51 protein-coding genes and 2 pseudogenes (1 of these 53 only partly in view) are annotated in these 56,454 nt (G+C 71.6%); 24 read left to right on the top strand and 29 right to left on the bottom strand.

All coding sequences use genetic code 11. From position 1 onward, the window contains the following. Together ABTY62_RS26625 and ABTY62_RS26620 are read left to right on the top strand one after the other, a co-directional pair. Positions 1-927: the 3' portion of an SAM-dependent methyltransferase gene (locus ABTY62_RS26625; RefSeq protein WP_352131939.1), read on the top strand. The gene continues 192 nt to the left of window position 1, outside the view; only the last 927 of its 1,119 coding nucleotides appear in the window; its start codon lies beyond the left edge, outside the window; its stop codon occupies positions 925-927. A gap of 28 nt (positions 928-955) precedes the next feature. Continuing rightward, the gene (locus tag ABTY62_RS26620; RefSeq protein ID WP_352131938.1) at positions 956-2,098 is read left to right on the top strand and encodes an NADH-quinone oxidoreductase subunit D; all 1,143 of its coding nucleotides are present in this window, start codon (positions 956-958) and stop codon (positions 2,096-2,098) included. Positions 2,099-2,120: 22 nt separating this feature from the next. Here the strand turns inward: ABTY62_RS26620 and ABTY62_RS26615 are convergent, their stop codons facing one another. From ABTY62_RS26615 to ABTY62_RS26600, 4 genes are all read right to left on the bottom strand, one after another. Further along, positions 2,121-3,338, bottom strand: a complete 1,218-nt coding sequence (locus ABTY62_RS26615; RefSeq protein ID WP_352131937.1) for a hypothetical protein — start codon at positions 3,336-3,338, stop codon at positions 2,121-2,123. Positions 3,339-3,646: 308 nt separating this feature from the next. Then, positions 3,647-4,582 carry an ABC transporter substrate-binding protein gene (locus tag ABTY62_RS26610; protein ID WP_352131936.1) on the bottom strand — a complete coding sequence of 312 codons (936 nt, stop codon included), beginning with the start codon at positions 4,580-4,582 and terminating at the stop codon, positions 3,647-3,649. Positions 4,583-4,712: 130 nt separating this feature from the next. Further along, a complete protein-coding gene (locus ABTY62_RS26605; protein WP_352131935.1) occupies positions 4,713-5,468 on the bottom strand; it encodes an ABC transporter permease in 756 nt (251 codons plus the stop codon). Further along, positions 5,468-6,214: an ABC transporter permease gene (locus ABTY62_RS26600; RefSeq protein ID WP_352131934.1), complete on the bottom strand. Its 747-nt coding sequence runs from the start codon at positions 6,212-6,214 to the stop codon at positions 5,468-5,470. The genes ABTY62_RS26605 and ABTY62_RS26600 overlap by 1 nt, the downstream gene beginning before the upstream one ends. A 121-nt stretch (positions 6,215-6,335) precedes the next feature. Here ABTY62_RS26600 and ABTY62_RS26595 point away from each other — a divergent pair, with 121 nt between their 5' ends. Further along, positions 6,336-7,508 carry an ABC transporter ATP-binding protein gene (locus ABTY62_RS26595; protein ID WP_352131933.1) on the top strand — a complete coding sequence of 391 codons (1,173 nt, stop codon included), beginning with the start codon at positions 6,336-6,338 and terminating at the stop codon, positions 7,506-7,508. A gap of 12 nt (positions 7,509-7,520) precedes the next feature. On the opposite strand, the gene ABTY62_RS26590 is transcribed toward ABTY62_RS26595, so the two are convergent. Continuing rightward, positions 7,521-8,654, bottom strand: a complete 1,134-nt coding sequence (locus ABTY62_RS26590) for an alpha/beta hydrolase (RefSeq protein ID WP_352131932.1) — start codon at positions 8,652-8,654, stop codon at positions 7,521-7,523. Positions 8,655-8,792: 138 nt separating this feature from the next. On the opposite strand from ABTY62_RS26590, the gene ABTY62_RS26585 reads away from it, so the two are divergent. From ABTY62_RS26585 to ABTY62_RS26560, 6 genes are all read left to right on the top strand, one after another. Further along, positions 8,793-10,628 carry a phosphatidylglycerol lysyltransferase domain-containing protein gene (locus ABTY62_RS26585; RefSeq protein ID WP_352131931.1) on the top strand — a complete coding sequence of 612 codons (1,836 nt, stop codon included), beginning with the start codon at positions 8,793-8,795 and terminating at the stop codon, positions 10,626-10,628. Positions 10,629-10,680: 52 nt separating this feature from the next. Beyond that, entirely contained in the window at positions 10,681-11,556 is an 876-nt protein-coding gene (gene folP / locus ABTY62_RS26580) for a dihydropteroate synthase (RefSeq protein WP_352131930.1), read from the top strand. Then, positions 11,553-12,056 carry a nuclear transport factor 2 family protein gene (locus ABTY62_RS26575; protein WP_352131929.1) on the top strand — a complete coding sequence of 168 codons (504 nt, stop codon included), beginning with the start codon at positions 11,553-11,555 and terminating at the stop codon, positions 12,054-12,056. The genes folP and ABTY62_RS26575 overlap by 4 nt, the downstream gene beginning before the upstream one ends. 253 nt (positions 12,057-12,309) lie before the next feature. After that, positions 12,310-12,669, top strand: a complete 360-nt coding sequence (gene folB / locus ABTY62_RS26570) for a dihydroneopterin aldolase (protein WP_352131928.1) — start codon at positions 12,310-12,312, stop codon at positions 12,667-12,669. Then, positions 12,669-13,262, top strand: a complete 594-nt coding sequence (gene folK / locus ABTY62_RS26565) for a 2-amino-4-hydroxy-6-hydroxymethyldihydropteridine diphosphokinase (RefSeq protein ID WP_352131973.1) — start codon at positions 12,669-12,671, stop codon at positions 13,260-13,262. The genes folB and folK overlap by 1 nt, the downstream gene beginning before the upstream one ends. 74 nt (positions 13,263-13,336) lie before the next feature. Then, positions 13,337-13,831: a DUF3180 domain-containing protein gene (locus tag ABTY62_RS26560; RefSeq protein ID WP_352131972.1), complete on the top strand. Its 495-nt coding sequence runs from the start codon at positions 13,337-13,339 to the stop codon at positions 13,829-13,831. A gap of 27 nt (positions 13,832-13,858) precedes the next feature. Here the strand turns inward: ABTY62_RS26560 and folE are convergent, their stop codons facing one another. The 6 genes from folE to dacB form a co-directional block, all read right to left on the bottom strand. Beyond that, positions 13,859-14,464, bottom strand: a complete 606-nt coding sequence (folE, locus tag ABTY62_RS26555; RefSeq protein WP_352131927.1) for a GTP cyclohydrolase I FolE — start codon at positions 14,462-14,464, stop codon at positions 13,859-13,861. A 183-nt stretch (positions 14,465-14,647) separates the two neighbouring features. Continuing rightward, positions 14,648-16,684, bottom strand: a complete 2,037-nt coding sequence (gene ftsH / locus ABTY62_RS26550) for an ATP-dependent zinc metalloprotease FtsH (protein ID WP_352131926.1) — start codon at positions 16,682-16,684, stop codon at positions 14,648-14,650. Between the two features lie 255 nt (positions 16,685-16,939). Next, the gene (hpt, locus tag ABTY62_RS26545; protein WP_311727226.1) at positions 16,940-17,479 is read right to left on the bottom strand and encodes a hypoxanthine phosphoribosyltransferase; all 540 of its coding nucleotides are present in this window, start codon (positions 17,477-17,479) and stop codon (positions 16,940-16,942) included. A gap of 60 nt (positions 17,480-17,539) precedes the next feature. Then, positions 17,540-18,718 carry a tRNA lysidine(34) synthetase TilS gene (tilS, locus tag ABTY62_RS26540; RefSeq protein WP_352131925.1) on the bottom strand — a complete coding sequence of 393 codons (1,179 nt, stop codon included), beginning with the start codon at positions 18,716-18,718 and terminating at the stop codon, positions 17,540-17,542. A 276-nt stretch (positions 18,719-18,994) separates the two neighbouring features. After that, positions 18,995-20,128: an Rv3626c family coenzyme F420 biosynthesis-associated protein gene (locus tag ABTY62_RS26535; RefSeq protein WP_352131924.1), complete on the bottom strand. Its 1,134-nt coding sequence runs from the start codon at positions 20,126-20,128 to the stop codon at positions 18,995-18,997. Positions 20,129-20,176: 48 nt separating this feature from the next. Further along, complete coding sequence (dacB, locus tag ABTY62_RS26530; RefSeq protein WP_352131923.1) at positions 20,177-21,745, bottom strand: D-alanyl-D-alanine carboxypeptidase/D-alanyl-D-alanine endopeptidase; 1,569 nt, start codon at positions 21,743-21,745, stop codon at positions 20,177-20,179. Between the two features lie 86 nt (positions 21,746-21,831). On the opposite strand from dacB, the gene ABTY62_RS26525 reads away from it, so the two are divergent. Further along, positions 21,832-22,326: an inorganic diphosphatase gene (locus ABTY62_RS26525; RefSeq protein ID WP_014178498.1), complete on the top strand. Its 495-nt coding sequence runs from the start codon at positions 21,832-21,834 to the stop codon at positions 22,324-22,326. 157 nt (positions 22,327-22,483) lie between these two features. Here the strand turns inward: ABTY62_RS26525 and ABTY62_RS26520 are convergent, their stop codons facing one another. The 3 genes from ABTY62_RS26520 to ABTY62_RS26510 form a co-directional block, all read right to left on the bottom strand. Further along, positions 22,484-24,199, bottom strand: coding sequence for a threonine/serine exporter family protein (locus ABTY62_RS26520; RefSeq protein WP_352131922.1), 1,716 nt, complete (start codon positions 24,197-24,199; stop codon positions 22,484-22,486). A gap of 171 nt (positions 24,200-24,370) precedes the next feature. Further along, positions 24,371-25,138, bottom strand: coding sequence for a DedA family protein (locus ABTY62_RS26515; protein ID WP_352131921.1), 768 nt, complete (start codon positions 25,136-25,138; stop codon positions 24,371-24,373). A gap of 172 nt (positions 25,139-25,310) precedes the next feature. Next, positions 25,311-26,069, bottom strand: a complete 759-nt coding sequence (locus tag ABTY62_RS26510) for a MerR family transcriptional regulator (RefSeq protein ID WP_352131920.1) — start codon at positions 26,067-26,069, stop codon at positions 25,311-25,313. Positions 26,070-26,187: 118 nt separating this feature from the next. Between ABTY62_RS26510 and leuE the strand changes: the two genes are divergently transcribed. Then, positions 26,188-26,889, top strand: coding sequence for a leucine efflux protein LeuE (leuE, locus tag ABTY62_RS26505; RefSeq protein WP_352131919.1), 702 nt, complete (start codon positions 26,188-26,190; stop codon positions 26,887-26,889). Positions 26,890-27,024: 135 nt separating this feature from the next. Further along, entirely contained in the window at positions 27,025-28,452 is a 1,428-nt protein-coding gene (gene gad, locus ABTY62_RS26500; protein WP_352131918.1) for a glutamate decarboxylase, read from the top strand. Between the two features lie 69 nt (positions 28,453-28,521). On the opposite strand, the gene ABTY62_RS26495 is transcribed toward gad, so the two are convergent. The 4 genes from ABTY62_RS26495 to ABTY62_RS26480 form a co-directional block, all read right to left on the bottom strand. Then, complete coding sequence (locus ABTY62_RS26495) at positions 28,522-29,871, bottom strand: hypothetical protein (protein WP_352131917.1); 1,350 nt, start codon at positions 29,869-29,871, stop codon at positions 28,522-28,524. A gap of 168 nt (positions 29,872-30,039) precedes the next feature. Then, entirely contained in the window at positions 30,040-30,708 is a 669-nt protein-coding gene (locus tag ABTY62_RS26490) for a PadR family transcriptional regulator (RefSeq protein ID WP_352131916.1), read from the bottom strand. A gap of 115 nt (positions 30,709-30,823) precedes the next feature. Continuing rightward, a complete protein-coding gene (locus ABTY62_RS26485; protein WP_352131915.1) occupies positions 30,824-31,483 on the bottom strand; it encodes a LuxR C-terminal-related transcriptional regulator in 660 nt (219 codons plus the stop codon). Beyond that, positions 31,456-32,778: a sensor histidine kinase gene (locus tag ABTY62_RS26480; protein WP_352131914.1), complete on the bottom strand. Its 1,323-nt coding sequence runs from the start codon at positions 32,776-32,778 to the stop codon at positions 31,456-31,458. The genes ABTY62_RS26485 and ABTY62_RS26480 overlap by 28 nt, the downstream gene beginning before the upstream one ends. Before the next feature lie 132 nt (positions 32,779-32,910). Here ABTY62_RS26480 and ABTY62_RS26475 point away from each other — a divergent pair, with 132 nt between their 5' ends. Further along, positions 32,911-33,669, top strand: coding sequence for an ABC transporter ATP-binding protein (locus tag ABTY62_RS26475; RefSeq protein ID WP_352131913.1), 759 nt, complete (start codon positions 32,911-32,913; stop codon positions 33,667-33,669). Beyond that, positions 33,663-36,140 carry an ABC transporter permease gene (locus ABTY62_RS26470; RefSeq protein ID WP_352131912.1) on the top strand — a complete coding sequence of 826 codons (2,478 nt, stop codon included), beginning with the start codon at positions 33,663-33,665 and terminating at the stop codon, positions 36,138-36,140. Before ABTY62_RS26475 ends, ABTY62_RS26470 begins: the two co-directional genes overlap by 7 nt. Positions 36,141-36,214: 74 nt before the next feature. Here ABTY62_RS26470 and ABTY62_RS26465 read toward each other — a convergent pair whose 3' ends face one another. The 3 genes from ABTY62_RS26465 to ABTY62_RS26455 all read right to left on the bottom strand — a co-directional run bounded on the left by ABTY62_RS26465 (position 36,215) and on the right by ABTY62_RS26455 (position 39,274). After that, positions 36,215-36,760, bottom strand: coding sequence for a DinB family protein (locus ABTY62_RS26465; protein WP_352131911.1), 546 nt, complete (start codon positions 36,758-36,760; stop codon positions 36,215-36,217). A 98-nt stretch (positions 36,761-36,858) separates the two neighbouring features. Beyond that, on the bottom strand, positions 36,859-38,316 hold the full coding sequence (locus tag ABTY62_RS26460; RefSeq protein ID WP_352131910.1) for an aldehyde dehydrogenase family protein: 1,458 nt from the start codon (positions 38,314-38,316) through the stop codon (positions 36,859-36,861). Between the two features lie 94 nt (positions 38,317-38,410). Further along, a complete protein-coding gene (locus ABTY62_RS26455; RefSeq protein WP_352131909.1) occupies positions 38,411-39,274 on the bottom strand; it encodes a Sco1979 family transcriptional regulator in 864 nt (287 codons plus the stop codon). A gap of 305 nt (positions 39,275-39,579) precedes the next feature. Between ABTY62_RS26455 and ABTY62_RS26450 the strand changes: the two genes are divergently transcribed. Next, positions 39,580-40,083, top strand: a complete 504-nt coding sequence (locus ABTY62_RS26450; protein WP_352131908.1) for an ATP-binding protein — start codon at positions 39,580-39,582, stop codon at positions 40,081-40,083. Positions 40,084-40,134: 51 nt separating this feature from the next. Here ABTY62_RS26450 and ABTY62_RS26445 read toward each other — a convergent pair whose 3' ends face one another. From ABTY62_RS26445 to ABTY62_RS26435, 3 genes are all read right to left on the bottom strand, one after another. Further along, positions 40,135-41,286, bottom strand: a complete 1,152-nt coding sequence (locus ABTY62_RS26445) for a site-2 protease family protein (protein ID WP_352131907.1) — start codon at positions 41,284-41,286, stop codon at positions 40,135-40,137. 98 nt (positions 41,287-41,384) lie between these two features. Then, entirely contained in the window at positions 41,385-41,609 is a 225-nt protein-coding gene (locus ABTY62_RS26440; protein WP_352131971.1) for a DUF397 domain-containing protein, read from the bottom strand. A 432-nt stretch (positions 41,610-42,041) separates the two neighbouring features. Further along, positions 42,042-43,181, bottom strand: a complete 1,140-nt coding sequence (locus tag ABTY62_RS26435) for a glycoside hydrolase family 43 protein (protein ID WP_352131906.1) — start codon at positions 43,179-43,181, stop codon at positions 42,042-42,044. Positions 43,182-43,325: 144 nt separating this feature from the next. On the opposite strand from ABTY62_RS26435, the gene ABTY62_RS26430 reads away from it, so the two are divergent. The 6 genes from ABTY62_RS26430 (at position 43,326) to ABTY62_RS26405 (ending at position 48,919) form a co-directional block, all read left to right on the top strand. After that, positions 43,326-45,083 (top strand): bifunctional 3'-5' exonuclease/DNA polymerase, encoded by a 1,758-nt coding sequence (locus ABTY62_RS26430; protein WP_352131905.1) that lies wholly within the window; start codon positions 43,326-43,328, stop codon positions 45,081-45,083. Between the two features lie 134 nt (positions 45,084-45,217). After that, positions 45,218-46,246 carry a rod shape-determining protein gene (locus ABTY62_RS26425; protein WP_352131904.1) on the top strand — a complete coding sequence of 343 codons (1,029 nt, stop codon included), beginning with the start codon at positions 45,218-45,220 and terminating at the stop codon, positions 46,244-46,246. Positions 46,247-46,389: 143 nt separating this feature from the next. After that, positions 46,390-46,986 (top strand): sigma-70 family RNA polymerase sigma factor, encoded by a 597-nt coding sequence (locus ABTY62_RS26420; RefSeq protein WP_311727116.1) that lies wholly within the window; start codon positions 46,390-46,392, stop codon positions 46,984-46,986. Next, positions 46,983-47,792: a zf-HC2 domain-containing protein gene (locus ABTY62_RS26415; protein WP_352131903.1), complete on the top strand. Its 810-nt coding sequence runs from the start codon at positions 46,983-46,985 to the stop codon at positions 47,790-47,792. Before ABTY62_RS26420 ends, ABTY62_RS26415 begins: the two co-directional genes overlap by 4 nt. Before the next feature lie 126 nt (positions 47,793-47,918). Next, complete coding sequence (locus tag ABTY62_RS26410) at positions 47,919-48,464, top strand: RNA polymerase sigma factor (protein WP_352131902.1); 546 nt, start codon at positions 47,919-47,921, stop codon at positions 48,462-48,464. After that, on the top strand, positions 48,461-48,919 hold the full coding sequence (locus ABTY62_RS26405) for an anti-sigma factor family protein (RefSeq protein WP_352131901.1): 459 nt from the start codon (positions 48,461-48,463) through the stop codon (positions 48,917-48,919). Before ABTY62_RS26410 ends, ABTY62_RS26405 begins: the two co-directional genes overlap by 4 nt. 22 nt (positions 48,920-48,941) lie before the next feature. On the opposite strand, the pseudogene ABTY62_RS26400 reads toward ABTY62_RS26405, so the two are convergent. From ABTY62_RS26400 to ABTY62_RS26380, 5 genes and pseudogenes are all read right to left on the bottom strand, one after another. Further along, positions 48,942-49,397 (bottom strand): annotated as a pseudogene (locus tag ABTY62_RS26400) (signal peptidase II); the annotation flags it as partial. 257 nt (positions 49,398-49,654) lie between these two features. After that, positions 49,655-50,842, bottom strand: a complete 1,188-nt coding sequence (locus ABTY62_RS26395; RefSeq protein ID WP_352131900.1) for a glycoside hydrolase family 5 protein — start codon at positions 50,840-50,842, stop codon at positions 49,655-49,657. 104 nt (positions 50,843-50,946) lie between these two features. Next, positions 50,947-51,294, bottom strand: a complete 348-nt coding sequence (locus ABTY62_RS26390) for a response regulator transcription factor (protein ID WP_352131899.1) — start codon at positions 51,292-51,294, stop codon at positions 50,947-50,949. A 351-nt stretch (positions 51,295-51,645) separates the two neighbouring features. Further along, positions 51,646-52,806, bottom strand: coding sequence for a glycoside hydrolase family 6 protein (locus ABTY62_RS26385; RefSeq protein ID WP_352131898.1), 1,161 nt, complete (start codon positions 52,804-52,806; stop codon positions 51,646-51,648). An 84-nt stretch (positions 52,807-52,890) separates the two neighbouring features. Then, complete coding sequence (locus ABTY62_RS26380; RefSeq protein WP_352131897.1) at positions 52,891-53,946, bottom strand: S8 family serine peptidase; 1,056 nt, start codon at positions 53,944-53,946, stop codon at positions 52,891-52,893. A 437-nt stretch (positions 53,947-54,383) separates the two neighbouring features. On the opposite strand from ABTY62_RS26380, the gene ABTY62_RS26375 reads away from it, so the two are divergent. The 3 genes and pseudogenes from ABTY62_RS26375 to ABTY62_RS26365 form a co-directional block, all read left to right on the top strand. Next, a complete protein-coding gene (locus ABTY62_RS26375; protein ID WP_311727106.1) occupies positions 54,384-54,881 on the top strand; it encodes a GtrA family protein in 498 nt (165 codons plus the stop codon). After that, a complete protein-coding gene (locus tag ABTY62_RS26370; protein WP_352131896.1) occupies positions 54,878-56,170 on the top strand; it encodes a glycosyltransferase in 1,293 nt (430 codons plus the stop codon). Before ABTY62_RS26375 ends, ABTY62_RS26370 begins: the two co-directional genes overlap by 4 nt. After that, a pseudogene (locus ABTY62_RS26365) lies at positions 56,167-56,454 on the top strand (hypothetical protein); the annotation flags it as partial. The gene ABTY62_RS26370 and the pseudogene ABTY62_RS26365, both read left to right, overlap by 4 nt.

Here is a 56,454-nt window from a genome sequence, read left to right as displayed (position 1 = left end):
GACGAGCTGGCCCTGGTGGACATGGGCGCGGGACGGGGCGAGCTGCTGACCGGCGTGCTCGGGTGCGTGGCGGACCTGCCCGCCCGGCCTGGCCCCCGGCTCGGCGAGCGGTTGCGCCCGTACGCCGTGGAGCGCGCGCCGCGCCCGCCCGGCCTCGACCCCCGGATCGGCTGGCTCGGGGACCTTGGTGAACTGCCGTCCGGCGGCGTCGAAGGCCTCCTCTTCGCCAACGAATGGCTCGACAACGTCCCCGTCGACGTCGCCGAGACCGACGCGGACGGCGCCTGGCGCCGGGTCCTGGTCGCTCCCGAGGACGGCGCCGAACGGCTGGGCGGGCCGGTCGGCGGCGCGGACGCGGACTGGCTGGCCCGCTGGTGGCCGCCCGTGGGGCACGAGCCGGGGCTGCGGGCGGAGATCGGCCGGCCGCGGGACGAGGCGTGGGCGGAGGCGGTGCGGGCCGTGCGGTCGGGGCTCGCGGTCGCCGTCGACTACGCGCATGAGCGCGGGGCGCGGCCCCTGTTCGGGACGCTGGCCGGCTTCCGCGAGGGGCGTGAGGTGCGGCCCGTGCCGGACGGCTCCTGCGATCTGACCTCCCATGTGGCGCTCGACGCGTGCGCGGCGGCGGGCGCGTCCGCCCTGCGGGGCGCGGCAGCACATCGCGCGCTTGGGGATTCCCCGCTCGCGGATTCCGTGCTCGACCCTGTTGCCCTCCCCCAGCGCGACGCGCTGCGCGCCCTCGGGGTCGACGGGCGGCGGCCGCCGCTCGCCCTGGCGTCGAGCGACCCGGCGGCGTACATCCGCGCGCTGAGCGGGGCGGGCGAGGCGGCGGAGCTGCTGGACCCGGCGGGCCTCGGCGGCTTCACCTGGCTGCTCCAGCCGACGGTCCCGGCGTGCGGCGGGCTGCCGACCCCGGGCGACCAGGACTGAGAGGCGGCGGGGCTGAGAGACTGGGCCCATGACGGAGACGACAGTCGGCATCGGCGGTGCCGCGGAGAGCACCGACATGGTGCTCAACATCGGCCCGCAGCACCCGTCCACCCACGGCGTGCTGCGGCTGCGGCTCGTCCTGGACGGGGAGCGGATCCAGCACGCCGAGCCGGTGATCGGGTATATGCACCGCGGCGCGGAGAAGCTGTTCGAGGTGCGGGACTACCGCCAGATCATCATGCTCGCCAACCGTCACGACTGGCTCTCCGCCTTCTCCAACGAGCTGGGCGTCGTCCTCGCCGTCGAGCGGATGCTGGGCATGGAGGTGCCGGAGCGCGCGGTGTGGACGCGCACCCTGCTGGCCGAGCTGAACCGGGTGCTCAACCACCTGATGTTCCTGGGCTCGTACCCCCTGGAGCTGGGCGGCATCACCCCGATCTTCTACGCGTTCCGCGAGCGCGAGGACCTTCAGCACGTCATGGAGGAGGTCTCCGGCGGCCGGATGCACTACATGTTCAACCGGGTCGGCGGACTCAAGGAGGACCTGCCCGCGGGCTGGCTCGGCCGGGCGCGCCAGGCGGTGGCCGAGGTCCGCTCGCGCATGGACGTCTACGACCAGCTGGTGCTCGGCAACGAGATCTTCCGGGGGCGCACCCGCGGGGTGGGCGCGCTGGCGCGCGAGACGGTGCACGCCTACGGGGTCAGCGGGCCCATCGCCCGCGCCTCGGGCGTCGACTTCGATCTGCGGCGCGACGAGCCGTATCTGGCATACGGAGAGCTGCGGGACACCCTGAAGGTCGTCGTCCGCGAGGAGGGCGACTGCCTGGCCCGCTTCGAGTGCCTGCTGGAGCAGACGCACAACTCCCTCGAGCTGGCGGACGCCTGCCTCGACCGGATCGCCGAGCTCCCGCCGGGGCCGATCAACCAGCGGCTGCCCAAGGTGCTCAAGGCGCCCGAGGGCCACACCTACGCCTGGACCGAGAACCCGCTGGGCATCAACGGCTACTACCTGGTCTCGAAGGGCGAGAAGACGCCGTACCGGCTGAAGCTGCGGTCGGCGTCGTACAACAACATCCAGGCGCTGACCGAGCTGCTGCCGGGCACGCTGGTGGCCGACATGGTGGCCATCCTCGGCTCGCTCTTCTTCGTCGTCGGCGACATCGACAAATAATCGGCGAGGAGTCGACGCGGCCCTACGAGATCGCGCTGCGCAGCTCGGGGATGTCGATGTGCTCGTCCTCGTCGTGCGCGGTCAGGTCGATGACCTCGCCGACCTCGCCCTTCCCGGCCTCCGCGAGCGTCTCCGCGCCGATCACGTCGGCGAGATCCTCGTCCGACGCCGCCTCCGCCGGGCGCCCGGCAGGCTTGGCGGCCTTGGCGGGCTCGGTGGGCTCAACGGCCTTGGCGGGCTCCGGCTCGACGGGCTCGGAGTCGGCCTCGGCCGGCGCGGGCGACTCGGCGGCGGGTCCGACGGGCTCCGGCTGCCGCTTCTTGGGCTGCTGCTTCTTCTGCGTGCCGAAGTAGTCGAAGCCGCCCTCCGAGCGGGAGGCGGCGCGCCGCGCGGCGGCGTACGGCACGACCGCGGAGGCCGCCGTACGGGCGTGGGGCCGGGGCTCACCGACCGGGTGCTCCACGGCCGGGTGCTCACCGGCGGGCCGGTCCTCGGCGGGCCGGTCCTCGGCGGTCCGGTCCTCGGCGGTCCGGTCCTCGGCGGTCCGGTCCTCGGCGGTCCGGTCCTCGGCCGCGGGCTCCTCGGCGGGCGGTTCCTCCGCTACGGGCGCCGCGGCCGGACGGTACTCGGCCGGCCGGTCATCAGCCGGTCCGTCCTCGGTCAACCGGTCCTCGGCCCGCGGCTGGCGCGGCACCCGTCCCCGCTCCTCGCGCTTCTCACGCTCCTCGCGTTCTTCCCGCTCTTCCCGCTCCTCGCGCTGCCTGCGCGCATTGTGCAGCAGGTGACGCATCGCCTCATCGGCCCGCGCGTAGGCCTCGGCGGTCGGGGCATCGGCCACCGAGGCGCCGATGGCCGGGGCCTCGGGGGCCGGCGGCCTGGCCTCCAGCTCCTTGGCCGGGGACGTGGCCTCCAGCTCCAGCCGGCGGCGGCCCTCCAGGGCCCTGGCGCGCTCCGTCTCGGCCGTGGCGTAGCGGCGCAGCAGCGCGGCGTGCTCATTGCGCAGCCGGGCCAGCTCGGCCCGCTTGGTGCGCAGCTTGCTGTTGAGCGCGGTCTGGAGCTCGGTGTTCTTGTCGGCGGCCGCCTCGAGTTCGGCGATCCGGTCCTCGTACTTCAGCTCCTGCCGCGCGCTCTCGCTCGCGACCTCGGCGACCCGCCGCCCGGCGGCGCGGTCCCAACTGCGCATCAGGACGGCGCCGACCACCGCGGCGGCGGCCGCGGTCGCGGCAAGGCCACGGATCACGACCGTATCGCCGACCAGCCAGGCACCGGCGGCACACGCTATTGACGCTGCTGCGACCGATGTAGCGGGAAGTAGCCTGTGCAGCGGTGGGGAATGGCGGTGGCGTCCACGTGGCATGGGCCGAAACTTACCGTGCGGGCGGCTCACATGGGGCCCCGCCCCGCCAAATTCCGGGCCGATCTGTGATGGATCCGAGATGGATCCGCCACGGTTCCGCCATCGAACCGCCGCCGATAGGTCCGAGAAGTGCCCGCCGGGCCCCGCCAATACCCCATCCGCGTCCCGCGTTTCACCAGTTCTTCACGGGACTAGCCCTTCACGAGTCCCTTCTCCTTCAGGTAGTCCTCGGCGACGTCGGACGCCTTGAGCCGCTCCGCGTCCACCTTCTTGTTGAGTTCGGTGAGATCAGCGGTGGTCAGCACCTTGTTGAGCTTGTTGAGCGCGTCAGCGATCTTCTTCGAGCCCGCGGACTTCGCATTCACGACGGGCAGGACGTTGTCGGCATTCTGGAGTTTCTTGTCGTCCTCCAGCAGGACGAGGCCGAACTGGCCGAGGGTGGCGTCCGTGGTCGTGACCAGCACCATCTGGTCCTTGCCGTCCTTGACCGCCTGCTTGGCCTGGACGGTGCCGATATCCAGGGAGTCGATGCCGGTGATGTCTATCCCGTACGTCTTCTCCAGGCCGGGCTGGCAGAAGGGGCGCTTGGGGCATTCGTCGCCCGCCGCCAACTTGATCTTCTGCTTGGACTTTCCGAGGTCGGAGAGCGTCTTGAGGCCGTGCTCCGAAGCGAAGTCCTTGCGCACCGCGAAGGCGTTCTGGTCGACGGCGTCACCGGGCTCGAGCACCTTCAGGCCGCGGGGCTCGGCGAGTTCGCGGAGCGCCTTCACCGTGGCGTCGACGTCCGGGGACGCGACGGGCTTGGCATTCTTGTCCTTCTTCAGATTCAGATATTCGGCCATGGTGGCCGCGTACTCCGGAACGACATCGATCTCGCCCTTCTCCAGAGCGGGTTCGTACAGTTCGCGGGTGGCGATGGTCTTGATCGACGTCTTATAGCCGGCGTCCTCCAGCAGCCCCACGTAGAGCGCCGCCAGGATCTTCGACTCGGTGAAGCCGGCCGACCCGACCACCACCGAGTCCTCGCTCTTCTTCTCCAGGCTGTCGCCGCCGCCGCACGCGGTGAGGCCGGCCGCCAGCGCCGCGACGGTCGCGGCGGCCCCGGCCACTCGGAAGATCTTGCTCATTGGGATTCCCTATCCATATCCATAGATGACATGCGACGGCATGAGACGTCACGAATATTCAGCGCGCCCACATCTCCGCGGACATCGCCGTGAACATCGCGGTGAACATCGCGGTGGACCGTGTGCCCGTTCACGACGGCGGGCCGGCCACGCCGGTCAGCGCCGGCGTCTTCGACGCCTGGCCCGCGGGCGGGCGCGGCTCCGCGGCCGCCGCCCGGCCGCGCCTGCGGCGCATCGGGTCCAGCAGCCATTGCAGGCCGACGAACACGCCCTCGACCATCAGCGCGAGGGCCGCGACCAGCACCGCCCCGGCCACCACCTGGGCGGTGTCGGTGACCCGGAAGCCCGCCGTGATGATCCGGCCGAGCCCGCCGCCGCCGGGCAGCGCCGCGAGCGTCGCGGTGGCCACCACCTGCACGGCCGCCGAGCGCACCCCGGTCATGATCATCGGGAAGGCGAGCGGCAGCTCGACCCGGGCGACCAGCTGGCCGCCCGTCATCCCCATGCCGCGCGCCGCCTCGACGACCTCGCGGTCCGCCTCGCGCATCCCGACGTAGGCGTTGGTGAGCAGCGGCGGGATGGCGAACAGCACCAGCGCTATGACGGTGGGCCAGTCGCCGTGTGTGCCCAGCGGGCTGAGCAGCAGCAGGACCAGCACCGCGAAGGTGGGCACCGCCCGGCCCGCGTTGGAGATGTTGACCGCGAGAGCGCCGCCCCTGCCGATATGGCCCAGCACGACGGCTACCGGCAGGGCGATCGCGCACGAGATCGCCAGACAGACGAAGGTGAGATAAAGATGCTCGCCGAGCCGGTGCCAGACGCCGTCGACTCCCGACCAGTGCGACCCGGTGGCCAGCCACGACCAGGCCTCGCCGATGACCCCCATCAGGCCGTCCTCGCCTTCTGCCGCGCCTCAGGCCCGCTCTTCCGCCCCTGCCTCCGCGCCTGTTTGCGCGCCTTCTTCGCCCCGCCCCGCGCCCAGGGCGTCAGCAGCCGCTGGAGGGCGAGCAGCAGCACATCCGCCGCGACCGCCAGGGCCACGCACAGCACCGACGCGGTGAGCACCTGGGCCTTGAAGAAGCTCTGCATGCCCTCGTAGATGAGGTTGCCGAGGCCGCCGTAACCGACGATCGCGCCGACCGTGGTGAGCGAGATGGTGGAGACGGTGGTGATCCGCAGGCCCGCCATCAGGGCGGGCAGCGCGAGCGGCAGCTCCACGCCGAGCAGCAGACGCACCGGGCCGTAGCCCATGCCGCGGGCCGCCTCGCGGGCCTCCTCGGGCACCGAGGCGAGACCGGCCATGATGTTGCGCACCAGGATCGTGAGCGAGTAGAGCACCAGGCCGGTGATCACCACCGCGGCCGAGATCCCGAAGAAGGGCAGCAGCAGGGAGAACATCGCCAGCGAGGGCACCGTATAGAGAATCGTCGTCAGCCCCAGCACCGGGCCCGCCACGGACCGCCATCTGCGGGCCAGCAGCGCCAGTGGAAAGGCGACCACGAAACCGATGGCGACCGACGCCACCGTGATCCACACATGCTGGACCGTCGCGTCCGTCAGCTCCTGACTTCGCGTCCGTACATATTCCCCGCAGATCCAGTCGTTGCTGATCAGGCAGCTCTGCCCGGCCACACGGTCACCTCCCCGTCAGTTTCCGGTGACCTGGCGACCCTAACCCCGGGCACCGACAATCTCGTCGGCTCGCCACACAACAGCAACAATTCAAACCCGGAATGCGGCCACAATGGGGGGCGTGATCCGCTTCGAGAACGTCACCAAGCGCTACGCCGACGGCACGACGGCCGTGGACGATCTGTCCTTCGAGGTCGCGGAAGGCGAGCTGGTCACGCTCGTCGGACCCTCGGGCTGCGGCAAGACCACGACCATGAAGATGGTCAACCGCCTCATCGAGCCGACCTCGGGCCGGATCTTCCTGGACGGCGAGGACATCGCCGCGGTCGACCCGGTGAAGCTGCGGCGCCGCATCGGCTATGTCATCCAGCAGGTCGGCCTCTTCCCGCACAAGACCGTGCTGGAAAACACCGCCACCGTCCCGGCGCTGCTGGGCTGGCAGCGCAAGAAGGGCCGGGACCGCGCCGCCGAACTCCTCGACCTGGTCGGCCTCGACCCGTCCGTCTACGGCGACCGCTACCCCGACCAGCTCTCCGGCGGCCAGCGCCAGCGGGTCGGCGTGGCCCGGGCGCTGGCGGCCGACCCGCCGGTGCTGCTGATGGACGAGCCGTTCGGGGCCGTGGACCCGGTGGTGCGCGAGCGGCTCCAGAGCGAGTTTCTGCGGCTTCAGTCCCAGGTGCGCAAGACGGTGCTGCTGGTGACGCACGACATCGAGGAGGCGGTCCGGCTCGGCGACCGCATCGCGGTGTACGGGACGGGGCGGATCGAGCAGTTCGACACGCCCGCTTCGGTGCTGGGCGCGCCCGCCACGCCGTACGTCGCGGACTTCGTCGGCGCGGACCGCGGCCTCAAGCGGCTGTCGGTGACGCCGATCGAGCCGGGCGACCTCGAACAGCCCCCGGTGGTCCACCTGGACGACCCGCTGGCGAAGGCCGCCGCCCGGCTGTCGGGCGAGGGGGCGCGCTGGGCCGTCGTCCTGGACGACGAGGACCGGCTGCACGGCTGGATCCCGGCGGACGCGGCGGACGCGGCGGAGAAGCCGGGTGCGCCCGGGACCGTACGGGACCACGCCCGCCACATGGAGGCGTGGCTTCCGGTCGGTTCCTCGCTCAAGCAGGCGTTCAGCACGATGCTTCAGCACGACGCGGGCTGGATAGCGGTCCTCGACGACGACCGCTTCCTCGGGGTGCTCACCCCCGCCCGCCTCCATGAGGCGCTGCGCCGCTCGATCGACGCCGACGCGGGCGGTATCGCCCGGGCGGAGGTGGAGCTTCAGACGGTCGCCGACGCGTGACGCGGGGGTGGCTCAGCGGTCGCTGAGGCGGCCGCCCAGCCACTCCAGCGCGCTGGGCACCTCGCGCTTCCAGGTGTTGAAGTTGTGGCCGCCGCTCTTCAGGATGATGGAGGAGATCCTGGTGGGCTCGCCCCGCCCGTTGACCTCCTTGACCTTCTCGATGAACTTCACGGTGTCGTTGTAGTTCTTCTCACCGTGCTCGCTGCTGGAGACCAGCAGGGACACCGGCGGGGCGGGCAGGTGGTCCAGCCGCCACATCAGGTCGTTCTCCCGTTCCAGCCGCTTGCTGCCGCCGAACAGATCGCCGGTGGTCGCGTCGATCGGGGACTTGTACGAGGGGGAGAGCCCGGCCGCGGCGGAGAAGGTCTCGGGGTGGCGCATGGCCATCTTCAACGCGCAGTAGCCGCCGGTGGAATTCCCGATGACGCCCCAGTTGCGGGCGCGCTTGCCCACCCGGTAGTGGCCCTCCACCGCGGTCGGCACGTCCTGGGTGAAGAATGTCTCGGTCTGCGGGCCGCCCGGCACGTCGATGCACTCGGTGTCGCGCGGCGGGGCGATGGTCGGACGCAGCATCACCAGGACCATCGGCTGCATCCTGCCGTCTTTGACCAGTTTATGGGCGTTCTGAGGGTATTTCAGCCCGTTGATGAGTGCCTCGGTGGTGCCGGGGTACCCGGTCAGCACCAGCGTGGCCGGGAAGTCGCGTCCGGAGTACTCCGGCCGGAAGTACTCCGGCGGCAGATAGACATACGCCTGGCTGCCCAGCCCGGACTGCGGCCCCTTGATGGTGACCTTTTCGATCCGCCCGGCGACGGCCGGTGAGGAGTTTCCGGTGATGTTCATCTTCCGTATGTCGGTGACCTGTACCCGGGTGTTGCCCGCGGCGTCATGGTTGACCACCACGCCCGGCGTGGTCTCGGTGCCGAACAGGTCCGACCAGGAGCCGTAGAAGCCGAAGGACTGGTTGGCGAACAGGCCGAGCGCGGCGAACAGCGAGACCTGGGTGACCAGCAGAATGCCGATCCGGCCGAGGACCGGGGCCACTCCGCGCCGGGCGAGCCGGGGCCAGAGCCATACCGTGGTGCCGAACAGCAGCACCGACGCGACGACCGACAGCATCACGACGTTGTTGCTCGTAAGACCCATCACTATCTTTCTGCCGGGCGGCCGGCTCCCCCTGCCGCGATGGAACCCCGCCCCGCCAATCGCCGTCTTGCTAGGCGCAAAATGTCCAGATGCTGCGTCAGAGAGACGGTTCTCATGACCGGAGCGACGGGAAAGCGGATGTCTGACAGTCAAGATGCCGAAAAGTCCGGAAGGGTTGCCTCCCGTCCGCGGAGGCGGCCGCGCGGACCCCGGCCGGAGGCGGTGCCGACCGCGGTCGGCACCGCCTGCACGCTGATCGGGCTGCTGAACATCGTCTTCCCACGCGTCCGCTACAGCAGGGTGCACGCCCTCGCCGACGTACTGCCGGGTGCGGTGAGCTCGCTGGCCGCCGCCGCGTCCATCGTGGTCGGCCTGCTGCTGCTGATGCTGGCCCACGGCCTGAAGCGGCGCAAGCGACGCGCCTGGGTCGCCGCCGTGGGTCTGCTGCCCGTCGGCGCGGCCGCCCAGCTGCTGTACCGCCACTCGATAGGCGGGACGGTGCTCTCGCTGGTGCTCCTGGGCGTCATGATCCGCTACCGGGAGGAGTTCGCGGCGCTGCCGGACCCGCGCAGCCGCTGGATGGCGCTGGCCAACTTCGTGGTGCTGGGCGCGGTGAGCGTCGGGATCGGGTTGCTGATCGTACGTGCGGATCCCGACGACGTGGTGGGCCGTCCGTCGTTCGGCCAGCAGCTGGACCATGTGCTGTGGGGGCTGATCGGCTTCGAGGGGCCCGTCAACTACCGGGACGGCACGGACTACACCGTCGGCTACTCCCTCGGCGCGCTCGGCCTGCTGACCGTCGCCACCACCGCCTACCTCGCCTTCCGCCCCGAGCACCCCGCCGCCCGGCTGACCGCCCAGGACGAGGAGCGGCTGCGCGAACTGCTTACCGCGCACGGGCGCCGCGACTCGCTGGGCCACTTCGCGCTCCGCCGCGACAAGGGCGTGGTCTTCTCGCCGAGCGGCAAGGCCGCGGTCTGCTACCGCGTCGTCTCCGGTGTGATGCTCGCCAGCGGCGACCCGGTCGGCGACGTGGAGGCCTGGCCGGGCGCCATCGCCCGCTTCATGGAGGAGGCGCGGGCCCACTCCTGGACCCCGGCGGTCATGGGGTGCAGCGAGACCGGCGGCGAGGTGTGGACCCGGGAGACCGGTCTCGACGCGCTGGAGCTCGGCGACGAGGCGATCGTGGACGTCGCGGACTTCACCCTGTCCGGACGCGCCATGCGCAACGTCCGCCAGATGGTCAAGCGCATCGAGCGGGCCGGATACGAGACCCGGGTGCGGCGCGCCGCCGATCTGAGCGAGGAGGAGCTGGCGGCCATCCGGAAGGCCGCCGCGGACTGGCGGGGCACCGACACCGAGCGCGGCTTCTCCATGGCGCTGGGCCGGATCGGCGACCCGGCGGACGGGGACTCGGTCATCGCCACCGCCCACAAGGCCCCCGAGGAGGGCGCCGAGCCCGGCCCGTACGGAGACCTCAAGGCCGTGCTGCACTTCGTGCCATGGGGCCGGGACGGGATGTCGCTGGACCTCATGCGGCGCGACCGCAGCGCCGACCCGGGCATGAACGAGCTGCTGATCGTGGCCTCGCTCCAGGCCGCCGGGGGGCTCGGGGTCACCCGGGTGTCGTTGAACTTCGCGATGTTCCGCTCGGCGCTGGCGCGCGGCGAGAAGCTGGGCGCGGGCCCGGTGCTGCGCGGCTGGCGGGCGCTGCTGGTGTTCCTGTCGCGCTGGTTCCAGATCGAGTCGCTGTACAAGTTCAACGCCAAGTTCCAGCCGCGCTGGGAGCCGCGCTTCGTGGTCTTCCGCCATACGCGCGACCTGCCGCGCATCGGCCTGGCGGCGATGCAGGCCGAGGGCTTTGTGTCGCTGGCCCTGCCCCGGCTGCTGCGCCGCGGGCGGCGCGCCGAGCCGAGGCCCTGCGCGCACCAGTCCCGGGCCACCGCGCACGGCCACCTGGAGCAGGCCGCGTGACGCGCCCCGGGCGGGCGAGGCGGCTGGTCCGGGTACGCCTAGTCTGGGGTGCATGAGGACGTTGCGTGGACGGGGGCGGGTGGCCGGACTGCCGGAGTGGGACCGGTGCGCGGTGATGGGCGTGGTCAACGTCACGCCCGACTCGTTCTCGGACGGCGGTCAGTGGTTCGACACCGAGTTGGCCGTCAAGCACGGTCTGGAGCTGGCCGCGGCCGGAGCGGATCTGGTGGACGTCGGCGGCGAGTCGACCCGGCCGGGCGCACCCCGCGTCGACGAGGCCGAGGAGCTGCGGCGGGTCGTCCCGGTAGTGCGCGGGCTGGCCACCGCGGGGCTGGTGGTCAGCGTGGACACCATGCGGGCCTCGGTCGCCGAGCGGGCGGTCGAGGCCGGGGCGCGGCTGGTCAACGACGTGAGCGGGGGCGGTGCCGACCCGGCGATGATCCCTGTGGTGGCCGCCGCCCGGGTGCCCTTCGTGGTGATGCACTGGCGCGGCCAGTCGATCGACATGAACAACCGCGCGGTCTACGGCGACGTGGTCGGCGAGGTCGTCGCGGAGCTGCGGGCGAGCCTGGAGCGGGCGGTGGCCGGCGGCATCGACCCGGAGCGGATCGTGATCGACCCCGGCCTCGGCTTCGCGAAGGACGCCGAGCACGACCTGGCGCTCGTCGCCCGGCTGGGCGCGCTGCGGGAGCTGGGGCGGCCGCTGCTGGTCGCGGCCTCGCGGAAGCGGTTCCTGGGGCGCGTACTGGCCAGGGACGGCGGCAGCCCGCCCCCCGCCCGGGAGCGGGACGCGGCGACGGCGGCCGTCTCGGCGATCGCGGCCCGGGAGGGCGCGTGGGCGGTGCGGGTGCACGAGGTGCACGCGAGCGCCGACGCGGTGCGCGTGGCACGGGCCATCGAGGCGGCGGACACGGCGGGAGCGGTGTGACTTCCCTGACCGACAACGAGCGGGTGGCACTCGCCAACACCGCGCTGTACGAGGCCATGGAGCAGGGCGACCACGGGGCGATGTCGCGGCTGTGGCTCGACGACCCGGCCACCGAGGTCTCCTGTGTGCACCCGGGCTGGCCGGTGCTGCGCGGGCGCGGCGAGGTGCTCCGCTCCTATGCGCTGATCATGGCGAACACCGACTACATCCAGTTCTTTCTGACGGATGTGGAGGTGTCGGTCATGGCCGACACCGCGATGGTGACCTGCACGGAGAACATCCTCAGCGGCGCCCCGGCGGAGGAGGAGGGCCAGCTGGGCCCGCTGGTGGGGCAGCTGGTGGTGGCCACGAACGTCTTCCGGAGGACCGGGGACGGCTGGAAGGTGTGGGCGCACCACGGATCGCCGGTGCTGGCGGAGCGCGACGAGAACGATGCCGCGGCCGACGCCGAGGGCCCGGACGACGGCCTGGACGACGGCCCGGACCGACTTCTGCCCTGAGTTCACCCCTTTTTCGCCTCACCGGTTTTTTCGGCTCACCCGCCAGTGGTGCGCTCGTTCGAGGTGCGGCATGGACGGGTAGGGGGAACTCGCGCGGGGGCTCGGGGAGCGCGCGCCACGGCCCCCCGTGAGCGAGTGCTGTCCTTGCTCGCAGGTAGATTCGAAGGAGGTGCCCCCGCCGACGGCGGGGGACAGGTGGTGCGTTCCAGGCAGATCGGACGCACCCCGACCGACGACAGCAGGAGTGATTCGGGTGGATCGTGTCGCGCTGCGCGGCCTGAAGGCCCGCGGGCATCACGGGGTTTTTCCCCATGAGCGCGAGGAGGGCCAGACCTTCGTCGTGGACCTGGTGCTCGGCCTGGACACCCGGCCCGCCGCGGCCACCGACGACCTGACCAGGACCGTCCACTACGGCGAGGTGGCCGAGGAGGTCGTGGCGGTGGTGGAGGGGGAGCCGGTCGCCCTGATCGAGACCCTCGCCGACCGGATCGCCGAGCGGTGCCTCAAGCACGAGCTGGTTCAGGAGGTCGAGGTCGTGGTGCACAAGCCGGAGGCCCCGATCACCGTGCCCTTCGACGACGTGACCATCACCATCACCCGGAGCCGTCCATGATGAGCAGCAGCGACCCGACCGTGCAGCCCGTACCGGCCTCCGTCGTGGAGCGGGTGGACGCGGCCGATGTGACGTTGTCGAACCCCAAATGGGCGGTGATCGGGCTCGGCAGCAATCTGGGCAACCGCCTGGAGACCCTTCAGGGCGCGATCGACGCGCTGGAGGACACCCCGGGCCTGCGGGTCAAGGCGGTCTCCCCGGTGTACGAGACCGAGCCGTGGGGCGTGGACCCCGGCGCCCAGCCGTCGTATTTCAACGCGGTGGTGCTGATCAAGACCACGCTGCCGCCGTCCTCGCTGCTGGAGCGGGGACACGCCATCGAGGAGGCCTTCGAGCGGGTGCGCGACGAGCGCTGGGGCCCCCGGACGCTGGACGTGGACATCGTCACGTACCAGGACGTGATCTCCGACGACCCGGTGCTCACCCTGCCGCACCCCCGCGCCCACGAGCGCGCCTTTGTGCTCGTCCCCTGGCACGATGTGGACCCGGCGGCCGAGGTCCCGGGGCTCGGGGCGGTCTCGGGGCTGCTGGCCCGGGTGGGCCGGGAGGGCGTACAGCCGCGGGCGGACCTGGAACTGCGGCTCCCCGAATAGACGTTGATCCCGTAGATTCCGGCGCGATGGCGTACGACGTCGCGTCCACGTACGACTTGAGGGGCGACCGCTCGGTGAGGCAACTTCGGATCAGGCTCCTGGTCGGGCTGTTCGCCGCGGCCGGCGTGGTGTCATGGGCGGGCTCCCGGCTCTGGGACACAGTGGGTTCGCTGCCGAGCGTGCCGGTGGCCGCGCCGATCGTGCTGGCCCTGATCGCGGTCGTGCTGACCGCGACCGCCCTGTCCCTGCGGTCCCGGCTGCGCGCCCAGCGCGAGCGCCGGCCCGGCGCCAAGGGCGTCGACCCGCTGGTGGCCGCCCGGGCGTTGGTCTTCGGCCAGGCGAGCGCGCTGGTGGCGGCGCTGGTCTCGGGGATGTACGGCGGCGTCGGGGTCTTTCTGCTGATGGAGCAGTTCGATGTGCCCGCCCGCAAGGACCAGGCGATCTACGCGGGCGCCTCGGTGCTGGCGGGGGCGGCCGTGGTGGCCGCCGCGTTCTTCCTGGAGCGGGTCTGCAAACTGCCCGAGGACGACGACACCGGAAACGGCCCGGGCGCGGCCGCCCGAGCCTGAGCCGAGCCCTCAGGGCGCCGGCTGGGCCTAGCGCGCCATGATGAGGCTCATCGCCTCGGCGCGGGTGGCCGGGTCGCGCAGCTGGCCGCGCACGGCCGAGGTGAGCGTCTTGGCACCCGGCTTGCGCACCCCGCGCATGGTCATGCACATGTGCTCGCACTCCACCACCACGATCACTCCGCGCGGCTCCAGGATCCGCATCAGCGAGTCGGCGATCTGTGTGGTCAGCCGCTCCTGGACCTGCGGGCGGCGGGCGAAGACATCGACGAGCCGGGCCAGCTTGGACAGCCCGGTGATCTTGCCGTCGTTGGACGGGATATAGCCGACGTGGGCGACGCCGACGAAGGGCACCAGGTGGTGCTCGCAGGAGGACATCACCTCGATGTCCTTCACCAGCACCATCTCGTCATGGCCCAGGTCGAAGGTCGTGGTCAGGACCTCCTCGGGCTTCTGCCACAGCCCGGAGAATATCTCCCGGTACGCGCGGGCGACCCGCCCCGGCGTCTCCCGCAGCCCCTCCCGGTCCGGGTCCTCGCCGACGGCGATGAGCAGCTCACGGACCGCCTGCTCGGCGCGCTTCTCGTCGAAGACGCCGACGGGGCCCTGGCCGTCCAGCGAAATGGGGTCGGTCATGGAGCTGCCTCGTTCCTCATGCGCACGGAAAACCAGAAAACCAGGAACCTGGAACCTGAAAAACGGCGGATGCCGCGCCCCCCAGGCTAAAACCTGGGGAACGCGGCATACATTCCGGGCCGGTATGGACCGACGAGGCCCACTCCGGGCCGCCGGGGCCGGGGCCCCGGGCGGCCGGGAGGATCAGCTCTCGGGTCCGGCCTCTTCCGGGCGCTCCGCACTGTCCTCGGGGGCGGTGGCCTTCGCGAGGCCGGCCGCCGACGGGGGCTGGGTGCCATTGGCCGGGGCGAGCTCCCGGGGGGAGAGCACCGGCGGCCGGGTGGAGGGCGTACGCCGCGAGGAGCCGGTCCAGGCCGGGCGGGCCGGGCGCTTGACGATCGGGGCGAAGATCTCGGCGATCTGCTCCTTGTTGAGCGTCTCCTTCTCCAGCAGCGCCAGGACCAGGTTGTCCAGGACGTCGCGGTTCTCGACGAGGATCTCCCACGCCTCGTTGTGCGCGGCCTCGATGAGCTTCTTGACCTCCTCGTCGACCAGCGCGGCGACCTCTTCGGAGTAGTCGCGCTGGTGAGCCATCTCACGGCCCAGGAACGGCTCGGAGTTGTCGGAGCCGAACTTGATCGCGCCGAGCCGCTCGGTCATGCCGTACTGCGTGACCATTGAACGGGCCGTGGCCGTCGCCTTCTCGATGTCGTTGGACGCGCCCGTGGTCGGGTCGTGGAAGACGAGCTCCTCGGCGGCGCGGCCGCCCATCATGTAGGCGAGCTGGTCGAGCATCTCGTTGCGCGTGGTCGAGTACTTGTCCTCGTCCGGCAGGACCATGGTGTAGCCCAGGGCCCGGCCGCGGGAGAGGATGGTGACCTTGTGCACCGGGTCGCTGTTCGGAGAAGCCGCCGCGACCAGGGCGTGACCGCCCTCGTGGTACGCGGTGATCTTCTTTTCCTTCTCGCTCATGATCCGGGTCCGCTTCTGCGGGCCGGCCACGACGCGGTCGATCGCCTCGTCCAGGAAGTGGTTGTCGATCAGCTTCTTGTCGCTGCGGGCCGTCAGCAGAGCGGCCTCGTTCAGGACATTGGACAGATCGGCACCGGTGAACCCGGGGGTGCGGCGGGCGACGGCGGAGAGGTCGACGTCCGGCGCGACCGGCTTGCCCTTCTGGTGAACCTTGAGGATCTCCAGACGGCCCTGCATGTCCGGGCGGTCGACGGCGATCTGCCGGTCGAAGCGGCCCGGGCGCAGCAGCGCCGGGTCCAGGATGTCGGGCCGGTTGGTGGCGGCGATCAGGATGACGCCGCCCTTCACGTCGAAGCCGTCCATCTCGACCAGCAGCTGGTTCAGCGTCTGCTCGCGCTCGTCGTGACCGCCGCCCATGCCGGCGCCGCGGTGGCGGCCGACGGCGTCGATCTCGTCGACGAAGACGATCGCCGGGGCGTTGGCCTTGGCCTGCTCGAACAGGTCGCGGACGCGGGAGGCACCCACACCCACGAACATCTCGACAAAGTCGGAGCCGGAGATCGAGTAGAAGGGGACACCCGCCTCGCCCGCGACGGCGCGCGCGAGAAGCGTCTTGCCGGTGCCGGGCGGGCCGTACAGCAGCACGCCCTTGGGGATCTTGGCACCCACGGCCTGGAACTTCGCCGGCTCCTGGAGGAACTCCTTGATCTCGTGGAGCTCCTCGACCGCCTCGTCCGCCCCGGCCACGTCCGCGAACGTCGTCTTCGGGGTGTCCTTGGTGATCAGCTTGGCCTTCGACTTGCCGAAGTTCATCACTCGGGAGCCGCCGCCCTGCATCTGATTCATCAGGAACAGGAAGACCACGACGATCAGCACGAACGGGAGCAGCGACAGCAGAATCCCGACGAACGGGTTCTGCTTCGAGGTCGAGACGTTGTAACCGTCCGGGATCCCGCCCTGCTTCTGGGCATTGGCCTGCAAGGTCCGGGCAATGTCGAGGCCCTGGTCACCGATGTAGGTGGCCTGGAGCTTGCTGCTGCCCGAGATCTTGGCGACGTTGTCCTTGAGCTCGATCTTGATCTTGTGCTCGTCGCCGGTCGTCAGCTCGGCGGACTGGACCTGGTTCCTGTTGATCGCCTTGACGACCTGGCTGGTGTCCACCGACTTGTAGCCGCCGGACGAGCCGACGACCTGCATCAACACGACCACGGCGAGGACGGCCAGCACGATCCACATGACCGGCCCACGGAAGTAGCGCTTCACGTCCATCCATACGGGGCGATGCCGCCCCGTCCCTCCTGCCACAGTGAGGCACGGCAGCCCTGGAGGGGCGGCCTGTGCGTGCGGTGTATTGCGGTGTATTTACGGTGTATGAGCTGTGTAATCCTCAGTCTCAAAAAAGACTGACCTTCGGACGGTACCCCAGCATTGTCACCCGACGCCGCCGTGGACTGTTAACAAATCCGCCTTCCCCTGCTCCAACGGCGGGAAACCGCGCCAGGTTCCCAGAGGCCCCGGAAGGGGTCATCCGCCGTAGACGTGCGGGGCGAGCGTGCCGACGAAGGGCAGGTTGCGGTACTTCTCCGCGTAGTCCAGGCCATAGCCGACGACGAACTCGTTGGGGATGTCGAATCCGACCCATTTCACATCGATGGCGACCTTGGCCGCCTCCGGCTTGCGCAGCAGCGTGCACACGTTCAGTGAGGCGGGCTCGCGCGAGCCCAGATTCGACAGCAGCCAGGACAGCGTCAGACCGGAGTCGATGATGTCCTCGACGATCAGGACGTGCTTGCCCTTGATGTCGGTGTCCAGGTCCTTGAGGATGCGGACCACGCCGGAGGACTGGGTGCCCGCGCCGTACGAGGACACGGCCATCCAGTCCATGGTGACCGGGGTGGACAGGGCGCGTGCCAGGTCCGCCATCACCATCACCGCGCCCTTGAGAACTCCGATGATGAGCAGGTCCTTGCCCGCGTATTCCGCGTCGATCTTCGCGGCCAGTTCGGCCAGCTTCGCGTTGATCTCTTCCTCGGTGATGAGGACCGACTTCAGGTCGGTGCCCATGTCCTTGTCGTCCACCCGCGCCACTCTCGTTAGGGTTACCGGCTTCACTGGCTGGGCGGGTCAGCCCTGCCGGATGACCAGTCTGCCACCCTCCCGGCGGACCTCCACGCGGCCGGGGAGGTTGAGGGCCCGCTGACCGCGCCAGCCGGTGATCAGGCGGTCCACCTCTTCGATGTGGCGGGCGAAGAGCGAACCGGCGGGGGCGCCCGCGGCGATCGCGGCGCGGCGCAGCACCCGGCGGCGGACGGCGGGGGGCAGCGCGTGCAGCCCGACGGCGTCGAGCTCGACGGCGTCCGGCTCGGCGGCATCGTGGAGGGCGGCATCGGGGCGCGCGGCACCGGGCTGTGCGGCACCGGGCTGAGCGGGGCCGGGCTGAGCGGGGCCGGGGCGGGCGGCCTCGGCCCGTACGGCGGCCCGCACATCGGTGCGCACCTCCGCCTCCGCCCGGGCCGCCCAGGCGTCGAGGGCGTCGGCGTCGTCGCGCGAGAGCTGCGCGGTGCGGGCGAGCGCCTCGACGACGCCCTTGCCGAGGGCCTTCTCCAGGACGGGCAGCGCCTCATGGCGGACCCGGGAGCGGGTGTAGGCCGGGTCCACGTTGTGCGGGTCGTCCCATACGGGCAGCGACTGGGCCAGGCACGCCCGGCGCGCGGTCTGCCGGTCGAGCCGCAGGAAGGGGCGGCGGTAGCGGCCGCCGGCGCCGGAGACCTGGGCCATGCCGGACAGCGAGCGGATGCCGGAGCCGCGGGCCAGCCCCAGCAGGACCGTCTCGGCCTGGTCGTCGCGGGTGTGGCCGAGCAGCACGGCGACCGCGCCGTGGCGCTCGGCGGCTGCGTCGAGGGCGGCGTAGCGCGCGTCACGGGCGGCGGCCTCGGGGCCGCCTTCCCGGCCGACGGACACGGCGACGGACTCGACCGGCTCCAGGCCGAGCAGGCGCAGCCGCTCGGCGACCTCGGCGGCGCGCACATCGGAGCCGGTCTGGAGACCGTGGTCGACGGTGACCCCTCCGGCGCGCACCCCGAGCTTGGGGGCTTCGAAGGCGAGGGCGGAGGCGAGCGCCATGGAGTCGGCGCCGCCGGAGCAGGCGACGAGTACCAATGGCACGGCGCCGGCGGCGAAGGCCGGGGCGGGGGCGGGCTGCGAGGTCGGCGAGGTCGGGGAGGTCGGGGAGTCGACGAGTACGTCGTGGAGGACGCGGCGGACCGCCAGGCGTATCGCGGCGACCGCTGGATGGGGACCCATGTCCGTTTCCCATCTGTCGTTCGAGGGGGTGCCTCGGGGCCGTTACGAGAATGTCGTCACGCTGAGTACGTCGATGGTGACAGAAGCGAGCTGTTCCCCGAGCATCGCACGCCTACCCGTCGCTCACGGTCCCTCGGACGAGTGATTTCGGATGAGGGATCAAGCGAATGATCAAGGGGTGCGTTCTCCCGCCGCCGCGGGTGCCCCGTCCCCTTTTCCCGTCGCCTTCCCGTTTCTTTCCCGCACCGTTCTTTCCCGCGCCGTCCCGGCGCGGGACTACAGCTCCGTTCTGCGGTGCACGCGCGCGACCCAGTCCGCGGGTTTGCTGATCTCCGCCTTGGTCGGAAGGGTGTTCGGGGAGGTCCAGACGCGGTTGAAGCCGTCCATCCCGACCTGGTCCACGACGGCCCGCACGAACCGCTCCCCGTCCCGGTACTGCCGCAGCTTGGCGTCGAGCCCCAGCAGCTTGCGCAGCGCCTGGTCCAGCCGGCCCGCGCCGCTGGCCCGGCGCTTCTGGAACTTCTCGCGGATCTCCGCGACGGACGGCACGACCTCCGGCCCCACGCCGTCCATCACATAGTCCGCGTGCCCCTCCAGCAGTGACATCACGGCGGTCAGCCTGGCGAGGATCTCCCGCTGGGCCGGCGTCTGCACCAGCTCGATGATGCTGGGCGTGCTGCCGTCCCGGTCGCCGTCCGCCTCCGGCCGGCCGCCGCCCAGCGACTGGACCGCCTCGCGGAACCGCTCCAGGAGGGTGGCCGGGTCCACCTCGGTCTCGCCGAGGAATGCCTGGATCTCGGACTCGATGTGGTCGCGCAGCCAGGGCACCGCGGTGAACTGCGTGCGGTGCGTCTCCTCGTGCAGACACACCCACAGCCGGAAGTCGTGCGGTGCCACGTCCAGCTCGCGCTCGACATGCACCACGTTGGGCGCCACCAGCAGCAGCCGCCCGCCGCCCGAGGAGGCGGGCAGGTCGCGGCTCGGCGGCGCGAAGGTCTCGTACTGGCCGAGCACCCGGGAGGCCAGGAAGGACAGCAGCATCCCCAGCTCGACCCCGGTCACCTTGCCGCCGACCGCGCCGAGCACGGCCCCGCCCGGCAGCCCCCCACGCCGCTCCTGCACCTTGCCCAGCAGCGGCTTGAGCACCTCGCGGAAGCCCGCCACATTGGCCTTGATCCAGCCCGCCCGGTCCACGACGAGAACCGGGGTGTCCGAGCCCGGTCCGCCCGCCGGGGCCATCCGGGTGAACGCCCGGACGTGCTCCTCCGACGACTTGGCGTACCGGCGCAACTCCGCGACCACGGCGCGCGCCTCGTCGCGGCTCACGTCGGGGCCCGGCCGCACCAGCCGGGTCGCGGTCGCGACCGCGAGGTTCCAGTCGACCATCTCCGCACCACCGATGCTCGTCATGGCTTCACGGTACGTGGCGCGCGGTCCATCCGGGAGGCGACGAGGGCATCAGCGGCAGCCGCAGTTCGCGAGTGCGGACGCCATGCGGTCCAGCGCGCGCTGCGCCCCCTGGGGATCGGTGGTTCCGTTCGTCATGAACGCGAAGACCAGAAGGCGGCCGTCCGCGTCGACGACGGCGCCCGCGAGCGTGTTGACGCCCGTCAGGGTCCCGGTCTTCGCGCGGACCACGCCCCGGCCCACCGCGTCCTGTGCGTAGCGGCCGCGCAGCGTGCCGGTGAAGCCGGCCACGGGCAGGCCGGTGAGGACCGGGCGCAGCTCGGGGTGGTCGGGGTCGGCGGCGCGCACCAGGACCTGGGCGAGCAGGGCCGCTGACACATGGTCGGCGCGGTCCAGGCCGCTGCCGTCGGCGATCCGGGCGCCGGACAGCGGCAGCCGGAACTTGTTCAGCCGGGCCATGACGGCCCGCCCCGCGCCGTCGAAGCTGGCGGGTTCGCCGGCGGCGACGGCGGTCTGCCGGGCGAGGGCCTCGGCGATGTCGTTGTCGCTGTTGGTCAGCGCCCGCTCGACCAGGGCGGACAGCGGCTGGGAGCGTACGGTCGCGAGCGGCCGCACCCCCTTTCCGTCCTTCCCGTCCTTCGGCCCCTTGACGGACTTCGGCTCGCCCTTCACGGCGATCCCGCGGTCGCGCAGCATCGTGGCGAACTCGTCCGCCGCGTCGGCGGCGGGGTCGTGGGAGCGGGGGGCCGGGCCGTGGTCGCTGTCGTCCAGGCGGCCCTCGTCGACCATGAGCGGCGTGACCGGCGAGATGTTCTCGTTGGGGCCGATCGGATGCAGGACGGGGCCGGAGTAGAGGGACGTGTCGTAGCCGAGCCGGACGCTGTCGGTGCCGCTCTTCCTGAGCGCGGAGGCCGTCTTGTCGGCCAGCTTGCGCAGGCTGGCCGGGGCGTCGGGGCCCTTGGCGGGGCGGGCGGTGAGGGTGGGGTCGCCGCCGCCGACCAGCACGATGCGGTCCTTGTCCTTGCCCTTCCCACCGCCCTCGGGGACGACGACGGTGGTCTTGATGCGGTGGTCGGGCCCGAGGGCGGAGAGCGCCGCGATGCCGGTCGCCAGCTTGATGATCGAGGCGGGCACGGCCTTGGCGTCCGCCCGCGCCCCGTACACCTGCCGCCCGGTCGCCGCGTCCACGACGGACACCGAACCCGTACGGCCCAGCGCGCCGTCGTCCAGAAGGGGCTCCAGCGCGTCGGCCAGGCCCGCCTGGGTGGGCGCCGGGACCGCGTCGTCGCCGCTGTCCGGGGAGGGCGCGACGGCGGCCGTGCCCAGGGGGGCCAGCACCGGCGCGGCGCCGGGCGCCGACCGCGCGTCGTCGCCGCCGTGACGCTCGCCACCTGTGCCCGGACTCCCGGCGGCGCGGGCCCGCTCGGCCTTACGCTGCCCGTTGTCCCACGGCCCGGCCGCGAGCACCGAAGCGACCGCCACCACCAGGCCGACAACGGCGGAGACAGCCGACAGTCGCCACGTACGCCGCTGCTCCACCGTGGCGCTCCGCCACCGGCCCGTGGCGTTCTGCCACTGGCTCTGCCACCACCTGACCTGCCACGATCTGGCTTCAGGCACGTCGGACCAGCCCCTTTCGCCACCACACACCTGCGTGGGGGACACTTAATCACCAGACGTATGTGTTGATCATGGAGGAGCCACCCGTGGAGTTCGACGTCACCATCGAGATCCCGAAGGGTTCGCGCAACAAGTACGAGGTGGACCACGAGACGGGGCGCATTCGTCTCGACCGTCGACTCTTCACTTCGACCAGCTACCCGGCTGACTACGGCTTTGTGGAGAACACCCTCGGCGAGGACGGCGACCCGCTGGACGCGCTGGTCATTCTGGACGAGCCGACCTTCCCCGGCTGTCTGATCAAGTGCCGTGCGATCGGCATGTTCCGGATGACGGACGAGGCGGGCGGCGACGACAAGCTGCTGTGCGTGCCCGCGTCGGACCCGCGTGTCGAGCACCTGCGTGACATTCACCACGTTTCGGAGTTCGACCGCCTGGAGATCCAGCACTTCTTCGAGGTCTACAAGGACCTTGAGCCGGGCAAGTCGGTTGAGGGGGCCAACTGGGTGGGCCGCGCCGAGGCCGAGGCGGAGGTCGAGGCCTCCGTCAAGCGCCTGGAGGCGGCGGGCGGCGCGCACTGAGCGTGCTTGTGACGGCGCTTTGATGAGCTGAGCTTTTACGGAGGGCGGGCCGGGTTTTCCGGCCCGCCCTTTGTGCTGTCCTGTGCCGTGCGCGGGGCCTGTGTGTGGGGCCTGTGTGTGGGGCCTGTGTGTGGGCTTGTGGGGGCCTGTGGGGGCCTCAGAAGCCGCGGGTGCGCTTGGCGGCGCGGCGGCCCGCGGGCTCGGTCTCGGGCCGCGGGGCCTTCAGGAACAGGCGCGCGGCCTCGTTGCCCAGGTTCACCCCGATGGCGATGGCCAGGGCCAGCGCCGCCGCCTGGGTCAGATGGGCGATGCCCCGGTCCAGATTGCCCTGGGCGAGCGCGAGCAGGCCGAAGTATGTGGCGCTACCGGGCAGCAGCGGCCCGATGGCGGCCGTGACGTACGGCAGCGCGGACGCGTAGCGGTAGCGGGACAGCAACTGGCCGAAGAGGCCGACCAGCCCGGCGGCGACGGTCGTGGCGGCCACCGCCGGGACGTTCGCGGTGTTGTGCAGCGCCCCGTAAACGACCCAGGCCACCCCGCCGTTGAGGGTCGCGAACAGCACGGTGTGACGTTCCTGCTGGAGCAGGATCGAGAAGGTCAGCGCGAGCAGCATCGCCGCGACGATCTGCGTCACCGGCCGGTCGACCTGCCGCAGCGCCGCCTCCGGGTTGAGCTTCGCGTTCAGCTGGAGCCCCCCGTAGAGCACGGTCAGCACGCCGCACACGATCCCGACGATCAGATAGCCGACCTCCAGGAGCCGGGCCGCGGCGGTGATGTAATAGCCGGTCAGCCCGTCCTGGACGCCCGCCACCAGCGCCCGCCCCGGGATCAGCGCGAACAGCCCGCCGGTGATCACCGCGGAGGCCTGGAGCCCCACCCCGGCCAGGCTGAGCGCCACGCCCATCGCGGCGGGCGGCATCGCCGCGGCCACGAACTGGTAGAACTCCGGCAGCCCGCGCCCCGAGGCCAGCCAGGCCAGCCGGTCGCCGAGCATCGCCCCGACCGCCGCCGCGAAGAAGACCGGCCAGTCGCCGCCGACCAGCATGCTCGCCGCGCCGGCCAGCGCGCCGCCCGCGACGGTGAGCGCCCACCCGGGGTAGGGGTGGCGGTTGCGGCGGATCTCGGCGAGGCGGCGGTAGGCCTCCTCCAGGGTGAAGTCCTCGCCGGAGGTGATGTCGTCGACCAGGCGGAAGACGGCGGACAGCCGGGTGTAGTCGGTGCCCCGGCGGCGTACGGTCCGGCTGGCGGTGACCGGGTCGTCGACGAGCGAGGGCTGGTAGCTGACCGAGAGCAGGGTGAAGGTGACGGTCGGCTCGCAGCGGTCGAGCCCGTACGCGTGCGCCACGCCGAACATCGCCGCCTCGACGTCCTCGGCCCCCTCGCCGCCCGCGAGCAGCAGCTCGCCGATGCGCAGGATCAGGTCCAGCACGCGCGGCACCGCGGGCCCCGCCTCGTCCTGCCGCTCCTGGCGCTCGGGAACCGGGCGCTCGCTGAGCGGCATGCGCAGCATGGTGCGCATGCGGTCCTGCCAGGGGCCTTCCTTGGTGAGCCGGACGACGGGGATGCCGTTGGGCGGGGTGAACGCCGGGAGGTTCGCGCCCTGGCCGCCCTGGCCGCCCTGTGGGCCCGTCCTGACCCCGGCGGGCGGTATGAAGGCCGAGCCCTCGGAGTCGATGGCGGGTTCGGCGGTCAGCCCCTCGGGGACGGCGAACTCGGAGGTGGGGTGGTCGTCCTCGGGCGTGGGCGGCAGCGGCACGCCGAGCGGCGGGGTGAAGGCGCTGTGTGCCTCGTCCGACAGCGGCTTGCGGCTTCCCGCCGCCTCCGCTTCCGGCACGCTCGCACCGCGCTGCCCGCGCTGTCGTTCGGACCCCACGTCTCCTCGCTCCTCACCCGCCTCTGTGCCAGATGTACCCCGGCCACCATGCACCATGGCGGCCACCGTGCCCATTGTGCGGGTCGGTGGCCGCCATCCGGAGGGTGGGGGCTGTGGGAGCTGTGGGAGCTGTGCGGGTGGTGGCCGGGGAGGGGCTGGAGCCGCTGGGCGTCAGCGCTTGGCGTGGCGGCCGCGCGGCATCGGGCCCGAGGGCTGCTGCGCCTGGTAGCGCGCCTCGGGGCCCGCGTCCGGCGCGCCCGGGCCCGCCGCGGGGCCCTGGGCGCCCGCGGGCTCCGCCGGGCCGGAGGCGGCCTCCTTCTTGGCCTTGCTGCGGGCGCGGAGGAACTCGATGATGATCGGGATCACCGACAGCAGCACGATGGCGATCAGCATCATCTCGATGTGCTCGTGGACGAAGGCGACCTTGCCCAGCGCGGCCCCGAGGACGGTGACTCCCACGCCCCACGCGACGCCGCCGATGATGTTGAAGATGATGAAGGAGCGGTAGTTCATCCGGCTCACGCCCGCGATGATCGGCGTGAACGTGCGCACGATGGGCACGAAGCGGGCCAGGATCAGCGACTTGGGCCCGTGCTTGTCGAAGAACTCATGGGCCTTCTCCACGTTCTCCTGCTTGAAGAGCTTGGAGTCCGGGCGGCGGAAGAGGGAGGGGCCGACCTTCCGGCCGAAGAGATAGCCGACCTGGTCACCGATGATCGCCGCGGCGGCGACACCGACGCAGACCACCCACAGATCCTGCTTGATCACATCCGTGGTGACCAGCAGACCCGTGGTGAACAGCAGCGAGTCGCCCGGCAGGAAGAAGCCGATGAGCAGGCCGGACTCCGCGAATACGATCGCCAGGACGCCGAGCAGGCCGAAGGTTTCGATGAGGTAGTCGGGGTCCAGCCAGCTGGGGCCGAGCGCGAGAGTGGTCACGGGTGACAGGCTCCTGGGTCGAGGGGTGCAGGCTCGTGCGAGGCCCGGCCGCAGGGTTGGGGCGGACAGGTGCGGTCTTCACAGTGTGCCGCCCAAAGTTATCAACGCCATGTGCGTGCCCTCGGTTCCCGCTGTCCGTACGCCCGGGGCGACCCGGGCGCACGGCCGCGGCCTAGCCGTGACGGGCGGCGTTCGCCGCGATGGCCGCGCGCAGGTGCTCGGCCGCCCCGGGCCGGATCGAGTCGTAGAACTCCCGGAACCGCTCGTCGGTCACATACGTCTCGCCGATCCCCTGGTGGATCTCGAAGGTGCACTCGTAGAACCACGTGGAGATATGGCGCCGGTGCTCCTCGGCCATGTCCATGGCCCGCTCGCCCGAGGCCGGCTCGCCCTCCTCCATGAGCGCGGCGAACCGGGCGCTCCAGTCGGCGACCTCGGCCTGTATCTGCCGCCAGTCCTCCTTGGTGTAGCCGGCCGTGCGCCGCTGGCTCTCGGCGTACGTCTCGGTGCCGCCCCAGCGCCGCTCGGCCTCCTCCGCATAGGCCTCGGGGTCCTTGGCCCCGAAGAGCTCGAACTTCTCCTCGGGTGTGAGGTTGATGCCCATCTTCCGCGCCTCCATGGCGTGTTCGACGGCGGCGGCCATCTTCCGGAGCCTTTCGATCCGCTCGCTCAGCACGGCGTGCTGACGCCGCAGATGCTCCTGCGGGTCGGTGTCCGGGTCGTCCAGCAGGACCGCCACCTCGTCGAGCGGGAAGCCGAGCTCCCGGTAGAACAGGATCTGCTGCAACCGGTCGAGGTCGGCGTCGTCGTAACGCCGGTGCCCGGCCCGGCTGCGGGCGCTCGGGCGCAGCAGCCCGATCTCGTCGTAGTGGTGCAGGGTGCGCACCGTGACCCCGGCGAAACCCGCCACCTGTCCCACGGAGTAGCTCATGCCGTCCGCTCCTTCCTGGTACGCGCTCCACGGTGTGTCCTCACGTCGCGTGAGGTGCAAGTCCGGATCCCGGAAACCCGCTGGGATGCTTCCGGGGGCGGCTGGCATCCTCCCTGCTGTGCTGGGAATAACAGATCTTTCGACGTATCTGGCGGGTCTCGCCCTGATCATCCTGCTGCCGGGGCCGAACTCGCTCTATGTGGTCTCCGTCGCCGCCCGCAGCGGCACGCGGACCGGCTACCGGGCCGCGCTGGGCGTGGTGTGCGGGGACACGGTACTGATGGCGCTGTCGGCGGGCGGGGTGGCCTCGCTGCTCCAGGCGAGCCCGGCGCTCTTCGCCGTGGTGAAGTACACGGGAGCGGGCTATCTGAGCTGGCTGGCGCTGGGCATGCTGCGCGGGGCGTGGCGGCTGTGGCACGACCGGGGCTCGCGCGGGGCCGGGGGCTCCGCAGGCCCGGCGGCCGTGCCCGGGGCCGGAGCCGGGGCCGGGGCCGGGGATGACGGGGCGCGGGCGGTGGAGCGGCCGTACCGCAAGGCGCTGGTGATCAGCCTGCTGAACCCGAAGGCGATTCTGTTCTTCATCTCCTTCTTCGTTCAGTTCGTGGACCCGGAGTACGCCCACCCGGAGCTGTCCTTCCTGGTGCTTGGCGCCTGGGGGCAGCTGTTCAGCCTCACGTATCTGTCGGTGCTGATCTTCAGTGGCGCGCATCTGGCGGCGGCCTTCCGGCGGCGGAAGCGGCTGACCGCCGGGCTGTCGGCGGCGGCGGGCGCGGCGTTCCTGGGGTTCGCGGTGAAGCTGTCGCTGAGCAGCGCGGGGTAGCGAAACGAAGGTCGGCGAGGGGCTGCGGCGGGGGGGGAGGGGTGCGGCGCGGGAACGGGTCATTCGCCGCATTCGCCCGTATTGTCGCGAAGGTCAGCCGACGGCTCTCATGACCGAGGGGAGAGTGCGCGGCCCATGGCACTCCACAAGGGCAGGCACGACACACGGTACGAGAGCGGGCAGCGACGGCCCGCTGTCGCGGTCAACCCCTTCTACGGGGCGGCCGACCCGGTCGGCGGCATGGTCGACGAGGTGCCGCGCAACCGGCTGCCCGACGGCCCCATGCCCCCCGCCACCGCCTACAAGCTGGTGCACGACGAGCTGATGCTGGACGTCAACGCCCGGCTCAACCTCGCCACCTTCGTCACGACCTGGATGGAGCCGCAGGCCGACCAGGTGCTGTTCGAGTGCCGCGACAAGAACATGATCGACAAGGATGAGTACCCGCGCACCGCCGAGCTGGAGCGGCGCTGCGTCGCGATGCTGGCCCATCTGTGGCACGCCCCCGACCCGGACTCGGTCATCGGCTGTTCCACCACCGGTTCGAGCGAGGCGTGCATGCTCGCCGGGCTGGCCCTCAAGCGCCGCTGGACCAAACGCAACCCGGTGCGCTATCCGGCGGTGGCCCGGCCCAACCTGGTCATGGGGATCAATGTCCAGGTGTGCTGGGAGAAGTTCTGCAACTTCTGGGAAGTCGAGGCGCGCCAAGTGCCCATGGAGGGCGACCGGTTCCACCTCGACCCCCAGGCGGCCGCGGACCTGTGCGACGAGAACACCATCGGCGTCGTCACCGTCCTCGGGTCCACGTTCGACGGCTCGTACGAACCCGTCGCGGAGGTCTGCGCGGCGCTGGACGAACTGCGGGGGCGCACCGGGCTGGACATCCCGGTCCATGTGGACGGCGCCTCGGGCGCGATGGTGGCCCCCTTCCTCGACCCGGACCTGGAATGGGACTTCCGGCTGCCCAGGGTCGCCTCCATCAACACCTCAGGGCACAAGTACGGCCTGGTCTACCCCGGCGTGGGATGGGCGCTGTGGCGCACCATGGAGGACCTCCCCGAGGAGCTGGTCTTCCGGGTCAACTACCTGGGCGGCGAGATGCCGACGTTCGGGCTGACCTTCTCCCGGCCCGGCTCCCAGGTGGCCGCCCAGTACTACACGTTTCTGCGGCTGGGGCGGGACGGCTACCGCGCGGTGCAGCAGACCACGCGGGAGGTGGCCTGCTCGCTCGCGGAGCGGATCGAGGCGCTGGGCGACTTCCGGCTGCTGACCCGCGGCGACGAGCTGCCGGTCTTCGCCTTCACCACGGCCGAGGGCGTGGAGAACTTCGATGTGTTCGACGTGTCGCGGCGGCTGCGCGAGCACAACTGGCTGGTGCCCGCCTACACCTTCCCGCCGAACCGGCAGGACCTGGCCGTGCTGCGGATGGTGTGCCGCAACGGCTTCTCGATGGACCTCTCGGACCTCTTCCTGGACGACCTGCGGACGCTGCTGCCCGAACTGCGGCGCCAGCCGCGGCCCCTGGGCCGCCCCGAGGCCGTGGCCACCGCCTTCCACCACTGAGCGGCGCGGCCATGCGTACGAGAGCGGCCGTGCGTACGAGAGCAGCCGTACGTCCGAGAGCAGCCGCCGTCAGGCCGTACGCGCCGCGGCCTGGAGTATCTCGGCCCTGCGCCGGACGGCCTCCAGTGCGCCGGGCCTGCGGCCGGGCACCCGACCGCGCAGCGCTATCAGGAAGGGGGCGAGGGCGCCGGCCCTGACCGGGTCCTGGACGAACTGCCACTGGTGGTGGGCCCGGTCCACGGCCCCTTCGACGTCCGGGTGGTCGGCGGCCTCGCCGTTGCCCAGCCGGGCGTCGGCGACCGCCATCCACAGCTCGCAGGCGCGGGCCGGGTCGCCGGCGAGGCGCGCCAGGTCGGCCCGTACCTCCAGCCAGTGGAGGGCCGCGCCCGAGTGCGGACCGGCGGAGCGGAGGGCCTCCTGCTCCCAGGCCGCCGCCATGGAGGCGGCCTCGCTGTGCCGCCCGGCGTACGCGGCCTCGAAGATCGCGGCGTGCGGATCGGACGCGGGCGCGGGCGGCGGGGGCTGCTCCGGCCCGGTGGGCGCCGGCCACGGCGCTGACGGGGGCGGAGGCGGGGGCAGCAGCTCCAGCGGGCGGTCCTGCCGGCGGTCCTGCGCGCGGGGCGGTGGAACGACCGCCTCCGCCTCCGCCGCCTCCGGGCCGTCCGCAACGCGCGTCACCCCGCCTGCCGAAGCGGGTGCCGGGGTCGGATGCGGGACGCCCGCGACGGCGACGGCGGACCCGTCGAACAGCAGCTCCGCGCCGCCTCCGAGACCCGCCTCGGCGACGGCCCGCTCATGCAGCAGCGCGAACGGCGTGTCCTCGGCCACGCCCCGCAAGGCCGCGGCGAACGCCCGGCTGTAGAGCGGCGCGGCGGTCCGCCGCTTGGGCGGAGCGGGCGCGAGGGCGCCGTAGAGCGTCAGCCCGGCCGCCATCAGCCGCCCCGCCAGAGCGGGGTCGGACGACAGCCGCGGCCACGCCGTCTCGTCCGCCACCAGGTCGACGAGCACCGTGGTGCTGCCCGGCGGCCGCGGCGCGAGCTCGGCGGCCAGCCAGTGCCACGGCAGCGCGGTGTAGCGGGCGGTCCTCGGCGTCGTACGGGCCAGCGCGAAATGCGGCAGCCGCTGCTTGATGTCGAAGGTGAGCTGGCCCGCCAGATAGATCAGCACCGGCCCGTCGTGGGCGGCCGCGGTCCGCAGATGCGTCAGCACGGTCTGCGGGTCGGCCGGGTCCACCAGTTGTACGACGCTCGCCCCGCCCGCGGTCCCCAGTAGCGCGGCGGGCGGTACGGCCGCGAGTTGGTGCAGCGCCCCGGCCGCGTCCATCAGCCGCTGCTTGCCACCCGGGGCGGCGGCCACGAGCAGGGCGTAACCGACCCCGCCCGTCGCCCTCGCGCCCGTGTCCCCCCTGTCGTTCACCATGCAAGCACCGTATCCGGAACCACCCACGACGGGTGATGGTGTGGCTCACGCGGCATTCGGGCGTGTCTGGAATCGTTTCAGCGGCTGAGGCTCTGGTAACGGCCCACGGCCAGTGGGAAGAAGACCGCGAGCAGTTGGGCGTGGCCCTTGCGGATCAGTCAAACCTGATCAGCCGGCGTTCTGCTCTGTTTCGGCGCCGTCCTCGCCAGGCGCGGGCGCACTCGGGCTCTCCGTGCTCGGCACGCTGTCCATCAGCACATTCACCGAGCGCTTCCCCTCACCGGCCATCACATACGCCCCGCCCTCGAGCCGCTCGATCAGCCCGCGCGTCCACTGCGCCCCGCTGTCGGCCGAGTGCACCCAGAACCGCATGATCTCGCCGATATGGCCCCAGGCGTCGGGCGTGGCCTCGTCCGGCATCCAGTGCGCGGTGACCTCGGCCCGCCACTCCTCCAGCGCCGCCACCCGCTCCTTCAGCAGGGAGATCGCCTCGGCACGCGGAAGGTCGACGATGAAGCCGACCCCGGCCGTCAGCTCGTCGATCTTCTGGTCATGGCGCACCAGCGCCTCACGGAGGAGCTGGAAATACTCCTCCTCCCCCGCTTCGGTCAGCTCGTACTCGGTGCGCGGCGGGCCGCCGACCGTGCTCGGCGCGACATCGTGAGCGACCATCAGGCCCTGCTTGGCCATCTGTTTGAGCGCGTGATAGATCGATCCGGGCTTGGCGTTGGACCACTCGTGGGCGCCCCAGAACTCCAGGTCGTTACGGACCTGGTAGCCGTGGGCCCGCCCGTGCTGGCGCACCGCCCCCAGCACCAGCAGCCGGATCGCTGACATCGCCCGCTTCTCTCCCTCCCGGCCCCTCCGGGGCCCGCCGCTGTCCAGGCTAAGGGCTTGCAGGGAATCAACGTGTTGCTTCCCTGCAAGCCCTTAGACGCCCCTCCCCCGGGCGCTACGCCCGGAGGAAGGCCAGGACCGCGAGGACGCGGCGGTGGGTGTCCTCGCCGGGCGGCAGGTCGAGCTTGCCCAGGATGTTGCCGATGTGCTTGCCCACCGCCGCCTCCGAGACGACCAGCTCGCGCGCGATGGCCGCGTTGGACTTCCCCTCTGCCACCAGCGCCAGCACCTCCCGCTCCCGCGAGGTGAGCCGCTCCAGGGGGTCGCGCCGACGGCGGAACAGCTGGCGGACCACCTCCGGGTCGACGACCGTGCCGCCGCCCGCCACCCGGCGCAGCGCGTCCATGAACTCCTCGACCTGCCCGACCCGGTCCTTGAGCAGATAGCCCACCGCCGTGCCGTCGCCGGAGTCCAGCAGCTCGGTCGCGTAGGTCCGCTGCACATACTGGCTCAGCACCAGGACCGGCAGCCCCGGCCGCTCCTTGCGCAGGGCGACCGCCGCCCGCAGCCCCTCGTCGCTCTGCCCCGGTGGCATCCGCACATCGGTGACCACGAGGTCCGGGGAGAACTCGCCGACCGCCACCCGCAGCGCGGGGGCGTCGCCGACGGCCGCGACGACCTCGTGTCCGAACCGGGCCAGCAGCCCCACCAGGCCCTCGCGCAGCAGCACGCTGTCCTCCGCCAGGACTAGCCGAAGGCTTCGATCGGCTCGCACGGTATCTCCACGCCCAGAATCGTCGGCCCGCCAGGCGGGCTGGAAAGTGTCAGTGTCCCATCGAGCGCGGCCACCCGGTCTGACAGCCCGGTCAGCCCGCTGCCCCCCGCGTCAACTCCAGCCCCGCCCCTGGAGCCGCCCCGCCGAAGGACCGCGCCGCCCACCCCGTCGTCCACCACCGACACGAACAGCGCCCCTTCCCGCACCTCGGCCCCGACCTCCGCCAGCGCCGCGGCGCTGTGTTTGGCGACATTGGCCAGCGCCTCGCAGACCACGAAGTACGCGGCCTTCTCTACCGGTTCGGGCAGCCGCCCCAGCCCGGGGGCATGCACCAGAACGGGGATCGGCGAGCGGTCGGCTGCGTCCTCCAGCGCCGCCTCCAGGCCCCGGTCGGCCAGCACCTGGGGGTGTATTCCATGAATCAGCTCTCTCAGCTCCGCCAGCACCTTGCCCGCCTCGTCATGCGCCTTGGCGAGCTGGTCGGCCAGCGGCCCGGGCGGGGCGTCCAGCCGCGCCAGGCCCAGCGTCATGGTGAGCGCCACCAGACGCTGCTGGGCGCCGTCGTGCAGATCCCGCTCTATTCGCCGGCGCTCCGCCTCGAAGGCGTGCACCAGCCGGGCCCGCGACCGGGCCACCTCCCCCAGCTCCTCGCGCAGCGGGTCGTCGGGGCCCGCGAGGAGCAGCCGGGCGAACGCGGCCCGCAGCCCGGCGAAGGTGCCCAGACAGTAGAGCGCCACCGGGAGCAGCATCGCCCCCGCGAGGGACCACGCGGCCGCCTCGTTATAGGAGGTGACGGACCAGTACTTGAGCACCTGGGCCTGGCCGCCGCCGTCCGCGGCCAGCAGTATCGGGGTGGCCGTCATCGACAGGGGCGCCCCCAGCGCGCACAGGAGGGCCAATGCGTCGGCCATCCACAGGGCGAACGCGAACAGCACCGTGTACGCCAGCTCGTACCAGGTCGCCCGCTCCTGATATCGCACGCGCGCCCACGCGAGGGGCCCCGGCTCGTCCGGTGCGCGGTGCGGGCTGCGGGCCGGCCTGTCGTCGACCAGCCGCAGCCGGCGGCGCTCGATCGCGCCGACCGGCACCCCGGCCAGCCCCAGCGCGGCCAGCACCCCCAGTCCGAGCACCAGGATCGTCAACACGCCGCCGACCAGCGCGAGGACGATGATGCCGAGCAGCGCGAGCAGCCCGACGGGCGCGCTGCTCATCAGATACAGCACCGCGCGCCAGGGCCAGGCGGAGCGCAGATAGCCGGGCTGATAGAGGGCCTGTCGGACATTTCGCGTGGACATACGAGAACGGTACGGCGCGGCGACCCCCGGCACAGTCGGCCCAGTAGGCGTCTTGGGGGTATGCCTGGCCATACCCCGGAACTATGCCCAGTGGTCGTGAACGGGCGGGCCGGGGGCGGTTGTCTGGAGGGCATGACACGAACTGACCTGCGCACCGCGGCGGTCCGGCTCTCGCGGGTGAGCCGGCGCTACGACTCCGGCTCCGGGGCGAGCGGGGTGACGGCGCTCGACGACGTCAGCCTCTCCTTCCCCGCGGGCAGCTTCACCGCGGTCATGGGCCCCTCCGGCTCAGGCAAGTCCACGCTCCTCCAGTGCGCGGCGGGCCTCGACCGGCCCGACTCCGGCTCGGTGTCGATCGGCGGCACCCCGCTGGAGGGGCTGAGCCAGACCCGGCTGACGCGGCTGCGCCGGGAGCGGATCGGCTTCGTCTTCCAGTCCTTCAATCTGCTGCCCTCGCTGACCGCCGCGCAGAACGTGGCCCTGCCGCTGCGGCTGGCGGGCCGCGCCCCCGCGCGCGCGGAGATACAGGGGGCGCTGGCCCGGGTCGGGCTGGCGGACCGGGCCGGGCACCGGCCGGGTCAGCTGTCCGGCGGCCAGCAGCAGCGCGTGGCGCTGGCCCGTGCCCTGATCACCCAACCCCAGGTGCTCTTCGGCGACGAGCCGACCGGCGCCCTCGACTCCGCCACCAGCCGCGATGTCCTGCGGCTGCTGCGGGAGCTGGTCGACGCCGAGCGGCAGACCGTCGTCATGGTCACCCACGACCCGGTCGCCGCCTCGTATGCGGACCGGGTGGTCTTCCTCGTCGACGGGCGGGTGAGCGGAGAGCTGGAGCGGCCGGCCCCCGAGCAGGTCTCCGCCCGGATGACACGGCTGGAGACGGTCCCGTGCTGACCATGACGCTCGGCGGTCTGCGGACCCGCTGGATCACGCTCGTCGGCACCTTCGTCGCGCTCGGTCTCGGGGTCGCGCTGATCGCCACCATGTGCCTGGCGCTGGCCTCCACGCTGGACGCCCCGAAGCGCGGTCCGGAGCGGTTCGCCGCCGCGCCGGTGGTGGTGCGCGGCGCCGACACCCTCACCGTCCCCGTGCGGCGCGGACCGGACACGGAGGAGGTGTCGGCGCCGCTGGCCCACCCCCGCCCGGTGCCGCCCGAGCTGGTGCGGCGGCTCGGGCGGCTCGGCCCGGTGACACCGGACCGCACCTTCCCCGTGCGCTCGGGGGCGCTCCCCCAGGGCACCGTCGGCCACCCGTGGTCCGCCGCGGCCTTCACCCCCTACCGGCTGGCCTCCGGGAGGGCGCCGGAGCGGGCCGGGGAGGTGGTCGTCGCCGGTGCCGGGGTGAAGGTGGGCGACCGGATCGGCATAAGGACCGCCTCGGAGTACCGCACCCGGGTCGTGGTGGGCACGGTCCCCCGGTCGGCGTTCGAGAGCGCGGTGTTCTTCGCCGACGGCGAGGCCGCCCGCATCTCGTCCCGGATCGACGCGGTGGTGGTGCGCGCCCCGGCCGCCGAGGTGCGCGAGGCCGTGGCGGGTGCGCCCGGGGTGCGGGTCCTCACCGGCGCGGACCGGCGGCGGGCCGACCCCGACCCGGACCGCGACAGCCGGGCCCTGCTCACGGTCAACGCGCTGCTCGGCACGGCGGCCGGGGTGACCGGCTTTGTCTCCGTCTTCGTGGTCGCCTCCACCTTCGCCTTCGCGGTGGCCCAGCGGCGCCGGGAGTTCGGCCTGCTGCGCATGGCGGGGGCCACCCCCGGCCAGCTCAGACGCGTGGTCTTCGCGGAGGCCGCGGTGGTGGGGGTGCTCGCCTCGGCCGCGGGCTGCGCGCTGGGGACCTGGGGTGCGCCCTGGCTGGCGCGGCGGCTGGTGGAGGGCGGGGTGGCGCCCGCGTGGTTCACCATCGGCGATCACTTCTGGCCGCTTCCCGTGGCCTTCTGGACGGGCCTGCTGGTGGCGCTCGCGGGGGTGTGGGCCGCGGCCCGGCGCGCCGGTCGGGTCGAGCCGGCCGAGGCGCTGCGCGAGGCCGCCGTGGACAGCCGGACCATGCCGCTCGCCCGTCGGCTGCTGGGCGCCGGGCTGCTGCTGGCCGGGGTGGCGGTGCTGGGATGGACGCTGGCCGACGACCCGGGCGAGCTGCTCAAGCGGAAGACGTACACCACCGAGCCCATGGTGCTGATCACCGCGGTCGGCCTGCTGGCGCCCCTGCTGGTCCGGCCGTTGGTGCGGGCGCTGGGCCGGCTGCCGGCCAAGCTGCCCGGGGCGACGGGGATGCTGGCCCGGGAGAGCGCCTCGGCCGGGCTGCGGCGTACCGCGTCCGTGGCCGCACCGGTGCTGATCACGGTCGCGCTGACGGGTTCCCTGCTGGGCGCGGCCGCGACGGTGAGCGAGGCCAAGGCGGCCGAGTTGCGGGCGCACACCCGCGCCGACTTCGTGGTCACCCCGGGGGCGGGCGCCGAGGGTCTGAGCGCGGGCGCGGTGCGGCGTGTGTCCGAGGTGCCCGGAGCGCTGACGTCCGCGTCCGCGACCACCGCCGTGTTCGCCCGCGACGGCGAGTCGGCGCTGGTCGAGTCGGCGGCGCGGGCGGTGGATCCGGCGCGGCTCGCGGCCGTCGGGCGGCTGCCCGTCGTCTCCGGCTCGGTCCGTGATCTGGACGACCGGGGCATCGTGGTGAACGAGGAGTGGGAGCGGCCCGCCGTCGGCCGCCAGGTCGCCGTCTGGCTGGGCGACGGCCGGAAGACCACGCTGCGGATCGTCGCCGTCCTGCGGACCGGCACCGGCGACAACGGCGCCTATGTCACCTGGGGAAACGCGCGCGGCGCCACGGTGGACCGGATCGAGGTGCGGCTGCGGCCCGGGGCCGACGCGGCCGCCGTGGCCCGGGGGCTGCGGGCGGCGGTCCGGTCCGATGGCGGGCGGGTGCTCACCCCGGACGCCTGGGTGGCGGAGGTCCATCCCCGGACGAGCCCGCAGACCCGGCTGGGCCTGCTGGTGGTGGTCGGCATCGCGCTGGTCTACGCGGGCATAGCGCTCGTCGGCACGCTGATCATGGCCACCTCCGACCGAATATCCGAGCTGACGGCGCTGCGGCTGGCCGGGGGCACCACCTTCCAGGTGCTGCGCGCGGTGGCGGCGGAGGCGGTGCTGACCGTAGCCGTGGGCGCGGTGCTGGGCGCGGCGGTGGCCGGGGTCCAACTGCTCGGCCTGTGGGGCGCGCTGGGGCGGCTGTCGGTGCCGGCGACCACCATGCCCGCGGTGCCCTGGGGCGCGCTGGGTGCGGCGGTGGCCGCGTGCGCGCTGCTGGCGGTGGTCTCCTCCGTCCTCCCCGCCTGGTGCGCGCTGCGGCCACGGCTCGCCTCCCGGCGATGAGCCGGCCAACCGGCTCGCCCCGCCCACTCGTCCCGCCCGCTCGACCTGCGGTTCGGCCGGCGGCCCGGGGCCGGCTAGCGGCCTGCCGCGACCGCGTCGATCAGCTCGAAGGCGGTCTTGCCGTCGAGGGTCTCGCGGATGACATCGGCATGACCGGCGTGCCGGGCGAACTCCTGGATCAAGGTGAGCAGCAGAAAGCGCATGGAGCGCACACTGCCCTCGGGGAACCACGGCGCCGGGGGCAGCGGGAAGGTTCCGTTCAGGTCGGGCAGCGAGCGGATGAACTTCTCGGTCTCGGCCGCCGCCTCGTCCCAGAAGGCCAGCACCTCCTTGACCGTCGCCTGCCCCTCCTCGGGCTCGAAGCTCAGATGCCAGGTGGAGTGGTCGCGCGGGATGGAGCGCGTCACCTGCTTGGCGTCCTCGACCCAGCCCACCTCGACCTCGGCGACATGCTTGAGGACGCCGAACAGCGACAGCTCGCTCGCCGACGGCTTGAGGAGCGCCTGCTCGTCGCTGAGGCCGTGCAGCGTGCGGCGGACGGCGCCGCGCTGGGCATCGAGGAAGCCCAGGAGGGCTCCGGCCTCGTCACCGTGGGCTTCCTGGTTCACCAGAGTGGGCATGGGTCCGCCTTCCGTCGGTCCTCCGGGAGTTCTCTCTCCCGATGTCTCCGACGCTACGGACCCTTGCGGTCAGCCTCTGTCCTCAACGACGCCTCGGCTCAGAACGGGAACTGGCTGCGGCCATGCTGAATGGAGATCCACTTGGTGGTGGTGAAGTCCTCGACGAAGGAGTCGCCGTTGAGCCGCCCGAGCCCGGAGTTCCCCTCTCCGCCGAAGGGCACGATCGGCTCGTCGTGGACCGTGCTGTCGTTGATGTGGATCATGCCGGTGCGCACCCGCTTCGCGAAGCGCACCCCGCGCTCGATGTCGCCGGTGTGCACGGCGCCGCTGAGCCCGTACTCCGTGGCGTTGGCGATACGGACGGCCTCCTCGTCCCCGTCGAAGGGGATCAGCAGCACCACCGGGCCGAAGATCTCCTGGCCGAGGATCGCGGCGTCCTCCGCGACTCCGGTGAGCACGCTGGGCGCGACGAGCGTGCCCTTGGTCCGGCCGCGCACCAGCGCGGTGGCCCCCTCGGCGACGGTCTGGTCGACGAGGGCGCTGATGGCCTCGGCCTGGCCCTCGTTGATCAGCGGGCCGATGTGCGTCGTCGGGTCGCTCGGGTCGCCGACCTTCAGCGACTCGACCTTGGCCACGAACTTCTCGGTGAACTCGCGCTCGATCCGGCGGTCCACGAGCACACGGTTCGCGGCCATGCAGACCTGACCCTGATGGACGAAGCGGCTGAAGACGGCGGCGTTCACCGCGTAGTCCACATCGGCGTCGTCGAGGACGACCAGGGCGCTGTTGCCGCCCAGCTCCAGGATGGAGCGCTTGAAGTGCGAGGCCGCGACGGTCGCGACATGGCGGCCGACCTTGTCCGAGCCGGTGAAGGAGATGACCTTGGGCACCGGGTGCTCGATCAGGGCGTCGCCGATCTCGGCGATGTCGGTGACCACCACATTGAGCAGCCCCGCGGGCAGCCCGGCGTCCTCGAAGACCTTGGCGACCAGCCCGCCACCGCAGATCGGAGTGTTCTGGTGGGGCTTGAGCACAACGGAGTTGCCCAGCGCGAGCGCCGGGGCCACCGACTTGATCGACAGCAGGAAGGGGAAGTTGAACGGGCTGATGACCCCCACCACCCCGACCGGCAGCCGGTAGAGGCGGTTCTCCTTGCCGTCGACCGGCGAGGGCAGGATGCGGCCCTCGGGCCGCAGCGCCAGCTGGATCGCCTCGCGCAGGAACTCCTTGGCGAGGTGGAGCTCGAATCCCGCCTTCACATGCGTGCCACCGCACTCCGCGATGATCGCCTGCGTGAGCTCCTTCTCACGGTCCTCTATGACCCGCAGCGCCCGCTCGAAGACCAGGCGCCGGGCATACGGGTTGGTGCCGCCCCACTCCGGCTGCGCCCGCTCGGCGGCGCGATAGGCCAGATCGATCTCCTGGACGGTGGCCACGGTGATGGAGGCGAGCTTCTCCCCGTTGTAAGGGTTGAAGTCGACGATGTCCCAGGAACCGCTGCCGGTCCGCCATTCACCGTCGATGTACTGAAAGGCCAGCTCGGAGAAGTAGGACATGCCATCCCAATCTGGAGGACACGGTGCCGCTTGTGACGACACCCGCGTACGCGTGGGGGGTTGTTTCCTGACTGAGAGTCATCGTACTGGCGAGTCAGGCGACTTGAAGAAGTCCCCGCAGCAAGTCACGGCTCTTTTCCATGGACAGACTGTCGTCACTCAGCCGCCCCAACACCCCCCGGTAGTACCCCACTTCCTCGGGTTTGTCGAGGTAGAGCGCGCTGGTGAGCTGTTCCAGATAGACGATGTCCGGCAGGTCCGACTCGGGGAAGCGCAGCAGGGTGAACGCCCCGCTCTCCCCGGCGTGTCCGCCGAAGGAGAAGGGCATCACCTGAAGAGTGACGTTGGGCTGCTCGGAGACGGCGATGAGGTGCTGGATCTGGGCCCGCATCACGGCCCGCCCGCCGTACGGCCGGTGCAACGCCGCCTCGTCGAGCACCACATGGCAGGCGGGCGCCCGCTCGGAGACCAGCAGCTTCTGCCGCTCCAGCCGCAGCGCGACCCGTCGCTCCACCTCGGGCGCGCCGGCCTTGGGCTGACCACTGGTGACCACGGCATGGGCATAGCCCTCGGTCTGTAGCAGTCCGTGTACGAACTGCACCTCGTAGCAGGCGATATGCGAGGCGGCGCCCTCCAGCCCGACATACGTCTGGAACCAGCTCGGCAGCACATCGCCGTAGCTGTGCCACCAGCCCGCGACATTGGCCTCGCGGGCCAGGCCGAGCAGGGACGCGCGCTCGGTCTCGTCCGTGACCCCGTAGAGCGTGAGCAGATCCTCGATGTCGCGCGCCTTGAAGCTCACCCGGCCCAACTCCATCCGGCTGATCTTGGATTCGGAGGCCCGAATGGAATAGCCCGCCGCTTCCCGCGTGATGCCACGGGACTCGCGCAACCGCCTGAGCTGAGAGCCCAGGAGAATCCGGCGCACCACCGATCCGCTTGACTCGCTTGCGCTCATGTCTGCGACCCTCCCTGTACGGAACGCATCCTTCCGAAGGCGACCCCCGCAGCCCTGGGGCCGAAGTCTGCCACTCTTCGGGCTCCTCCCCGTACACATGTCGTTACTCAAGTGTGAGACGTACACAAGAGGGCGTAGGGAGAATCTGTGTCGAAGTTGGGTACATAGTCTCAAAAAATCTGCGTGCACGTGCATCTGCCCTTGCATACGTTGTGCGCATTCGGAACCATAGGTCTTGCGCACGTGCAAGCTCGTACGAGATCTGGCCAGGATTCGTCAGGGCCACGGATGCAGGAGTAGCTCGCATGGGGACCGAAGGCTCGACCATGCTGGAGCCCGTGTGGCGGGGGCTCCCCCCGATCGACGCCCCCGGCGTTTCCGGTTCCGCGTCCTGCTCACTACCCGCCCGCTTCGAAGCGGTCCAGGGAGCCCGTCGGTTCACCGGGGCCACGCTCGAACAGTGGAACCTTCCCGACATGTTCGACGAGGTGGCCCTGGTCGTCTCCGAACTGGTCACCAACGCCCTGCGCCATGGCGTCTCCGGCAGCCACCCGGACGGCCCGCCCCGCGCGGAGAGCGAGACACAGGTGCGGCTGCATCTGATGCGCTGGCACTCACGCCTGGTGTGCGCGGTCCGGGACCCGAGCGAGAAGAGCCCGGTGGCCGGCGAGGCCGACGCCGGCCAGGAATCGGGAAGAGGGCTCTACCTCGTGGAGTCCTTCACCGACGACTGGGGCTGGCACCCCCTGGCCGGAACCCTGCGCGGCAAGGTGGTCTGGGCGCTGTTCCTGCTGCCGCGCCCACGGTAGAACCGACCGCGCCGGGGATGACTGCCGCCCCGGGCGGGCCCTCCGGGCGGGTCACAGCGCGCTGGACTTCGGCGGGGCGGCCGTCATCCCCAGCGCGTGCTGCTGGAAGAGCCGCGTCACATCATGTGCGGTGACGATCCCCTCCAGATGACCATGGTCGACGACCAGGATCGGCATGGCGGCCCCGGGCCGCGCCCCCCGCTCCATGACCTCGTTCAGAAGATCACCCGGCACGGCGAGCGTGCACCGGGAGACCGGCGTGGCCACATCGCGCACCCGCCTGCCCTCCCGGCTCTCGGGCGGCACCGCCGCGAGCCCGCGCAGACTGACCACCCCGCTCGGCCGGCCCTCGAAGTCGATGACCGGCAGCACCGTGTGCCGGGCGGGCCCCGCCACCTCGTCGATGAAGCGGTCCACGGACAGCCAGTCGGCCCCGGCGGCCACCGGGTGGGACATGGCGTCGGACACCCGCACCCCGCGCAGCGCCTCGTTGATGGTGGCGCGCTGCCGCTCCGCGTTGGCGACGATCACCATGAAGAGACCGATGAGCGCGAACCACAGCCCACCCGTGGCCCCGCGGATGAACGACACCCAGCCGAAGGCGATCATCGCCAGGCCGAAGATCTGTCCGCTGCGGCCCGCGGCCCGCTCGGCCCGGTCCCGGTCCCCCGTACGCCACCACATCACGGCCTGCACCACCCGCCCCCCGTCCAGCGGCGCGGCGGGCAGCAGATTGAAGACCCCCAGTAGCAGATTGGCCCACCCCAGCCACACCAGCAGCGCCGCGGCCACCCCCCAGCCGATCAGGCTGCGCGCCCCGAAGCCCGCCCCGATCGCGACGCCCCCGATCACCAGGCTGGTGATCGGGCCGCTGATGGCTACCAGCAGCGCCACCCCGGCGGTCCGCGGCCGCCCCATCTGGGTCATGCCGCCCAGCGCCCACAGCGTCACATCCTGGACCGAGACGCCCTTGCTGCGGGCGGCGACCGCATGCGCGGCCTCGTGCAGCAGCAGGCTCCCCATCAGCAGCACGGCCCCGATCACGCTCGCGGCCGCGTAGGTGGCGCTCGAGTGGCCCGGGGTCCAGGCCGGGAGCGTCTGGCGGCCCAGTCCGTAGGCCAGCAGGGCCACCAGCACCGGGACGCTCCAGTGCATCCGCAGCGGCACCCCGAGGACATGTCCGACGCGCACCGACCCGTTCATCGCCGTATCACCCCAGCCGTCTGATCCAGCCGGGCATCACGCCCACCTACCAGTGTCGCTCGGCGGAGCCGGAACGGGCCGCGTCCGACCGAGTCGCGTCAGACCGGGTCGCTCACCAAGTGGTCGAATTCGCCGTCCTTGATGCCGAGCAGCATCGCTTCGACCTCGGCCGGGGTGTAGATGAGGGCGGGGCCGTCCGGGTAGCGGGAGTTCCGTACGGCGACATGCCCGCCCGGCAGCTTGGCGAACTCCACACACGAGCCCTGCGAATTGCTGTGGGTGCTCTTCTGCCAGGCGGCCCCCTGAAGGTCCACGGCCGCCATGCCGTTGTACGGGTGGTCGCGCACAGGGCTCTCCACTGTTAGTGCAGCTGTCAACTGACCCGGATCATAACCTTGTTGGCCTGCGAATGCATGGGCATCCGAACGAGCAAATGCATTCGCAGATGCACCAGCAGATGCACGTGCACCATGCGTATCCGGATGATCACCCGATGATCACCGGGAAGCGTAGGACATAGGCGATCCACGCGGTCTATAGATGTGACGCCACCGGCGCCCGCCAGGTTCGCCCACACCCGGAAATTCTTCCGGATTCCGTTATTCCGGGGCATGGCGCACAAAAGCCCGCCCAATCCCACAGCCGGCGGGTTCTTGCAGGCAGCGGGGCTCGCAGACATGCGAGAACCGCAGGCCATCAGCGTGACCCGCGGTTCTCGTTCGGCCGGCGCTTCCGCTCCCGTACCTCCCGTACGGTCAGCGCCGCGCGGCGGCCGGGGTGCCGGCGGGCTCGGCGAGCGCGGTGGACGTGGAGACCGGTGTGCCGAAGTCCGGGGTGCCGTCGGCGTTCCAGTTCACCTTCTGGGCCCGGGTGGTCCGGGTGCCGCTGCACCCGTCCGTGGCCTTGGAGTTGGCGTGGTAGGCCATCCAGACCTCCTTCCCGTCGGGCGACGGGAAGAAGAAGTTGTGGCCGGGCCCGTAGACCCCGTTCGCGTCATTGCGCTGGAAAACCGGGTTGCTGAACTTCTTCCACGCGCCGGCCGCCAGCGGATCGCTGCCGGTCAGCTCCATCAGCCCCAGTTTGTAGTCCGGGGTGTCGCAGTGCGAGGCGGAGAAGGTCAGGAACGTCCGCCCGTCGTGCTGGAGAATGGTCGGCCCCTCATTGACGCCGGAGCCCACCTTCTCCCAGCCGTAGGTGGGGGTCGCGATGCGGACGGCCCCGCCGGTCGGGGTCCACGGATTGCTCATCCGGACCGCGTAGAGGTTCTGTGTGCCGCCCTCCCAGAAGGAGTAGAGCAGGTAAAGGCGGCCGTCGGGCAGGGAGAGATAGCTGCTGTCGATCATCCAGCGGTTGTCGCCGTACGGATCGACCTGCCCCTTGTAGGTGTACGGACCCAGCGGGTTGTTCCCGGCGCTCTCCAGGACGTGGACGTGCTGGTGGTCGATGTTCGCGGAGACGCCCGCGCTGTAGGTCAGATACCAGCGCAGACCGTTGGGGCCGTTGAGGCGGTGCATCTCGGGCGCCCAGAAGTTGCAGCAGCGGGACGCGACGGTCTCGCGGTAGACCGTGGTCGGGGTCGCGGTCTTCAGCCCGCCGAGCGTGGGCGATCTGCGCATCTCCCAGTGGGAGGCCCAGGTGGTGCCGAGGTGGTAGTAGTACCCGGCGTAGCGGATGATCGTCGGGTCCGCGCCGTTCTGCGTCACGATCGGGTTGGTGAACGCCCCGGCCGCCACGGCGGAGTCGGCTCCGGCGGCGGGCGAATCGGCGGGCGAATCGGCTCCGGCGGCGGGCGAATCGGCCCTGGCCGCGGGGGCGCCGCCCGTCTGGAGCAGGGCCAGGAGCGCGAGGAGAACCGCCGCGAGGAGCGGCAGCACTCGGGTACGGGTGGGGGTCATTGACGGCTCCAAGGTTCGACATTTCGAACGCTTTTCGTCATTCCGGACGGACCGTAGGGCCGCCGCGCCACACGGTCAACCCCTTGCACAGCCGTGACCGCACGGGCATGAGGCCTGTCAGACCCTCCTGTCACACTCGGCGACATGAGATGGGCGGTGGCGGAGACCGGCGACGGGGGTGCCCGGCTCTGCCCGCTGGACCCCACGGGGCGGGCCGCCGGGCCGGTCGTCGAGGTCACGGCGGCGGCGGGCGGCGTCGCCCAGGCCGTGCGGTCGCGGCCCGAGGTCGAGCGCTGGGTGTGGCGGTCGACCGCCGAGGTCTACCCCCGCCTGCTCGCCGCCGGTGTCCGCGTCGAGCGGTGCTACGACATCGAGGCCGCCGAGGCGCTGCTGCTGGGCCACGAGGGGCGGTCCGGCGAGCCGCGCTCGCTGGCCGCGGCGTGGGCGCGGCTGCGCGGGCTGGCCGTGCCCGACGACCCGCCGGTGCGGGCCGCCGAGACCCAGCCGTCCCTCTTCGAGCCCGGCCCGGTGCCGCTGCCGCCCGGCACCGACCCCCTCGACGGGCTGCTCGCGGTCTACGCCGGACAACTGGCCCGTACGGAGGCGGCCGAGCACCCCGGCCGGATGCGGCTGCTGACGGCCGCCGAGTCGGCCGGGACGCTGGTGGCCGCGGAGATGCGGCGGGCCGGGGTGCCCTGGCGGGCCGACCGCCACCGCGAGCTGCTGGACGAGCTGCTCGGCGAGAGATACCCGGGCGGCCTGGAGCCCCAGCGGCTGGCCGAGCTGGCCGACGAGGTGTCCCGCGGCTTCGGGGGCGTACGGGTGCGGCCCGATCTGCCGGCCGAGGTCGTCAAGGCGTTCGCGCGCGCGGGCATCGCGCTCGGCTCCACCCGCGCCTGGGAGCTGCGGGGCATCGACCACCCCGCCGTGGAGCCGCTGCTGCGCTACAAGAAGCTGTACCGCCTGCACACCGCGCACGGCTGGGCGTGGCTTCAGTCCTGGGTCCGGGACGGCCGCTTCCGCCCCGAGTATCTGCCCGGCGGCACGGTCTCCGGCCGCTGGACCACCAACGGCGGCGGAGCGCTCCAGATCCCCCGGGTGGTGCGGCGGGCGGTGGTCGCCGACGAGGGGTGGCGGCTGGTGGTCGCCGACGCCGACCAGATGGAGCCGCGCGTGCTGGCGGCCATCTCCCGCGACCCGGGCCTGATGGAGGTCGCGGGCAGCGGCCGGGATCTGTACGCGACGCTGTCCGACCGCGCCTTCTCCGGCCGGCGCGAGCTGGCCAAGCTCGCGCTCCTCGGCGCGATCTACGGCCAGACCTCGGGCGACGGCCTCAAGCACCTCGCGGCCCTGCGGCGCCGCTTCCCGGCGGCCGTCGCGTATGTGGACGAGGCGGCCCGCGCGGGCGAGGAGGGGCGGCTGGTGCGCACCTGGCTGGGCCGCACCTGCCCGCCGGCCACCACCTCCGCCGACGCGGCCGACGAGGCGGGCCTGCCGCGCGACCTGGAGGAGGAGCCGAGGTACGGCAGCACGGCCGGCGCCCGCGCCCGCGGGCGGTTCACCCGCAACTTCGTCGTCCAGGGCAGCGCCGCCGACTGGGCGGTGCTGATGCTCGCCGCGCTGCGGCAGTCGCTGGCCGGGGCGGGGCTCCGCGCGGAGCTGGTCTTCTTCCAGCACGACGAGGTCATCGTGCACTGCCCGGCCGAGGAAGTCCCCGCGGTGCGGGAGGCGATCGCGGCGGCGGGCGAGACGGCGGGGCGGATCGCCTTCGGCGAGACGCCGGTGCGGTTTCCGCTGACCACGGCCGCCGTGGAGTGCTACGCGGACGCCAAGGAGTACGACGTCAAGGACTATGTCAAGGACTATCTGGACACCGCGGATCACTCGGACGGCAGGGACTAGGGAGTGGCGGGTGCCAGGGGAGGCGCTCGCCCGACCGGCTCAGCACCGGAGGCGAGGCGCGCGGTGCGGTGCCCACGATGATCACAGGGCCGCCGGGCGACGGCCCGTCACTCCGCCCACGCAGGAGACCTGACATGACCATCAGCCTCGAGCGGCTGCGCCGCTGCTCCATCGCCGTCGACCTCGGCGCCGCCAGGACCCGGGTCTATCTCAAGCGCAAAGGACTCATCGTCGACGAGCCGTCCGTCGCCGCCGTGAACACCCGCACCGGGGGGCTGATCGCGGTCGGCACGCTCGCCGAGCGCATGACCGGCCGTACGCCCTCTCACATCCGGGTCGTACGGCCGGTGTCCGGCGGCAGGGTCGTCGACATCGCCATGGCCCAGCGCATGTTGCGGTTCCTCGTCGGCAACAAGCTGCGCCGGGCCTGGCGGCGCAAGCCGCTGGTGAGCGCCGCCGTCTGCGTCCCGTACGACGCGGACCCGCTGGCGGAGCGCGCCGCCGTCGAGACGCTGACCGGGCTCGGCGCCCGGCGGGTGGAGCTGGTCGACAGCCTGGTCGCCGCCGCCGTGGGCTGCGGTCTGCCGGTCGAGCGGCCCGAGGCGACGATGATCGTGGTGTGCGGGGCGGCAACCACCCAGGTCGCGGTGTTGTCGCTGGGCTCGATCGTGGCCGCCGAGCGGGTGCCGGTCGGCGGGGAGACGATCGCTCACGCCGTCGTCCAACATGTGCGCAACGAGCATGCGTTGATGCTGCCGAGCCAGGCGATCCGCCCGCTGCACCTGGCCCTCAGCGCCGCCGGAGCGGCCATGGACGGCACCGAGGTGCACGGCCGGGACGTGGCCACCGGCCTCGCCCGCTCGGTGCAGATCGACATCGAGGGCATCCGGGCCGTGGTGCAGACCCCGCTGACCGGGGTGCTCGACGCGATCGGCGCGGTGCTCCGCCGCTGCCCGCCCGACCTGGTCGCCGACCTCGCGGAGCGCGGCATCATGCTGGCGGGCGGAAGCGCGGGGCTGCCCGGGTTCGAGGATCTGCTGCGGGAGGCGACCGGCATGCCGCTGCACATCGCCGAACACCCCGACACCTGCGCGGTCGAGGGGCTGGGCGCCATGCTCGAGGGCACGGTGCGGCCCGTCATCCTGGACCCCCTGTCCCCCTGAGAGCCGGTGAGAGGCCGGCGTCCGCGTTCTCTTCAAGAATCTTCAGCACGAGTTGAGCGCCACTCCCGCCCCATCCGTAGTGATGGAGGAAGAGGCCGTCCGGGCCACACAACCCCCGGCCCACACACCGGGAGTGTCTGTTGATGTTGTCCAACTCGGGTTCTGTCCTGGAGGTTCTGGTGCGCGACGACGCCGCCGTGACCGATGCGCATCGGTCGAGATCCCAGCGCGGTACGCCGGACGAGGAGCTCATGCGCGCGCTCTACCAGGAGCACGCCGGGCCGCTGCTCGCCTTCGTACTGCGCCTGGTGGCCGGCGATCGGCACCGGGCCGAGGACGTCGTCCAAGAGACCCTGGTCCGTGCCTGGCGCAACGCCGACCAGCTCAGCAGGGCCACCGGCTCGATCCGGCCCTGGCTGGTCACGGTGGCCCGGCGGATCGTCATCGACGGACACCGCAGCCGCCAGGCCCGCCCGCAGGAGGTCGACCCCTCCCCGCTGGAGCTCATGCCGGCCGAGGACGAGATCGACCGCGCCCTGCGGCTGATGACCCTCTCGGACGCGATGCACGACCTCAGCGACGCGCACCGCGAGGTGCTCGTCGAGACGTACTTCAAGGGCCGCACGGTCAACGAGGCGGCCCAGACGCTCGGCATACCCAGCGGGACCGTGCGGTCCCGGGTCTTCTACGCGCTGCGCTCGATGAAGCTCGCGCTCGAGGAAAGAGGAGTGACGGCATGACCGCGCAGGCGCCCCACGCCGGGCACGACGCCGTCGGCGCGTACGTACTCGGCCTCCTCGACGATGCGGATGCCACGTATTTCGAGCAGCACCTGGCCGGTTGTGAACAGTGCGGAAGCCGGCTCGACGAGCTGGCGGGCCTTGAACCCATGCTGGCGGAGCTGGCCTCCGGCGTCCCCGGCATCCACGGTGCCCCTGGCCGCCCCGGGCTCACCCACGTCCCGCACTCCTTCACCGCCACCCCCAACGCCATCGAGACGCTCACCGCACGCCCGGGCCCCGGGCTGCTGGACCGTATGGTCGGCGAGGTCGCGGTGGTCCGCCGCCGGCGGCGCCGCCGGCACCTCTCCCTGGTGGCCGCGGCCGCCGTCCTGATCATCGGCGGACCGCTCGGCGCGGTGGCCCTCACCTCCGACGACGGCTCGACCACGGCGATCACCGCGACCACCACGAGCGAGACCTTCGACAAGATGCCCACCAAGGTCGAGGCCACCGACCCGGACACCAAGGTGAACGCCACGATCGCGGTGACGGACAAGAAGTGGGGCACCGACGCCATGCTGCGGCTGAAGAACCTCAAGGGCCCCCTCTCGTGCAGCCTGATCGCGGTCCCCAAGAGCGGTGAGAAGCAGGTCATGACGACCTGGTCGGTGCCGCCTCAGGGGTACGGCATCCCGGACAGCTCGGACAAGAGCGCCCGGGACCCCCTGTTCACCCAGGGCGGCGCGGCCTACAAGCTGGCCGACATCGACCACTTCGAGGTCCGCACGCTCGACGGGAAGCTCCTGGTCTCCGTGAAGGTGTGAGCCACCCGTCGAAGGGGTGAGCCACCCGTTCCGCCGATCGCGGCGTGCGGCGGGACGAGCGCGATGTTACACAGAGTGTGACAGTCGTCACCGCGTCCCGGGGGGTCAGGATCCGAGGAGGCACCCGTGGCTGACCCGGACGCCCGTCAACAGCGCATGTTCGCCCAGTACGTGCTCCCCGAGGTGGAGGTGCTGCTGCGGGTGGCGATGTCGCTGACCGCGCAGCCCGCCGACGCCGAGGATCTGGTGCAGGACACCCTGCTCCGGGCCTACCGGGCAGTCGGCCGCTTCGACGGCCGCCATCCGCGCGCCTGGCTGCTGACGATCATGCGGCACGCCGAGGTGAGCCGCCGCCGTCAGCGCAGACCTCATCTGCTCGACGACCCGGACACCGAACTCGACCGGCTCGCGTCCGCCCCGGGCGCGACACCCGAGGAGCTGGTGGTCGACACGGCCTTCGACGAGGCCGTGGACGCCGCGTTCACGGCGCTGCCGCTGCGCGACCAGCAGGTGGTGCGGCTGGTGCATGTGGACGGGCTGTCGTACGCGGAGGCCGCGCGGGTGCTGGACGTGCCGAAGGGCACGGTGATGAGCAGGCTGCACCGGGCGCGCAAAAGAATCCGGGATCGGCTGGTGGCCGCGGAACCCCAAGGACAGCGAGGTGGGGCATGAGCAGCAGATGGTGGATGTGGTGGCGGAGCGCCGAGCGCGGCCACGCCGAGGAGTGCCTCGCGGACGGCGCGGAGCTCCAGTCGTATCTGGACGGTGAGCTGGACGCGCCGGAAGCCCGCCGGGTCCGGGCCCATGTGGCGCGGTGCCACCGTTGCGCCCGGGAGCTGGCCGCGTATCAGCGCATCACGAACGCGCTGGCCTCCCGCGGGGCCCGCGAGGGCCCGGACGAAGCGGCGCTCGGGCGGCTGCGCGACCTCGTGGGCTCCCTCGCGGACCAGGACCCGAGCCGAGGCCGGACCGAGGAGCGACCGCAGAACCGGGACCGGGCCCTGGCCCAGGAGCTGCCCCGGGACCGGGACCGGGAACGGGCTCAGGACCTGGGGCCCGAGGAGGCGCCGCTGCCGCCCGGGGAGCCGGACGCCAGCGAGAGCGCGGTCCCCAAAGCGGGCGCCTGAGGTCGCGTACGAGGACAAGGATGATCAGGCAGGCGCCGACCGCCAGGGCGGCGTCGGCGATGTTGAACACCGGGCCGCGGGGCGAGACCGTGATCCAGTCGATGACCGCGCCCCGCAGCGGCCCGGGGTGTCGTACGGCCCGGTCGGCGCCGTTGCCGAGCGAGCCCCCGGCGATCAGCCCGAGGGCCAGCGCCCGGGTCCGGGTGCGGACCCGCAGCCCCGCGCCCACGGCGGCCAGCGTGGCGAGCGCCCCGGCGACGGTGATGAGGGTGATCAGCAGGGGCCGGCCCCGCCCCAGGCCGAAGGCCACCCCGGTGTTGCGCACCAGCAGGGTGCGCATCGGACCGAACTCGCCCTGTGGCCCGAAGGTGCCGCCGATGGTCGCCACCGCCAGGGCCTTGCTCACCTGGTCGGCCACCGCCACCGCCGCTACGGCCAGCGGGAAGAGTACGCGGCCGGTGCGCTGCTGGGGCTTCATCGTCGGCCTCCTCGCGCTTTCGGGGGCCGGTGCGGAAACGGGCCCGGAGAGGAAACCCGGCGAGGTGAGCTCCCGCTTCCCGATGCGCCCGGTTTTTTGGCCCGCGTGAGCCCCTGCCTCCGGACACGACGACTCCGGACACGGCATGTCCGGACACGGCGTCTCCGGACCCGACACACGACGGAGGGCCCGCAGGCGGGATGCCTGCGGGCCCTCGCTGTCCACCGCCGGGTCCGGCGGCCGTCGTACCGAAGGGGTTACTCCGACGTCTTCCCCTTGGCCGACAGCAGCGGCGCCTGGTACTTGGACAGCATCTTCATCTTGTTCTTGTCGACCGTCTTCCAGTCGTTGTTCAGGACACCACCGGTGTCACCCGAGTTCGGGTTCAGGGACCAGTAGGTGTAGCTGATCTGGTTCTTCTTGAGGTAGTCCATCAGCGCGTTCTGCCACACGGCCTCGGAGCTCTTGCCCGCGGTCTTGCGACCACCGAACTCACCGAGCATCAGCGGAGCGATGTTCTCCTTCTTGATGTAGGCCCAGTGCTTCTGCCAGATGGCCGGCATGTTCTTCGGGAAGTCCTTGGCCATGAACCAGTTCTGGTTGTACACACCCGGGCCGTAGTCGTGCGGCGAGTAGACGACCTTGTTGGGCTCCTTCAGCTTGACCGGGTACTTCTTCACACCCTGGAGGTCGCCGCCCCACCAGAACTGCTCGTTCTTGTGACGGTCGGTGCCCTCGACGAAGATCAGCCAGTTCTTGTTGACGGAGTGGATCGCGTTACCGGCCTTCTCGGCCGCCATGCGCCAGTCGGTCTTGGGGTTGCCGTCGCCCCACGTGGCCTGGCCACGCGGCTCATTGTGCAGGTCGGCGCCGATCACCCGGGGGTTGTCCTTGTAGCGCTTGGCCAGCTGGGTCCAGTCGTCCAGCCACTGCTTCTCGGTGAGGTTCTGGCTGTACCACAGCTCACTCTGGCCGTACTGGTCCGGACGGTGCTGGTCCAGGAGGACCATCATGCCGCGGTCGGTGGCACCCTTGACGATCTTGTCCATGATCTGCTGACCGGTGAGGCCCTTGAGGTCCGGGTTCTGCTTGAAGTCGATCCCGTTGGGCTTGCTCTTGGCCGCGAACACCTCGTTGGAGTACGGGAGGCGGATCGTGTTGAAGCCGTTGTGCGCGATCTGGTCGAGCATGCTCTTCCAGTTACGGGTCCACAGACCGTGCGGCGCGAAGCTGCCGGTCTCCATACCGAACCAGTTGATACCGGTCAGGACGACCTTGTGACCCTTGGAGTCCACGATGTCGCCACCACGGGTGGACAGCGGACCGTCGACGGCCGCACCCTTGCCGCCCTTCGCTGACGCGACGGACGAGGCGGTGGAGGACGAAGCGTTGTCGTTGGAATTCAGGGCGAACGCGGTCACGGTGCCACCGACGGCAGCAGCCACGACAACACCAGCCGCGATACCGACACGCAGGCGGTAGGAACGCTGCCCACGCTTCGACCCGGTGGTCTCGGAAACGGTCGGAACGTTGTTGTCCATGGGGGAATTCATTCGGTGAGACTCCTGAGGAATTGGGGTATGGCTGTTTTCAGGACGCTGGGATTATTCGTCGGAGATTCCAGACATCCCATTCGCGGGTCGGAGACTGCGGTCAGCCGGACAAGCCGCGCACGGGGAAGGAGATCTGCGACCAACAGGTCGAGACGGAGCGATTTCCAGCTCGACTTGTCCACGTCGATGAGCACCACGTCCGGCTGCCTTCGCTCGGCCAGTGAAATTGCTTCACGAACCGATCTGGCGGCGCCGGCCAGTTCCAGTCCGGGTGTCTCGTCGACCAGGTCGGCGATCGCACTCGAAACCAGATGGTGGTGCTCCACGACGAGAACTCTTTTCATCGGTGGAGCTCCTTCAGGCGGCTTTCCCTTTCGTTCAACGACATTAGGGAATCCACCGGGGGCGAATCACCGTACGCCTGACTGAAATCTCACTACCTCAATTGCGGGAATGCCGGGCACGCCAAACGACCGAATTCCTCCTACCTCGATTGAGGTAGGAGGAATTCGGCCGCTTTGATAGCTCTATGTCCGCTTTGGGTGGGCGATTTCGCTCCGCTGTGCGCTGGATCAGATGCGCAGAGTGACGGCCGTAGGCCCGAAACAGCCCCTGAGCCCCGGGACTGGGGGGCTCAGGGGCTCACGGGCTGGGGCTCAGGGCCGGTGCTCGGGGCCGGGCCTCAGGGCCGGTGCTCAGCGGGTGAGGCCGAAGGCGTAGCCGGGGACGAAGAGCCCGGCGGTCGCGGCGCAGCCGTCGGCCTGGCCCGGCTGCTTGACCCACAGATACGCGTCGATCCCGGGAATCCCGGTGCGGGCGGTGGGCGGCGTGCCCAGCCGGCGCCCCGGCGGATCGCAGAAGCGGTGGTCACGGGTGGGTCCGGCGCCGTTCCGGCTGGTGTCGATCACGGCCCCCAGCCGGGGGCGGCGCAGCTCCCTGAGGACGGACAGGCCGTAGCGGACCTCGTCGCGCGTGGCATTGAAGTTCGAGACGTTGAGGGCGATGCCGTCCCCGTACCGGTCGATCCCCGCGCGCTTCAGCCGCTCGGCCATGACCGGCGCGGGGAGCCAGCGGGAGTTCCCGGAGTCGTAGTAGATACGGGCGTGCGGGGCCCGCTTCCGCAGTTCCCGCCCGGCGTAGGTCAGGGCCGCGTACCGCTGCCCCTGCTGCCGTCGCTTCAGGCAGGTCAGGTGGGCCAGCGCGTCCGGTTCCAGGACGACGACGGCGCGCGAGGCGCCGACCCCCCTGGCGAAGCCGCCGATCCAGTCCCGGTACCCGGACAGATTCGCCATGCCCCCGGAGCTGTGCTTTCCGCAGTCGCGCTGCGGGATGGCGTACGCGACCAGCACCGGCAGCCGCCCGCGGGCCCGGGCCGCCCGCACCACGCCCCGCACCTGGGACTCGACCCGGCCCTGGTCGGTGTCCGTGAACCAGGCGGCCTGCGGCTGGTCGGCGATGCGCTTGCGGATGACCGCCGCCCTGCGGTCATGGGCGTTGCCGCGCACCCACTGTGCCGCCGGGTTGTCCGGGTCGGTGTAGAAGCGGGTGGAGGCCGGAAAGTACGGCTTGGCCAGGTGGAAGACGGCCCCTTCCCCGGGCCGGGCCGCCCCCGGGTGGAGCACCGTCGCGGCCGTCGCGACCTCGGCCACCAGGGCCAGGGCCAGCAGCTGGGCGATGCCTCTGCCGGTCAGCAGAGGGGACCGGCGGCCCGTGCGCCGCCCCTTCGGCCCCAACCGCCGCCATCCCCCCTGACGCAGCCGTTCCCGCGGGCCCAGCCGCCATCCCCCCATGCGCAGCCGTATCGGCACCGGCCCGAGCCCCAGCCACCTCGGCAGCACTATCAGCCACAACAGCACCTGTAGCCTCAACCGTCGCCAGAGCCCCAGTCGCCCAGGGGCCCTCTCGCTCACACCGGGTCCGCCGTTCACCGGGGCCGCCGGTCAGCTGTCGGAGTTGTTCGACGGCGGCTTGCGGCGGATCAGGAAGACCGCGATGACGGCCAGCACCACCAGGGCGCCCGCCACAGCTCCTATCGCCACCATCGCCGACCCCTCCTCGGACCGGGCCGCGGAGTGCTCGCGCTTCGACTCGGCGGTCGCCTTTCCGGAGCCGGGCGGGCTGGTGGAGGCGGGCGGCGCCGCGCGGTCCGCCAGCGCCCTGGCCGGGGCGATCAGCCCGAAGCCATAGCGCGGGTCACGCCCCGACGACCCCTTGCGGTCGGCCGTGTCGATCAGCTTCTGCACCACCTGGCCGGCGGTCCAGCGCGGGTGCTCCGAGCGTACGAGGGCGGCGCCGGCCGCGACCCACGGCGCGGCGTAGCCGGTGCCCGCGCCGGTCCAGTAGTCCTTGTTCGGGGCGGTGGTCAGGATGGCGACGCCGGGCGCGGCCAGGGTCACGCCCCCGCCGTGGTGCGAGTCGGTCCACACGGCGCCCTTCTCGTCGGTCGCCACGACGGAGACCACCCCGGGGTAGGAGGCGGGGTAGGTGGGGCGGTTGCCGTCCTTGCCGTTGTCGCCGGCGCCCGTGACCACCACGGCGTCCTCGCCGATCGCGTACGTCACCGCCGACCGCAGCGCGGCGTTCGGCTTCTTGAAGGACACCGCCACATCGATGACCTTCGCGCCGCGGCCCACCGCGTGGCGGATGGCCCTGGCGGTGGCGTCGACCTGCGGCTTCCGGTCCTCGTACACCCCGAGCGGCAGCACCCGGGCCTGGGGCGCAAGACCCAGCAGCCCGTTGCCCCGGTAGTTGCGGCCGGTCCCCACGATGATCCCGGCCGCGTGGGTGGCCTGCTCCATCGCGTCCCCCTGGTCGCGGGTGCTGGTGCCGCTGGGGCCGTCCCCGAAGTCCTTGCCGGCCAGCACCCGCCCGCGCAGATCCGGATGGGCGGCGTCGACGCCGGTGCCGATGACCGCGACGGTCACCCCGGCGCCCTTGCTGATTTTCCACGCCTTCTTGGCCTGGAGGGCGGTCAGCGCCCATTCGGAATCGTGCATCGCGCCGGAATCGGAATCCGCGGAAACGGCGGAAACGGCGGCCGCCGCAGAGGGGGCGAGTGAGAGCGCCATCAGGGCGATGACGGTCCCGGTCCGGGCGGCGAATGAACGGTGCGGTATCACGCGATCTGACATTACGTCACCTACCTTCATCCCGGGCTTCATCCCAGGGGGGACGCGAGGCCGTCGGCAGACGCCTGGCCGTTTCATCTTCTGCGGACCCCCGTGGTGGGGACACCCGCGCGCGGGGGACCTGCCGCTCCCCTTTTTGGGGGACCGGTTCCAGGCCCGGTTTCCGCGTCTCCCCAAAACGGGGGAGAAAGCCGGTCCATCGAAGGTGGAGTACACCCTCCCCCGAACGCGTGATGTCCTCGGAAATCCGGGGGCGCACTCTTGGACTGACATCGGCGATAGAGCCTCCTGCGTTGGGAGTCGCGATGCAGCGTTTCGGAACGTTCAGCGATCGCACAAGCGACCCGAGCGAACGGGTGGACAACACCCGCAAGCGAAAAGGCAGGTTCTTTCGCGCGCTCTCGACGAGCGGCCCGCTGGCCGCCCTGAGCGGTCTGGTGCTGCGATTCGCGGTGGTCGGCGTGGGTGGCGTGCTGGTGAACACGGCAGCCCTCTTCGCGCTCTACCACTGGGCCCACTGGCCGCTGCTCGCGGCCTCCCCGGTCGCGGTGGAACTCGCCGTGGTCCACAACTACCTGCTCAACGACCGGTGGACCTTCTCGGTGAGCACGCCGTCCGTCCGACGGTTCCTGAAATTCAATGTGTCCGTGCTGTGCGGGCTCGCGGTCAATGTCATGGCGGTCTGGCTGCTGGAACGCGCGGGACTCCATCTGCTGTTGGCAAACGGTATCGGCATCGCCGCCGCCTTCGCGGCCAATTTCGCGGCGAGCGCGGGCTGGGTCTGGGGGAGGCAGGACCGATGATTTCCATTATCTACCTGAGCCTGGTTCTGGTCTCGGTGCTGCTGACCATTCAGTCGGCCCATGTGCTCTATCTGATGCTCTACACCTGGGACCGGACGGACGCCGAGCAGAAGGCCAAGGCCCCGGAGACCTTTGTCAGGCCGCGGCTGTCATTCAGCGTACTGCTGCCCGCGCGCCATGAGGAGGACGTCATCCAGACCACCATCGAGCGGGTGGTGCGGGCCGACTATCCGGCCAAGCTGCTGGAGGTCTTCGTGATCTGTTCGCAGGACGACACCGGCACGATCAAAAAGGCGGAAGAGAAAATCGCCGAACTGGAGCGGGAGGGGCTGCACAACGTCGAGGTCGTGGTGTTCGACGACAAGCCCGTCAACAAGCCCCACGGGCTCAACGTGGCGCTGCCGCACACCACTCACAAGGTGGTGACGATCTTCGACGCCGAGGACGACATCCACCCCGAGATCTTTCTGCTGGTCAACACGGTCATGCTCAAGGAGCGGGTGCGCGTGGTCCAAGCCGGCGTCCAGCTGATGAACTTCGACTCCAACTGGTACTCCACGCTCAACGTCCTGGAGTACTTCTTCTGGTTCAAGAGCCGACTGCACTACCACGCCCACTTCGGCTCCATTCCGCTCGGCGGCAACACCGTCTTCTTCTTTCGCGAACTGCTGGTCCGGCTCGGCGGCTGGGACGAGCGCAACCTCACCGAGGACGCGGACCTGGGCCTGCGGGTGTCGGCCAGCGGCGAGCGGGTGCGCGTGGTCTACGACGACCGCTATGTGACCAAGGAGGAGACGCCACCGACCCTCGGCCACTTCATCCGGCAGCGCACCCGCTGGAGCCAGGGGTTCATGCAGACCCTGAAGAAAGGCACCTGGAAACAGATGCCCACGCGCAAACAGCGATGGCTCGCCTTCTACGTCCTCGCGTTTCCGCGCGGGCAGGCGCTGCTCGGCCTGTATCTGCCGATCTCCCTGGGGATGATCCTGGTCCTCAAGGTGCCGGTGCTGATCGCGCTCTTCTCCTATCTGCCCATCCTGCTGCTGTGCGCGCACTTCCTGGTGAACGCGGTCGGACTGTACGAGTTCACCGCCGCGCACGGGCTGGAGGCCACCCCGAAGACGCTCGTGAAGATGGCCATCGCCTGGTTCCCCTTCCAGATGGTCCTCGCCTATGCCGCGGTGCGCGCCATGCGGCGCGAGCTGCTCGGCCGGCGCGACTGGGAGAAGACCCAGCACGTGGGTGCCCACCGCGCCCGTCCCGAGGAGGCGGACTCCCGTGTCGCATGACCCCACGCCCCCGCGCCCCCCGCACCCGCGCCCGCCGGACCCGCCGGAACCCCAGCAGCCTGAGCGTCCCGAGCGGCCTCAGCGCCCTGAGCGTCCCGAGGGCCTCCAGCGGCCCGAACGACCTGAGCCGCCTCAGCGGCCTGAGGGGTCCGAGCGGCCTCAGCGGCCCGAGGGGTCCGAGCAGCCTCAGCGGCCTGAGCGTCCCGAGGGGCTCCAGCGGCCCGACCGGCCCCCGCGTCCCGACCGGCCCCGGCGACCTGAGGGCCTCCAACGACCCGACCGGC

It is taken from the genome of Streptomyces sp. NPDC097640 (assembly GCF_040302705.1).
Classification (GTDB): domain Bacteria; phylum Actinomycetota; class Actinomycetes; order Streptomycetales; family Streptomycetaceae; genus Streptomyces.
The sequence above is the reverse complement of the archived record's forward strand: the minus strand, read 5'-3'. Positions and strand labels throughout refer to the sequence as shown.

Excerpts from the sequence above, each read along its gene's own strand:
- folP (WP_352131930.1), top strand. The coding sequence starts at position 10,681 with ATGAGGACGTTGCGTGGACGGGGGCGGGTGGCCGGACTGCCGGAGTGG.
- ABTY62_RS26450 (WP_352131908.1), top strand. The coding sequence starts at position 39,580 with ATGGGGACCGAAGGCTCGACCATGCTGGAGCCCGTGTGGCGGGGGCTC.
- ABTY62_RS26590 (WP_352131932.1), bottom strand. The coding sequence starts at position 8,654 with ATGGGTCTTACGAGCAACAACGTCGTGATGCTGTCGGTCGTCGCGTCG.
- folE (WP_352131927.1), bottom strand. The coding sequence starts at position 14,464 with ATGACCGACCCCATTTCGCTGGACGGCCAGGGCCCCGTCGGCGTCTTC.
- ABTY62_RS26435 (WP_352131906.1), bottom strand. The coding sequence starts at position 43,181 with ATGACCCCCACCCGTACCCGAGTGCTGCCGCTCCTCGCGGCGGTTCTC.
- ABTY62_RS26375 (WP_311727106.1), top strand. The coding sequence starts at position 54,384 with ATGCAGCGTTTCGGAACGTTCAGCGATCGCACAAGCGACCCGAGCGAA.
- ABTY62_RS26455 (WP_352131909.1), bottom strand. The coding sequence starts at position 39,274 with ATGAGCGCAAGCGAGTCAAGCGGATCGGTGGTGCGCCGGATTCTCCTG.
- ABTY62_RS26415 (WP_352131903.1), top strand. The coding sequence starts at position 46,983 with ATGACCGCGCAGGCGCCCCACGCCGGGCACGACGCCGTCGGCGCGTAC.
- ABTY62_RS26390 (WP_352131899.1), bottom strand. The coding sequence starts at position 51,294 with ATGAAAAGAGTTCTCGTCGTGGAGCACCACCATCTGGTTTCGAGTGCG.
- ftsH (WP_352131926.1), bottom strand. The coding sequence starts at position 16,684 with ATGGACGTGAAGCGCTACTTCCGTGGGCCGGTCATGTGGATCGTGCTG.
- ABTY62_RS26610 (WP_352131936.1), bottom strand. The coding sequence starts at position 4,582 with ATGAGCAAGATCTTCCGAGTGGCCGGGGCCGCCGCGACCGTCGCGGCG.
- ABTY62_RS26445 (WP_352131907.1), bottom strand. The coding sequence starts at position 41,286 with ATGAACGGGTCGGTGCGCGTCGGACATGTCCTCGGGGTGCCGCTGCGG.
- folK (WP_352131973.1), top strand. The coding sequence starts at position 12,669 with ATGAGCAGCAGCGACCCGACCGTGCAGCCCGTACCGGCCTCCGTCGTG.
- hpt (WP_311727226.1), bottom strand. The coding sequence starts at position 17,479 with ATGGGCACCGACCTGAAGTCGGTCCTCATCACCGAGGAAGAGATCAAC.
- ABTY62_RS26510 (WP_352131920.1), bottom strand. The coding sequence starts at position 26,069 with ATGAGCTACTCCGTGGGACAGGTGGCGGGTTTCGCCGGGGTCACGGTG.
- ABTY62_RS26380 (WP_352131897.1), bottom strand. The coding sequence starts at position 53,946 with ATGCACGATTCCGAATGGGCGCTGACCGCCCTCCAGGCCAAGAAGGCG.
- ABTY62_RS26430 (WP_352131905.1), top strand. The coding sequence starts at position 43,326 with ATGAGATGGGCGGTGGCGGAGACCGGCGACGGGGGTGCCCGGCTCTGC.
- ABTY62_RS26490 (WP_352131916.1), bottom strand. The coding sequence starts at position 30,708 with ATGTCAGCGATCCGGCTGCTGGTGCTGGGGGCGGTGCGCCAGCACGGG.
- ABTY62_RS26535 (WP_352131924.1), bottom strand. The coding sequence starts at position 20,128 with ATGACGAGCATCGGTGGTGCGGAGATGGTCGACTGGAACCTCGCGGTC.
- ABTY62_RS26425 (WP_352131904.1), top strand. The coding sequence starts at position 45,218 with ATGACCATCAGCCTCGAGCGGCTGCGCCGCTGCTCCATCGCCGTCGAC.
- ABTY62_RS26480 (WP_352131914.1), bottom strand. The coding sequence starts at position 32,778 with ATGTCCACGCGAAATGTCCGACAGGCCCTCTATCAGCCCGGCTATCTG.
- ABTY62_RS26405 (WP_352131901.1), top strand. The coding sequence starts at position 48,461 with ATGAGCAGCAGATGGTGGATGTGGTGGCGGAGCGCCGAGCGCGGCCAC.
- tilS (WP_352131925.1), bottom strand. The coding sequence starts at position 18,718 with ATGGGTCCCCATCCAGCGGTCGCCGCGATACGCCTGGCGGTCCGCCGC.
- ABTY62_RS26370 (WP_352131896.1), top strand. The coding sequence starts at position 54,878 with ATGATTTCCATTATCTACCTGAGCCTGGTTCTGGTCTCGGTGCTGCTG.
- ABTY62_RS26460 (WP_352131910.1), bottom strand. The coding sequence starts at position 38,316 with ATGTCCTACTTCTCCGAGCTGGCCTTTCAGTACATCGACGGTGAATGG.
- ABTY62_RS26465 (WP_352131911.1), bottom strand. The coding sequence starts at position 36,760 with ATGCCCACTCTGGTGAACCAGGAAGCCCACGGTGACGAGGCCGGAGCC.
- gad (WP_352131918.1), top strand. The coding sequence starts at position 27,025 with ATGGCACTCCACAAGGGCAGGCACGACACACGGTACGAGAGCGGGCAG.
- ABTY62_RS26420 (WP_311727116.1), top strand. The coding sequence starts at position 46,390 with ATGTTGTCCAACTCGGGTTCTGTCCTGGAGGTTCTGGTGCGCGACGAC.
- ABTY62_RS26495 (WP_352131917.1), bottom strand. The coding sequence starts at position 29,871 with ATGGTGAACGACAGGGGGGACACGGGCGCGAGGGCGACGGGCGGGGTC.
- ABTY62_RS26585 (WP_352131931.1), top strand. The coding sequence starts at position 8,793 with ATGTCTGACAGTCAAGATGCCGAAAAGTCCGGAAGGGTTGCCTCCCGT.
- ABTY62_RS26475 (WP_352131913.1), top strand. The coding sequence starts at position 32,911 with ATGACACGAACTGACCTGCGCACCGCGGCGGTCCGGCTCTCGCGGGTG.
- ABTY62_RS26440 (WP_352131971.1), bottom strand. The coding sequence starts at position 41,609 with ATGGCGGCCGTGGACCTTCAGGGGGCCGCCTGGCAGAAGAGCACCCAC.
- ABTY62_RS26620 (WP_352131938.1), top strand. The coding sequence starts at position 956 with ATGACGGAGACGACAGTCGGCATCGGCGGTGCCGCGGAGAGCACCGAC.
- ABTY62_RS26605 (WP_352131935.1), bottom strand. The coding sequence starts at position 5,468 with ATGGGGGTCATCGGCGAGGCCTGGTCGTGGCTGGCCACCGGGTCGCAC.